Source organism: Morganella psychrotolerans (assembly GCF_965118875.1).
Classification (GTDB): Bacteria; Pseudomonadota; Gammaproteobacteria; order Enterobacterales; family Enterobacteriaceae; genus Morganella; species Morganella psychrotolerans_C.
On record NZ_CBCPJD010000012.1, the window covers coordinates 115,344 to 173,014 of the forward strand.

Genomic DNA, 57,671 nt, shown 5'->3' on the forward strand with positions numbered 1-57,671 from the left:
GCGCATTCTATTTCCGTTGTTAATAAATAATCCGTTTTATCACCGTAGAATAAATGATTCAGCCGCAGATCCACACAATGCAAAACCAGCTCACCGGCAGGCAATTTTGCCCGCGCAGGGATAATACAGTTCTCAATATGCTCAATGGCGATTTCTGCTTCATAAGGGGTTACCGGTGAATGCTGAAACATAAAACCATCAATGACGCTGTCCCCTACAGGGATCCGTAATGTACCGGAAGGTGCTGAAATGAGGGTTTCGGTGGCCACAATTTGGATCGTCAGGTGTGTTGTCATTATATCCGCTGCCATCTCATCAGAAAAAACCGTGTTATTCATCTCCGCGACAAACCTGCAAAATACATTCACGGAACCATTTTTGTACCGGGTCATTATCTGTACGCGGATGCCATAATAATGAAAAATTAAGCCCTCCCGCCGGAAATGGCAACGGAAAACTAAACAGGCTCTTGCGTAAATTAGCGGTAAACTGCTCTGGTACAACCGCAATCAGATTGCTCATGGCGGCTATCGCAACCGCCGCAGAAAAACCGGAAACAAGCATTACGGCGGGCTTGATAGTCATACCTGATTCGCTCATGTAACATACCGGTTGTGTTCTATCTCCCGGCGGTTGGCGATCAATGCCAATAAATTCATATTGTTGCAGACTTTCAGCCGTTACAGGTAACTGCGTCAACGGGTGCGTTTTACTCACCACACCGACCATTTTGTCTGAAAACAGCAGACGACTCTTCATTTCCTGCTCAGTATTATTGCTGACGACTGAAATTTCAGCATCCAGCTTTCCCTCTTTTAATCCTCTGCCATATTTTTCTTCTTTGCTGATAATACGCAATGTAACGGCGGGGGCATCCTGCCGCATCCTCGCCAACAGTAATGCACCTGAGTTTTCAGCAAAACCGGCAGATGCCCGTAAGGTAAACTGCTGATCCAGCTTTATAAAATCGGTTGTATCCGGCGTTTTGAATACCTGCTCAATCTGCTCAATCAACTGTGTTACCTGGGTTCGGACAGACGCTGCATAAGGTGTCAGCACCATGAAGCGCCCGGATTTTACCAGCAATGGGTCATTAAGAGCCATGCGAAGACGGGTCAGTGCCCGGCTCATTGCAGAAACACTCATGCCCTGTTTCTGTGCGGCACGGGTAATATTGGCTTCCGTCAGCAACACATTCAATGTAACCAGCAGATTCAGATCCATATTCAGCATATCAGCTGCTCCGTATTTAGCGCCGGCGCAAATACCGCAGCGCAATACCCGTAGATATCAGCATTAAGCCGGTGGCAACCCCGAACGTCAATATAAAACCGCGCCCGATATTTTCCTCAGCCACATTTCCCGGAGAAATAGATCCCGCAGAGACTGAAAACAGGGTTCCCATCAGTGTTGCGCCATTTATCAGCCCGGTATTACGTGAGAGATTTATCATCCCCGCCAAAAGCCCTTTTTCCTGTGAGTCTATCCTGAAAAGAATGGCGGAATTATTTGCCGCCTGAAATGCAGCGTATCCGCTTGTAATAATGGCAATAAAGATCAGATAAAGTGCGGCATAGGGTAAAATTCCCAATAGGGTGAATAATGAAAAACCAACGGTCATCATAACCAGAGCATAAACAACCACTTTATCTGCGCCGATTTTATCTGTCAGTTTTCCGGCGGGAATCCCGGTGAAGGCGGCAACCAGCGGGCCGCACGACATCATCAGTCCTGCCTGTAAAGGTGACAAATGCAACTGATGCATCAGCCAGAAAGGACCTGCGACCAGCAACGCCATCATGACAGTTGAAACAAGAATACTGAGGGTCATCCCCGTGATTAATGCAGGCTGCTTTATCAGCGCCACAGGGAATACCGGGTTTGTTGTCCGTCGCTCACTCTGCCGGAACAAAAGCACCCCGCCGCACGCCGCTGCCAGTAACAGCAGGCGCCACATTCCATCATTAATAATCATGCCGGATGAATACATCGCAATGATAAGTGTCAGTAATAAAATACCGGTGCGGTTTACCGGAAGACGCTGACCGGACGAAACAGGCTGTGGCTTAACGAAACGAATAATAAAGAAGAGCGCTGCTATCCCCGCCGGGATATTAATAAAGAACACCGCCTGCCAGCCCCATTGCCCGGTGAGCCAGCCACCACAGGCAGGTCCGGCAGCCGTTCCCATGGCAGAAAGTGCGCCAATCCACCCCATTGTTTTCCCGCCGGACAGCCCTGTGCGCATGCCGGCAATCAGCGCCATTGTGCTGTTCATCATCATCGCGGCAGCAATACCCTGAAGCACACGTCCGGCGACCAGCCATAACAACGTTGGCGCAAGCCCGCACAATGCGGACGCGAGTGTGAACAGAAATACCGCCGTACACAGCACTTTCCGCCGGTCAATCCGATCGCCTATCTGCCCGGTCACAACCGCCGCACTGGTCAGCGAAATGAGATACACCACAATGACCCACTGTATATTACTGAATGGTGTATCAAATGCCTCAATCAGTGAGGGCACCGCCACATTCACAATACTGCTGTTCATTGATGCCATAAACACCGGCAATGCCAGCGCCATCGGATACTGTTTTACATCATGCATTTTTTCCATAGCACACCCGTATTATGCTCTTATTCATTCAAATCGCAGGTTCGTTGGCTGCACCTTGAATGACGTTGGGTATATATAACCCGCTGTTATCGTAATACGGAGAAATCCCTGAATGAAGATGCGTCAACCGGTTACCTCAGTTGCACCAGACGCCACCTTTACATTTCTCTATCCAACTATACGTTCCCTGTATTGACCTTCCCCTTAGGGAAACCATTAGTCTTATCAATATTATCCGATTAATTACAGAGAATATTAATGAAAAAATCCGTTTTGGCGCTCGCTTTATTAACCACACTGTCTGCCGGTGCGATGGCAGCGAAAGGCACTGTCACTGTGTATAAATCCCCGACCTGCGGCTGCTGCGGGCAGTGGGCGGAAGGTGTGGAAAAAGCCGGTTATGATGTACAAACCAATATTGTTCCGCAAGCTCAGCTTGAGAAAATGATGATCGATTCCGGGGCATCCATGAACCTGATGAGCTGCCATCTGGCGACACTAAACGGCAAATATGTGATTGGTCATGTTCCGGCTGACAGCCTGGATGCCATTGATACCCTGCCGGAAACCGCAAAAGGAATTTCTGTACCGGGCATGCCGACCGGCAGCCTTGGTATGGAATATAAGGACATGAAAGAAGCGTATGATGTGATAGCGTACGATGCCGCCGGCAAACAAACCGTTTTCCGCAGCTACTGACCACCACAATCAGTTTTTATTTTGCAGCGAAATGTCGAGAAAATGCAAAAAACGGTCGACAACAGGTGATAATTCACGGCGACTGGCATACACAGCTCTCAGTTCTATAGGTGCCGGTTCTTCACGGAACCGGATCACCTGTAATTTACCTTCGCGGATAGCCGGCTCACAAAGGTGGCGTGATAAAATCGCAAAACCAACACCTTCAATGGCAGCCGCTCCCGCCAGCACCCCACTATTGACCTGGTAATGGCTGTTGATCCGCAGAGAAAGCAGCCCGCCGTCAGGTTTACAAAAAATCCACGGCTGCCCGTTCAGGGCACTCAGGCTGGAGATACAGGGAAACTTGGTTAAATCAGAGGGTGATTCCGGCATGCCGGTACGTGCAAGCAGGGAAGGTGCGGCAACCACCACACTTGCCCACGACTGAATAAGACGGCTGTGATAACTGCTGTCCGCTATCTCTCCCCGCTGATAAGTCAGCAGCAAATCAATATCATCACTGATAATATCTGCCGGTGTCAGCCGGGTATCACAGCGGATCTGTAATCCCGGATGTGCTGCCGCAAAGCGGGCAATGATACCTGCCAGTATTTCGCCCCCGCCCTCACCCGGAACAGTCAGCCGGAAGCACCCGGTCAGTGCGTCGTCATCACGGATCTGTGACAATGTTTCACGCAGCATTTCATCCGTTTGTCTGACGCGCTGAAATAACTGCTGCCCCTGTGCTGTCAGACGCATACGCCGGGTTGTGCGCTCAATGAGGCGACAGCCGGTCTGAGTTTCCAGTTGTTTTATCGCACGGCTGACATTGGATGACGGCATTCCGAGCCAGACAGATGCCGCCGTAAAACTGCCCTGTTCGGCAACTGTCAGAAAAACCGGGAGTAAATTAAGGTCAAGCGCCACAACCGCATCCTCTTCATGATAAATTCGCTCTTTCATTCTTATCATAAACAGGCTAATCCGTCCTCAGCAATGACCAAAAGACTGTAATTTGTGATATCGCTGTTCCAGTAATTCATCCACCGGCAGCGCGGATAACACGCTGAGGTCACTGAGTAACTGTTCACGCAGTTTATCTGCTGCACTCTGATGATCCCGGTGCGCACCACCGGCGGGCTCCGCAATAACAGTGTCAATAATTCCCAGCGCTTTCAGACGCGGAGCGGTCATTCCCATGGCTTCCGCCGCCTGCGGGGCTTTATCGGCACTTTTCCACAGAATAGAGGCACAACCTTCAGGTGAAATCGCCGCGTAGGTACTGTACTGCAACATATTGATGCGATCCCCGACACCAATTGCCAGCGCGCCGCCCGAGCAGCCTTCTCCGGTAATGGTACAAATTACCGGGGTTTTTAACCGCGACATCTCCAGCAGATTGCGGGCTATCGCTTCTGCCTGCCCCCGCTCTTCTGCGCCGATGCCCGGATATGCCCCCGCCGAATCAATAAAGATAAGTACCGGCAGATGAAAACGCTCCGCCATCTTCATTAATCGCAACGCTTTACGGTAGCCTTCCGGAGAGGGCATCCCGAAATTACGCAGCAATTTTTCTTTGGTATCCCGTCCTTTCTGATGCCCGATAACCATCACCGGTTTGCCGGACAAACGCGCCAGCCCGCCGACAATCGCTTTATCATCGGCAAACGCCCGGTCACCGGCAAGCGCCTGAAAATCGGTGAAAATAAGATTGATATAATCCAGGGTATAAGGACGGCGCGGGTGACGGGCGAGCTGCACAATCTCCCATGCGCCCAGATCGGAATAGATTGACTGTGTCAGTTGTTCACATTTTTTCCGCAGGCAGGCAATTTCGTCATCCGGATCAAAACCCAAATCACCGCTGCGCTCTTTAAACGACTGCAATGCTTCGATTTTTTCTTCCAGTTCAATGATTGGTTTTTCAAATGCAAGATGATACTGAGACATAGCTGACTTCTACCCTGACAGGAAACATCCGGTCAGTGTAAAAAAAGACCGGAACAGGATACAGACACTGTTCCGGCACAAACTTATATCAAAAACGGGATAATCAGTGAGAGATAGCCGCACAGCGGCGGGCAGTGAAGATGGCAATAAGCGGTGCAATTGCCAGCAGCATCATCAGCCAGTAAGCCGATGACATTGCGCCTGCCAGTGTTTCGTCATTAAAGCCGTTGACGTTAACAATCATTCCCGCAAGCGCTGCCCCGAGTGCGGTGGCAAAAAGTTGTACAGTTGTAATGGATGCGGCGGCAACTTCTTTATCTTCCGGTGTGGCAACCTGCAAAATACGGGTTAACAGATGCGGCCAGCCAAAACCAATACCAAACCCGACCAGGGATAATCCCAGCAGGATAGGCGACATAATGCCCCATGTGCCTGCCGATGGCACAGACAGCGTCAGTGCCAGCAACACCAGTCCCGCCAGTACAAAAAACGGACCAAGCAGGATGCTTGCCCGCATTTTCGCCCCTTTCCAGCCGGCACTGATTATCTCACTGACTGTCCAGCCTGCTGCCATCAGCGCACTCATATAGCCCGATGCCAGCGGCGACTGTCCGTGCAGACGCTGAAGAAAATACGGCACAAATACTTCACAGGTCATGCCGATAGCCAGCAGAGAGATAGTGACATACAGCGCCGCATGATGGCTGCCGCGACGGAATGTATTGCGGGGTAATAAACGGGATGAACTGCGCTGCTCAACCACTGCAAGCAGGATCAGTAACAGCAGTGCTGCTACCACACCAAACACATTCAGCGTCACATCCGGACTGAGACTACCCGCAGAAACAATCAGCACGGCAGCGGTCAGTAAGGTCAGCTGAATCAACGGTAAGCGCTGACGGGGTGCATTTTCTGTTGTTTTCTGCTTTTTCGGCATAATAGTGAGCAAAAAGAGCCCATAAACAACCATCAACGGCAACATCACACCAAACGCATAACGCCACGCGTTTAACTCAGCAAAAATACCGCCTACGGCCGGGCCGACTAATGTTGCGACACCCCACATCCCGGAAATCAGTGCCATAGCCCGGGGCCACAGCGCCGGGACATAAACTAAATTGATCATCGCGTAAGACAGTGCGAACATAACACCACCACCAAAGCCCTGAACCGCTCGTCCGAGCAGCATAATGTCCATGCGCGGTGCCAGGGTACAGGCAAGGCTGCCGACAAAAAAGACAATAACGGCAAGCAGATACGCAACACGAGCACCATAAACAGAGAGTATCCGGGCAGAAAAAACGGACCCGACAATTGATGCGGCAACAAACAAAGTCGTGTTCCACGCGTACAAATTCAGTCCGCCTATGTCCTCAACGACGGAGGGCAGAATAGTCGTTGCCATTAAAATATTTACGGCATGTATAACCACGCCCAGTGAAAGAGCTATTGAAATTGCTGCATTTTTCCCTGAAAAGAGATCACGCCAGCGACTGTCATCGGGCAACATAGAACCATCCTTTTAATCTTGTGATATTTTGCTGAATACGGTAAATTAAACAAGAAATTACTTGGAATAATAGATACCGGGCACAGAATATGTCAAGAAATAACCTGGAAAGCAACCTGAGTTCCGCACAATCTGTTGGCGAAAAGTTACTTATCCTCCTGAAAAAATACGGTCCGATGCAGGCAGCCGACGCAGGAGAGCATCTTGGCACAACCGGTGAAGCGGCCCGGCAGCAATTTGCCAAACTGGCAAAAGACGGCATGGTCGAGGCACAATCCGAAAGCCGCGGAGTCGGTCGTCCGATCCAGCTCTGGCACCTGACAGCGCTTGGTAATAAACGTTTTCCGGATTGCCATGCCGAGCTGACAGTCAAAATTCTGACTACTATCCGCCAGGAGCTGGGTGAAGAGGCGATCAGTAAAATAATTACTGCCCGGGAAAATGAAGCACGCCGCGATTATGCTGAAAAAATGCAGGGCGCAGAGACATTAGAAGAACAGATTATCCGCCTGGTCGCCATCCGCACGGATGAAGGTTATATGGCACAGTGGGAAAAGGAGCCGGAAGGTAGTTGGCTTATCATTGAGAACCACTGCCCGATCTGCTCGGCTGCCCGTATGTGTCAGGGATTCTGCCGTGCCGAACTGGCACTGTTTCAGTCCGTTTTACATGCAAATGTGGAACGGGTCGAGTATTTACTCACCGGCTCTCGCCGCTGCGTATATCGTGTGATACAACAGGAAGATTAATCATTTCAGTTAATCACTCAGAAGGAAGAGGTCACACAATGAAAATTTCTGCACGTAACCAGCTTACCGGCAAAGTATCCCGTATTGTTGCAGGTGCTGTGAATAATGAAGTGGAACTGACACTTGAGCACGGCGAAGTACTGACCACAGTGATAACCAAAGAGAGCTGTGATGTATTAGGACTGCGCGAAGGAAAAGAAGCTGTGGCGATTATTAAAGCGCCGTGGGTTGTTTTGGCAAACCCGGACTGTGGCTTGCGTTTTTCTGCCCGTAATCAGTTTTCCGGCAAAATCAGTAAAATTGTTAATGGTGCGGTAAACAGTACTATTCATCTGAGAACAGAGAAAGGTCTGCCGCTGACAGCGGTTATTACCAATGAAAGTCGTGATGAAATGGAATTACATGAAGGTAATCGCGTTATCGCTCTGGTAAAAGCATCCAGTGTTATTTTAGCGACCAAAGCCTGATAAATAATTTTCGGTACCAGAACAGACCGGTGTTATTCCCCGGTCTGTTTTATTCTGAATAATTATCACCAACCCGGATTTAATTTTTCCGGTACAGGTTTACCCAGAAAAACCTGGTCATAACAATTAGTCAGATGACCAATATCCAGTGCTTTTTTTCCTGCTCCCGCCAGACGGGATGATAATATTGTTCCGGTGACACCAAGCGCAATCAGAAACATATCCGTATCCGGCATTGCCATACAGGATTCAAATACCCTGTCGGTATCACTATACGCATTTCTGCTTTCTGACAGAATAAGTGATCCTGATTTTATATTGGAAAATAATATATGCTCCGGGTCAAAACGTGAATTCTTTCCGGAGACAAAACAAATCGATTTTCCGTCCCAGAGATCTTTCCATAAGGTGACCGCTTCCTGTCCGTGAAAATTAAAGATATCTATCCGTGAAACCATCGAGTTACCGATAACAAACTGGTCATCAAGGAATACTTTACATTTTTTCCAGGATGCAGACCAAAAACTATTCCAGAACGGATCTTCCGGTTTTATTCCGGGAAAACACACCAGTGTATTTCTGTTATGACGACAGATATCCCGTAACTCATTCATTAATTTCCAGCTGTGCTCCTGAAAATCAAAACCATGATCGGTTATCAGGCAAGTAATCTCACCATCGCCGAAACGGCTCAAACTGAGGTTTTTCCCTGCAAGGGCTTTTAATGTATCTATCATGGAAAGCTGACGGCCCTTCATAAAGAGCCGCATATCTTCCATTGTATCCTGCCGGAGTTTCTCCTTCAGCAGGAAACAAATATTATCATTACTCTTTTTAATGCTTTCCAGGTAATAATTATTACGGGCCTGGTTATAAGCAGAGATAAAATAATCAATAATCTCTTTTAAAACTGTTTTTAATTCAGAAGAGTGCAACGGTAAAAAAACAGTTGCCGCTTTTTTATCTTTATAAATCGTTGTCCGGTTATTAAGTGTAATCCCGGAATGTATACCAATAACTGTATTATTCTCTGGTGAGGAAAAGACTATATCAATACAGTGAGAAGTATCAATCAGAAGTAAAACACTGAATAAATCATTAGTCATAGTGAAACAAACACTATTATCACGGACAGTGGCTTTACTGATACCGTTATACTGACAAAAACCCTGATTAATCAATTCCCTGATTTCATTTAATACATCATTTTCCATATCCATTTATTCTCCGGAAATCCTTTTTCAGCGAGATAAATATATACCCTGAATAATTCAGGATGCATGTCAGGCGATAAGCTAAGATAGGCAGGTCACATAGCTGAACTATGTGACCCGGCCAAACTGAGCGTAGTAAACAGCATCCCGAAGTATGACGGGTACAGTTGAATAATATATTTAAAAGAGTCCCTCATCCCGCAGAATATGCCGGTCGCCTTTGCGACGGGTAAAGCCTGTGCGGTCAAAGAATTCCAGAATCTGTACTGCGAGTTTACGTCCCATACCATACTGGTCACGAAACTGTGCGGCACCAATACATTCATCATGTGATTGATTATAAGTACGGATGACCTGCGCAAATTCGGTGATTTGTCCGCGATGATAATAGCGATCGGGCACAATAGCCATAATATGACCTAATTGTGCGGCTTTTTTCAGAAATTGCCGGATAGTAGTTTCATCAATACCCAGTTTGATTGCCAGATCCCGTACCCACCATGGCTCAAGCTGAAATAACGGCTCTGCACTGTGCCAAAGCTGCTCCTGCGCCGGATCAAATGCTAATCCGTGCCCAGGCAGATGCAGCCAGCCCCGTGTCCGGACAATTAATTGTTCCGTAAGCAATTGTGCGATCACCGGGAAAACGACGGCATCTGATAATGTCGGCAGCGCCATCCGTTTCAGACGTTCACGTCCGACCCCCATCTGGTCACTGTGGGCCAGATGATAATCCGCCAGTGTTGCCAGCAGAACCACTTTTGCCGTTTCCACGCGCTGCGCGGAAAGTGCAATACCCTCATTAATCAGCAAATTCATCCCGTCGGTACAGGCCGTCAGTTTTTCTGCTGTCAGTTGCCGCGCCCAGGCAAACACCGGCAGAGAGACTTCCCCGCGCGGCAGTTCACACAGTAAAACCGCCTTGTCATCCTGTGCCGCCGCCCGTTCCGACAGCCATGTCAGAAATTCCGGACGACGTTTTCCGCGACGCGGAGAGTACAGATTTAACACCCGCGCTCCGGCAAGAGTACGCTGCGCACTGATGTCCCGCAGAATAAGCCGGTCTTCTTCCGCCAGCCAGAGCGGGGTATCGAGCGTAATTTCAGCCAGCAACGGGCGGGTATTCTCTTCACTGATCAGTGAAACACGCCCGGTAATATGGCTCGCACCGTGATGGATATGAACCGGCTGCCAGCTTTTCAGCCCTTCGTCTGATTCAATTTCAGCCAGCACGCGATGTGCCGCCTGTACCGGTTTTTCACTCAGCAGCCAGTCACCACGGGATACCGTTTCTTTACTGACATCACCGCTCAGATTGATGGCAACGCGATCACCTGCCTGCGCCTGTGCCTGCGCGCGGTTCTGTGCATGAATGCCGCGCACACGAACCGGTTTATCGCTACCGGTTACCCACAAGGTGTCGCCGGTACTGATACGCCCGGCCAGTGCCGTGCCGGTGACAACCAATCCCGCACCTTTGACACTGAAAACCCGGTCAATTGCCATGCGGAAACGTTTTTCTGTCCGGCTGTCAGACGATTGCTGCTGATGACGCAGGCGCAGATGTGCCCGCAGGACATCAAGCCCCTCTCCTGTCTGTGATGAGGTGACAAAGACAGGGCTTTCCGGCCAGCCTTCAGATAACAGCAATTCAGATATTTGCAGGCGCACTTCTTCAATACGCGCGGCCTCAACGCGATCGGCCTTGGTCAGAACAACAGACAACTGCGGACGTCCCGCCAGGCGCAGGATAGCCAGGTGTTCGCGGGTTTGCGCCATCACGCCGTCGTCGCAGGCAATAATCAGCAAAATATGGCGAATCCCGCCGATACCTGCCAGCATATTGCCGAGAAACTTTTCATGTCCCGGGACATCCACAAACCCGATAACGGTATCATCATCCTGCGGCCAGTAAGCGTAGCCGAGGTCGATTGTCATGCCGCGTTTTTTTTCTTCCGGCAAATGAGTGGTGTCTACTCCGGTAACAGCCTGAATCAGAGCAGTTTTTCCGTGGTCAACGTGACCGGCCGTTGCAAAAATCATGGTAACAGCGCCTGTAAAAGTCGGTTTTCATCTTCAAGGCAGCGCAGATCCCACCACAGACGTCCGTCATTCACCCGCCCGATAACCGGTGTGGCTAACCGGCGGTGAGATTGCGTCAGGGTGGCTAAGGCGCTGCCTTTTCCGTTTTGCGGGGTAAACGTCAGAGCCCAGCCCGCCAGTCGTTCTACCGGCAGAGAGCCGCTGCCTATCTGCGACGAGCAGGATTCTGTCCGGATAATCCAGTCATCTCCATAATATGCCTGAATTTTCGGTAAAAGCCGTTGTGCCATATCATAAATATCGTCAGCTGATCGGGTAAGCAGCCGCAATGACGGCAGAGTCTGTGCCAGTTTTTCCGGACGGCGGTACAAAAGCAGCGTGGCATCCAGTGCTGCCAGTGTCATTTTATCTGCACGCAGGGCACGTTTGAGCGGATGCTGCTGAATAGCATCAATCCACTCTTTTTTGCCGAGGATAATCCCCGCCTGCGGACCACCCAGTAATTTGTCACCGGAGAACGTCACAATATCAATGCCCTGCTCCAGATAACGCTGCGGCATCGGCTCTTCCGGCAGCCCCCACTGAGTCATGTCGATAAGCGCACCGCTGCCGAGATCAATCACAGTCGGAACAGCATGCTCCAATCCGAGAGCCGCCAATTCCTGACCATTCACTTCAGCCGTAAAACCTTCGATGTGATAATTGCTGGTGTGAACTTTCATCAGCAGCGCCGTCTGCTCACTGATGGCATGTTGATAATCGCGCAGATGCGTTCTGTTTGTGGTACCAACCTCAACCAGCCGGCACCCCGCCTGGCTCATCACCTCCGGCACACGGAATGCACCGCCTATCTCCACCAGCTCACCACGGGAAACTATCACTTCCCGCCCGGCCGCCATTGTTGCGAGCACAAGCAGTACCGCTGCTGCATTATTATTGACGATACAGGCAGCTTCTGCGCCGGTCAGCTGACACAGCCGCTCTGCAACAACATTGTCGCGGTGCCCGCGTCCGGCATCATCCAGTGAATATTCAAGTGTCACCGGGTAGCGCATTGCGTTCGTAACCGCCTTAATGGCAGCTTCCGCCTGTAATGCACGCCCCAGATTGGTATGCAGCACAGTACCGGTCAGGTTGATGACCGGGCGCAGCGCTTCCCGTTCACTGTCCAGGCGGCGGGATAATTCATCCGCCCAGCCACTGTGCCAGTCCGGTAATTGCTGCTGATCACGAACTGAGCTGCGCGCGTTATCCTGCATTTCCCGCAGCATACTGACGATATACGTCTGTCCGTATAACGCGACCGGGGCTGCAATGCCGTCTTCCCGGAGTAATCCGTCGATGGCGGGTATCTGACTGTATAACGCACGTTCATTCATAGCGGGCTCACTTCGTGATAATGACTGACTGATTTATTCGTTCGGGAACAGAAACGGGTTGATACTGCTGCGGGCAAAATCTTCTTCTTCCATACGGGCATCCAGAACCAGGGTTGCCAGGTCGTCTGCTACCGCATCAACATTGACATCTTTTTCCTGAGACAGAATTTTCAGGTAGCTGCCGCAGTCACCGCAGCTTTCTGCTTTCACGGCGGCCTGTTCACTGTCCAGCGACCAGTAGTTCAGATCGCGTGTCTGTTCACAGTTAGTACACTTGATACGAACCACATGCCACTCAGTCTCACATAATCCGCAGTGCAGATAACGTAATCCCTGGGTAGAGCCTATCTGGATAACCCCGGAAACCGGCATCGCCGCACAGACAGGACAGAACTGGCGGTGCTCGCCGTACTCTTCACGGCCTTTGCCCGGAATAGCAGACGCCATTTGTGCCCAATAAAGAGATAATGCCGCCCAGATAAATACCGATTTGTCCGGTGATACCGCAGAAAACGTCTGATTAAACAGCGCGGTTGCCATATCTTCCAGCTCATTTTCAGAGGCTTTGTCCAGATTTTCCAGGGTTGGGCGGGTGTGCTCAGGAGCGACCGGCAGAAGCTCGGCAATAATACTTTTCAATAGCTTACGCCAGTGCGCGGTACGCTCAAAAGTACGGCAATCGAGCAGTGCTTTGCCCGGTTTATTCGTTGCCATCAGCGCGTCCATATCCATTTCAAGCGGATTGTCATACAGCGCATTTTGCTGGGCACGGGTAATTTCTGCCGCAAATTCAAGGTAATCTGCAAACGGATTATCTTTTGCCAGTTGATCAAAACGCTCAGCACGGCGCTGATATAAATTTTTCAGATTAGGAAATAAAACCGCGGGGATAAAGCCAATTCCTTTTTCACTTTTCTGAGCCTGTCCCAGCTCTTCTTTGGATACAATTCGGATACTCATTATAATTGCTCTTCTTCTAAATGGAGAGGATAAGCCGGTCCGGCAAATAAAACCCTATTATGAACCGACTACCTTAAAATGTCGAAAAGGCAGGGAAATCCCTGCCTTCTGAGTAGTCACGCGATAAGAACCGGACAGGTTACTGACCTTTTTTGTCGTCTTCGCGCTCTTTTGCCACAATTTCACGATACCAGCGCGGGTGATGTTTCTTCGCCCAGCCGCGTGTCACCCACCCTTCCGTCATCGCACGAACCGATCCTTTCACCCAGATTGCCGCATAGGCATGGACAATAATGGTGATAATCAGACCAATCGCCGAGATGGAATGCACGAGCAACGCGATGCGGATAACCGGAATCGGGAAATACTCCGCAAAGTAAGGACGCCAGATAACAATACCACTGAGCAGAAGCAGAAGCAGACAGATACTGGCAACCCAGTAAACTCCTTTCTGACCGAAGTTATACTGACCGACATCCCCGGCTTCCTCATTTTTCATGACTTTGCCGATCTGCTTCGCCCACTCAATGTCATCACGATTAATAAAGTTGTGTTTGAAATAACGGAAAAACATAAACACAAACAATAAGAACATCACCACACCGACAAACGGGTGCAGAAGACGTGATAACTGCGGCGTGCCCAGAATGCTCATAAACCAGTTAAGGGACGGGAAAAAGATCCCCAACCCGCTGATGGCAACGAACAGAAAACAAATTACCACCGCCCAGTGATTGATACGCGCAATGGGTTTGTGGCGGATAATTTTTTCTTTATCATCCTGTTGCATTATTTCTGCTCCTCCTGACCTGCTGATTGCTCAGTCTTTGCCGGAACATCCTGAATATCCTTCAGAGCCTCTTCTTCCTCACGTTTTGATACCCGGTTAGGTCCGATACCAACATAATGGAAGATTGCCGCCGCAAAGGTTGCTGCAAAACCAACGGCTGCCAGTGGTTTCCACGCGCCTTTCCAGAATTTCACTGTTGCACTGATCTCCGGATTTTCCGGCAGACCGTGATACAGCTGCGGTTTGTTGGCATGATGCAGCACATACATAACGTGCGTACCGCCGACGCCCTGCGGATCATACAAACCGGCATTCTCATAACCACGGTTTTTCAGATCGATAACGCGATCACCCGCCAGCGCCTGCATATCCTCTTTCGAGCCGAAATGAATCGCCCCGGTCGGACAGGTTTTCACACAGGCAGGTTCCTGACCCACATCAACGCGGTCGACACACAGCGTACACTTGTACACACGGTTGTCGTCTTTATTCATGCGCGGTACATCAAACGGACACCCGGCGATGCAGTAACCACAGCCGATACAGTGCTCAGACTGAAAATCAACAATACCATTCGCATACTGAATGATTGCGCCTTCCGCCGGACAGGCTTTCAGACAGCCCGGATCCGCACAGTGCATACAGCCGTCTTTGCGGATAAGCCATTCAAACTTGCCGTTCTCTTCCACTTCAGAGAAACGCATGACGGTCCAGGACTTAGCGGTCAGATCCTGTGGGTTATCATACACACCCACATTCGTCCCGATGGTATCCCGGATATCATTCCATTCCGAACACGCCACCTGACAGGCTTTACAGCCGATACAGGTGGTGACGTCGATAAGCTTCGCAACCTCTTCCTTAAAATCCCGCACCTGAGGCGCGGGGGTCAGGGAATTGGTGGCCGAACGACGAATAATGTCCTGTGATTGCATTGACATAATTTATCTCCTTACACCTTTTCCACATTAACCAGGAAGGCTTTAAATTCCGGTGTCTGAGTATTCGCATCCCCGACAAACGGTGTCAGTGTATTCGCAAGAAAGCCTTTCACCGCCACACCTTCAAAACCCCAGTGGATAGGAATACCGATGGTATCCACTTTCTTACCATCGACATCCAGTGTCCGGATACGTTTGGTCACCACCGCTTTGGCTTTGATATAGCCGCGTTTGGAGCTGACTTTCACTGTATCGCCCTGCACAATGCCTTTCTCGTTCGCCAGACGTTCACCAATTTCGATAAACTGCTGCGGCTGAGTAATGGCATTTAACAGTGCGTGTTTTGTCCAGTAGTGGAAGTGCTCTGTCAGACGATAGGTTGTTCCGACATACGGGAACTCCGTCGCTTTACCCATCTGCGCCCAGTCATCTTTAAAGACACGGGCCGCCGGATTTGAAACCACATCCGGATGCAGCGGGTTAGTATCGAGCGGTGTTTCAATCGGTTCATAGTGCTCAGGGAAAGGACCTTCCGCCATCTTATCGATAGCAAACAGGCGACCCATTCCTTCCGGCTGCATGATAAACGGACCGACATCTGAATCCGGCGCAGCATTGCTGTAATCCGGCACATCCATCCCTGTCCATTTGCTGCCGTTCCATTCCAGAATCTGGCGCTTCGGATCCCACGGTTTACCCGCCGGGTCTGCTGATGCACGGTTGTAAATTACACGTCGGTTCAGCGGCCATGCCCACGCCCAGCCAAGGGTATTACCCAGCCCGGTTGGATCGGCATTATCGCGGCGCGCCATCTGGTTACCCTGCGGTGTCCAGCTACCGGCAAAAATCCAGCATCCGCTTGCCGTTGTGCCGTCATCACGTAATTGTGCAAACGAGGTCAGTTGCTCCCCTTTCTTCACAATCACATTGCCGTCAGCATCTTTCAGATCAACCAGTGCGAGGCCGTTACTCTCCTGTGCCACTTCTTCCGGTGTCGGATTGTCGCTGTCGAAGTAATCCCAGGTCATGTTCAGAACCTGCTCAGGCACCTTACCGCCTTCCGACGCATACAATTTGCGGACGCGATGGAAAACACCTGACAAAATTTCACCGTCACTGATAGCTTCGCCAGGGGCATCCGCCCCTTTCCAGTGCCACTGCAACCAGCGCGCTGAGTTGACGATTGAACCATTTTCCTCAGCAAAACAACAGGATGGCAAACGGAACACCGTAGTCTGAATTTGAGCGGGGTCAACATCATTAATTTCGCCGTGATTCTGCCAGAAGTTGGCGGTTTCTGTGTTCAGCGGATCAACAGTTATCAGGAACTTCAGTTTTGACAGTGCTTTAACGACTTTGTTTTTATTCGGGAATGACGCTAACGGGTTAAAGCCCTGGCAGATGTAGCCGTTGACTTCCCCTTTATTCATCATCTCGAAATAACGCAGCACGTCATAACCCTGATCCCACTTAGGCAGCCAGTCAAAGCCCCAACTATTCTCTTTCTGTGCTTTGTCGCCATAGAACGTTTTCATCAGGCTGACAAAGAACTTCGGATAGTTGCCCCAGTAGTTTACCTGACCCGGAACAGTCGGCTTCGGCGTGTTCGCCGCCAGATAAGTTTCAATGGTTGTTTGTTTATCAGATGGCAGCGTCAGATAGCCCGGCAGACTCTGCGACAACAGACCGAGATCAGTTAATCCCTGGATATTGGAGTGACCGCGCAGCGCATTCACACCGCCGCCCAGCATCCCCATATTACCCAGCAGCAACTGGATCATCGCCATGGTCCGGATGTTCTGTGCGCCCACCGTATGCTGTGTCCAGCCCAGTGCGTACAGGAAAGAAGCGGTTTTGTCTTTCGCGCTGGTTTCGCCGATATATTCACAGACTTTCAGGAAGTCCTCTTTCGGCGTTCCGCAGATATTGGTGACAACATCCGGCGTATAGCGGCTGACGTGCTCTTTCAGCAGATTCCAGACGCAGCGCGGATCCTGTAACGTGGTATCGCGTTTTGCAAATCCGTTTTCATCCAGCTCATAGTTCCAGGTGGTTTTATCATACTGACGTTTTTCAGCATCATAACCACTGAAAAGTCCGTTATCGAATGCGTAATCTTCACGCACGATAAGGCTGGCGTTGGTATACGCCTCAACATATTCACGGTTGATTTTTTCATTTTCCATCAGGTACTTAATCACACCTGACAGGAACGCAATATCAGTACCGGAACGGATTGGCGTATAGAAATCTGCCACCGCCGCCGTACGGGTAAAGCGCGGGTCAATCACGATCAGTTTGGCATTGTTATGAATTTTGGCTTCCATCGCCCAGCGGAATCCCACCGGATGCGCTTCAGCGGCGTTTCCGCCCATCACAACAATAAGGTTGGCATTTTTAATATCAACCCAGTGGTTGGTCATCGCACCGCGACCAAACGTTGGAGCAAGACTTGCTACCGTTGGTCCGTGTCAGACACGCGCCTGGTTATCCACGGCAAGCATGCCGAGGGCGCGGGAAAATTTCTGGGTGACAAAACCGGTTTCGTTACTGGCTGCAGACGCACACAGCATCCCGGTGGTTAACCAGCGGTTGACGGTGACGCCATCGCTGTTTTTTTCAATAAAATTGTTATCGCGGTCGTCTTTAATCAACCGTGCGATGCGATCAAACGCCTCGTTCCACGAAATCCGCTTCCACTCATTCGTACCTGCTTCACGAACCTCGGGATATTTAAGGCGGCTTTCACTGTGAATAAAATCAATAAGCCCCGCGCCTTTCGGGCACAGCGCACCACGGTTAACCGGATGATCCGGGTCACCTTCAATGTGGAAAATAGATTCTTTGGCGTTTTTCGCTCCGTCGCCCAGGCTGTACATTAACAGCCCGCAACCGACAGAACAGTATGTGCAGGTATTTCGGGTTTCACGCGCGCGCAAAAGCTTATATTGACGTGAGCCGGCAATAGCGACTGACGGGGCGAAGCCCAGTGCCGCTGCTGTCGTTCCCGCCATACCGCCAGCGCAGATCTTAAAGAACTGCCTTCTGCTGACTTGCATGGGGATCTCCTCTGTTACATTGCTCTTATGTCGCTGTAAAATATAAAACAGCGAACTTTCTTTTTTATCCGCACACGATGGTGCGATCAGGTTCATTGCCTGCGGGATGGTGTAAAATTTTTACCCATACTATTATTATGTATTATTAATTACGGGAATTCATCTGATGGATGACATTAATTCCATAAATTCGTTACACAAATGTCTAATTCGTGGTGCGCACCTCACAAGTGTGCAACAAAAAACAACCATCGGACACAGCGAGGATGACTGGGTTGCAGAAGAAACGCCGGTTGCTCTGGTTTATAACGGCATTTCTCATGTTGTGATGATGGCCAGCCCGAAAAACCTCGATGATTTCGCCATTGGCTTCTCACTTTCCGAAGGGATCATTGAGTCAGCCAATGAAATCCGCGGTATTGATATTATGGATGCCTGCCACGGCGGGTTTGAGATCCGGGTCGAATTATCGTCACGCCGTTTTGCCGGATTGAAAGATCGCCGCCGTAATATGGCTGGGCGCACCGGATGCGGTATCTGCGGCACAGAGCAAATCAGTGAGATTTTCCGCCCTGTGGCACAGCTTGACTTTACTCAGACATTTTCACTGAGCCATCTCGACGACGCACTCAATCAGTTGCCGCAGGTACAGGAAATCGGAAAAATGACCGGCTGTACCCATGCTGCCGGCTGGATCTCACCGGAAGGTGAACTACTGGGCGGATGTGAAGATGTGGGTCGCCATGTGGCGCTGGATAAATTGCTGGGAATGCGGGCAAAAGCGCAGTGGACACAGGGTGCGGTGCTGGTTTCCAGCCGCGCCAGTTATGAAATGGTACAGAAAAGTGCGCAGTGCGGGGCAGAAATTTTATTTGCCGTCTCCGCCCCGACAACCCTGGCGATTGAAACCGCCAAACGCTGCCGCCTGACGCTGGTGGGTTTCTGCAAAAGGGGGCGGGCAACTATTTATACCCACCCGGAACGTTTACGCGACTGATTATTCAGACAGCGGATGATATATCCACAGATTCGGTTCACGATAGATGACCCTGTCTGTTTCAGGATAAGCATCAACCGGAACCAGCGCGCCCGGCACAATATACTGACCGGCATGCGCAAACGCCATCCCGGTCCATTCAGACCAGGTTTCTGCGGATGCCGCAATTGTCATTGAACATAACGTCGGTTTGATAATCTGCCCGCCGAGCCGGACATGGGTGCGGATCCACGGATCAAACGGCTCTCCCTGCGGGGTCAGCCACTGACAATATTGCGTGAAATCCTGCAACGGATACTGCGCTTTGAGTGTCGGGCGAACAGGCACCACCAGCCCTTTCAGCCCCGCATCAATAACCGCGACCTTCAGTGCATTGATAAGCTGCGCCGGAATGCCGCGTCCGCGAAAATCCGGGTCAACAGTGGCTGCCAGCGCACAAACAAATGTCGGCTCACAGGTTTCTGTCGCACCCTGCGTTAAGACCGCATCCCACCCGCCATCCGGCAAATCGGTCAGTGGTGCGTTCTCCGGAAAATAAAATGCAATGGCACTCAGCAACCCGACTACCTGCGGCTTGCCGGCAATGGTGGCGACAGCGACCTGTTGAAAAGGTATATTTTTCTTATTATATAATGCATCCCAGTAACGCTCTGTTACAGGGCTGCACAACATAAATAACGGCCATTGCTCCGCAACCAGTGCTTCTGCACTGTCCATCAATGCTTCATCACACTGTGCAACACTGAGGATCCGGACTGACGACATGTTACTCTCCGCTGATATAGTTTTCTGCGGATATATTAACGGTTTTTCAGCAGAAATAATTAACGTTACCTTTGTATTTTTCATTATCCGCGCCGGGAAAACAGGAACCCCTTACCGGTACGTTTTCCACGGCTGTCGAGAATCTCGTAATACTCCTTCACTACGACAGACTGCCCTTTATCCCACTTACCGCTGTCAGATAATTCATCCACCCGGTGAATATCCCCGACCACCCGGTATTTCCGCCCTTTATAACTGATGTACTTTGTGGCTCCTGGTGAAAACTGACGGGTCACTTCAATATACTCCGGCTGACCGGGCGCTTTCGGACGCAAGCCAATCAGGCGTATTCCCTGTGTCTGAGGGTCATTATCTGCCGCCCCCGGCACCGGCATATCCGGTGTCAGCGTAATCACCTGATAATGTTCAAAATTTATACTGGTCTGAGGCCGGTTTGCTGCCGCAAATCCACTGGTAAGAATAAGCACTGCTGATATCAATATTTTTATCGCATTATAAATCATAAGGTTATCTTTATTTTCCGGATGATATGAAACAGTATGATGTATGAATAAAAAATCAAACCGAATAACAGAGATTAATTAAATGCATTACTATTTCGTTTGAATCATATGTTTCAATAAAAAACAGTAATACCCCACGCTTTTAAATTATACAAATGAATTAATAGGTGATTTTCAATAATAGACAAACCTGAATAGGCATCACAAATTTTCATTTATTTTTTTGAAACAAAACTGTCATAAAAATAAAAAAGAGTTATTTTTTAATCCGTTATTTAATTAGCATTCAAATCAAATTATTCCACACGCAACAGATGATAATAATTCTCATTTACAGACAAAAGCTTCTCCTTTATCGTTGATTCGTCTTCCGGAAATAACACCGGAAATGCATTTTATGCAATGAGTCCACAATGTAATTTATCCCACGACAAGGAGTAAGGTTATGAAGATATTACATATTAAAACCCCACTGGCAACACTCGTTACCCTTTGCGCTGCATTTTCTGCGGTACAGGCACAGGCTGAAGCCGGTTATGGCAGCTCAGTAAACCCGGTTACGGGTGGTCATATCATTGTTGGTGTAACTGAAGCTTCCAGCGGACGTGGTCACCCGTCACCGGGCGGTGAGCCGGGAATTGGCTATTCCGGTATGCACGATGGCATGAAAGTCAGCTTTGCCGGCTTGCAGGGACCAAACCGTGCCGCGCCAAATGATAACGGAGTCTCTGTTATCACTTCGGTTCCACAATCGCATGGGAATATGGGTTCCTTTAATTTTGCCAAAGTGGCGGATGCCGATGTCTATTACGGCGAATGGGTTTCCGGTACTGATTTCAGTGATGATTCCCATATGGTTTATTACGCCGGCAAAGATATCACCGGGGTTATGCCATCAGAGGGGACCGCTCAGTACAGCATTAAAGGGCTCAGCCAGTACAACAGCGGTGAACAAGTTAGCGGCACACTCAGCACTGATTTTGATGCTAATACCTTTACCGGCGCTCTCAGCACAGCGGCGCTTAACTACAGTATGAGTGGTGTTATCACCGGTTCAGCATTTGACGGAACCGCCTCTGTCAGTAACGTTGGAGCAGGTACAGATACACCGGCCACTAACGGAACCGCTCAGGGGTATTTCTTCGGTGATGATGCACAGCAGTTAGCAGGTTATGCCGAGTTCAGCGATGATAAAGCGAAGAATATCGCTTTCGGCGGCACCAAGTCGTAATTCATTATTGATATACCCAACATCATTCAGGATGCAACCAACGAACCCGCAGTTTGAATGAATACAGGTATACCATTTTATCAGGAACAGAGTATCTGTTCCTGATATTTACCGGATATAATTATGTCGTTGCAGATAAAGTTACTTTATGGATTTAATTTATTCTTATTATTAATTTCTTTTTTATTCCCTGCATCTACATCTGCAAACAGAAAAAATACAACTATAATCGGCCGGGATAACACTGCCCGATATTTATATTTATCCCTGAAACAAAATAACCTGAAAAATATCTACCATTATTTGTCCGCCTATCAGAAAGAAAATCAGGCTGACCCGTTATTGATATTATTCAGTCAGGCAAAGCTGGCGTATTTAAATCAGCGCCCCGGACTGGCGATTACGTTATATCAGGCCATTTTGAAACAAAAACCTCACTTTTTTACCGCACAGCTGGAACTTGCGCGCAGCTACCGTTCTGATCGCCAGACCGGCAATGCGCTTTCACTGTTCAGAGCACTCAGTCAGCGTCTGCCGGTGACATCCCCGCACTACCCGGAGATTACCCGTACCATTACCGAGCTGTCCCGGGCACTAAGCTGGTCACTTATGCTCAGCGCAGGCAGCCATTACAATAATAACTATTACCAGACTCCTGAACCCGGAGCACACTGCCTGCATTACAATCCCGATGGCTCCTGCTATGCCAATCTGGTTACACAAAAGCCTCACGCTGTATTGCAGTGGCGCAGTGACTGGGATCTACGCAAACTAACCGCGCTGACAGGCTCTCATTTTCTGACTCAGCACTACTACACCGCCACCCGTTACGATGCCAGCAACCGGATTCCGAATACTGTGACACTGACTGCCAAAGCGGGATATCACTACCAGGATCGCCACACCCTGTGGCAACTGACACCGGTGTTTGAACAACACATCTCTGCCGGGACGCGCTTCTCTGCCAATTACGGGTTACACACTTACCTGCATCAGCAACTCAGCCCGCACTGGTCACTGAGCGGGCGGGTAGCACTTAAACAGCACCGCTTTCAGCCACGGCTGCATTCACACAACGGCACTGAGTATCAGCTGATGCCGCAGGTTACCTGGCGTCCGCACCCTGCCACCACACTGTACCTGCAGGGGGAGGCTACCGTTCACCGGAAAAACGATCCCTATAAACACTACCGGACTGCCGCACTGCATGCCGGTTTAAGCCATCTGTGGCATCCCTTTTTTTCTCAGTCTGTTCATGCGGCATACAGCCGCAAACGCTATAACCATATACACCCGTTACACCGTCATACCAGGGAGGATCGCTCACAACAGTACAGTACAACACTCGCCTTCTATCCGCCGTCATCCGGACAGATTTCACCACAGCTTTCTCTTATTCATACCCGGAACCACAGCTCTATCCCGTGGCTTTATACCTACCGGCAAACTGAAATCATGCTGCGTTTTGAACGGCTGTTTTAACTGCATTCTCTTTTTTGTTTTTTTATTTCTTATCATCCGGGAATTGTTATGCCTTCGCATTCACCATCATCATATAAACCCTGTAAAAAACTCACATTACTGCTGCCGGTCTTACTGATGCCGCAGTCCGGGCTTACTGCTCAGGAAAAAAATCAGCAACTGGGCGAAATTACACTCCAAAACGAGCAGTCGGCAGCAGACAGTGCCAAAGACAAAATCTATGACAAAAATGTCTCCACACTGATCCTCACTAAAGAAGAGATTGAGCGCTATAAAGGCACATCTGCCGCCGATATTCTCAAAGGTGCCAACGGCGTATTCAGTGGCGACGCCCGTAACGGCAATGCACTGGATGTGAATATCCGCGGTATACAGGGACCGGGACGTGTTCCGGTCACTATCGACGGCACCGAGCAGGCGGTGACCGTCTACCGGGGGTATAACGGTGCCAATAACCGCAATTACCTTGACCCAATGCTTATCAGTGAAATTGAAATAGAGAAAGGACCGTCTCTTAATCCGCATCTGAAAAGCTCAGTAGGTGGCGGCGTCGCCATGAAAACACTGTCCATCAATGATGTGGTCAAAAAAGGCAAACAGTTCGGTGCGGCACTGATGCTGGAAAACAGCAGCAACACAACAAAAGCAAGAGTGCCGGACCTGGGGATCGGGGAAGACTACCGCCTTGTGGATAATATGAATTTTCAGTGGATTAGCATTGATGACCCCGGCACCCATTTAACCCCGGAAAACCGTGATAATGCCCCGCTGATAAATAAAAGTGATTATGCATGGCGGCTGGCTCTGGGCACCCGCAGGGAGAATATGGACTTGTTATTTGCGTATGCTTACCGTGACCGGGGAAATTATTTTGCCGGTAAACGCCACAGCGAAAACTACAATAAAGAGATGACAGAAGAAGATATTGGTATCCTTCAGACGTCCAATAAGACCTATGACCCCTATATGCCATTTGTGTCCCGGATTTACCGCAAAGGCAATGAAGTGCCGAATACCTCGGCAAAAACCGAATCGATACTGATAAAAAATACCTGGTACCTTAATGATGATCACGCGCTGCAACTGAGCTGGCGGGATACTCGGTCAGATTTCGGCGATATTATGCCCTCCCGGCTGGGCTGGATACGTGCAGAAGATAATATTATTCCGCAATGGCCACTGGCGGACCTTCATGCGCAGGCAGGCTATATTCATCTGAAATCACAACCGGCACATCTTGCCTACATCGATTCAGATATCCGTCTGTGGACCACCCTGACCACCAGCAACACCAACTCTGCCGGTGGCTGGCCGCGCTACCCTAAGGATATGGACGATGGCTATAAACAAGGGGATGCCAGTACCATCAACCCGGCTATCGACGGAACATTAATTAACACTGCCACCCTTAATGTACAGAATCAGCGCTACGGACTGGATTTTTCGAATAAATTCGCCTTCACCCCGGAACTGTCCATGACACTGGCTGCCAATATGCAGTTTGAGCATCTGGACAGTAATACCGGCCTGGAAAACTACAAATTATTTATGTTTGCTGTTCCTGCCCGTAAAGGCCGCCGCTTTGAATATCAGCAATCCGTCAATATTGACTGGCAACCCGCCTCCTGGCTGACCCTCAGCGCCGGAGGGAAGCAGACGGTCTACTGGAGTGTTGATGATTTATCCAATGAGTGCGCTGCCCGCAAAGAACCCTACTGCAAACAAAACTATGAAGTCACCAGCTATTACCTGAATTACTACCGAAATATGACAGAAGAAGAGTCATACGCTTATAAAAAACGGAAGGAAGGTAAATGGCATGAGCTTACACTGAATGAAAAACACCAACTTATCGGTAAAATCTTTCAGCCATTACTTCACAGAGATGACCCAACCGGTAAAACACCACGGGTTATGGTACATGAAAAAAAAACCTGGCCAGTTGATACCAGCGACGGGCGCCTGAAAAATAAAGATAAACCGGATATTGATACCGCACTACGGGGTATTGATCCCTACACAGGCAAAGAAACCTATGTCTATGAGTATAATGATTATCCTATTATGGCCGGTGATAAAGTCCTGCAACCCGTCACCCACACCTGGAAAGAAAAACCCCGCCGCCAGGCCGGTGCCTGGACACCCGTACTGTCGGCATCCGTTCATCTGACAGATGATTTGCGCCTGTACGGACGCTATGCAGAAACCGTGCGTATGCCGAGCCTGTTTGAAGATACGGTCGGTTTCTCCGGTATCTCTTTCCCGCATATTGGTTACCATTATAAACCGGAGCGCGCTGTCACCCGCGAATACGGTGCGGTCTTAAATGGTAAATCACTGCTCAATGCTGCCCGTCATGCCGATATTCGTCTGAATTATTTCCATACCGATATCCACAATGTCTTTGATCGTGACAACTTTTTCCGCTTCACACAAATGGATAAGCAGATACTGAAAGGGATAGAAGTACAGGCCAGGTATGACCACGGCTGGATTTTCAGTGATTTAGGCGTGACATATAACCTGACAAACAAAGTGTGTGATGAAACATCTAATGCCTACATGGACCCTACCGGGCTGAAGAACCTGCCATCATGCCTTGACGGTGGTTATCCGGGCGGTTTCCTGCGCACCCAAATCCAGCCGCGATACTCTGTTACCCTCAATTTGGGCGCGCGTTTATTACAGGAGTCATTAGAAATCGGCAGCCGCTGGCTCTACCACAGTGCAGTGGAAAACAGTCAGGAAAAGCGCCTAATGACCATTGTTCCGACCCGATACAGTAATTTTAATAACTTCCCGATGCGCTGGAATTCAGTACTGACGGTGGATGCCTACGCTAAATATAAAGTGACACCTGATGTCTCACTGGAGCTGACTGCGACTAACCTGACCAATGAATATTACCTCGATCCGCTTACGCGCTCGATGATGCCGGCACCGGGCAGAGCGGTGAAGCTCAGTATGTCTGCGAGATTCTGATGAAATGAATACCGGTACAATAGTGGCATTACCGCATCCGCCTTTTTTGCGCGTGCTGGCAAAATACGGAACACAACAGCAGACATTTTTCTCTGCCGGGTTATGTGTATTGTTATGCTTCACCGGGCTGCTCCTTACGGGCAGCCCCCCGCTACCTTCAACACAGTTACATCAGATTGATAACAGAGGGGAAACACCTGCAATAACCATGGCAGTGCATATGAATGCGGCACCGGCTTATCAGGAGCCACAACCAGAAGCGGAGAAATTACCCCCGCCAAAGGATTCTCCGTCTCAGGCTGAGCTGGCTACCGCCCACAGGGAAAAACGGGTACAGGTTACATCACCGTTCCCGCCGAAACCCGTGCAGAAAACTATCAGGAAAAAACAGGAAAAACCGTCACCCGTAACAGCAGATACCACCATGGACACCGGTGAGGATAAAACTACCCGGCAACAATCGGGCGGACAAGTCATATCACCAACGCACTCAGCCACACAAGGTCGTGATAATCAGAAAGCCCGGGATGATTACTTTAATCTGCTGAGACAAAAAATTGAGGAGCAAAAACACTACCCGCGCCGGGCACGAAGTGCCGGGCAACGGGGTATAAGTGAAATTTCATTTTCACTCGATAACAACGGTAAACCATTTTCGCCCAAGGTCACCCGTTCTTCAGGTTACGAATTACTGGATAACGCAGCAATAGAAGCCGTGATGAATGTTGCAGCGATAGGAGCGCCGCCGCCGGACGCTAAACGGGAAGTAACGTTTTCATTGCGTTTTCAGTTGAATAAGGGTTTTTGAGTGTTGGTGTAAATTTCGATAAAAAACCCCGTACACACGACAATGTGTACGGGGTTTTTCTATCACATCTGATTAATCATTTACCAATACAAAAACTCGAAAAAATACGACCGAGCAAATCATCAGACGTAAATTCACCGGTAATTTCGCTCAGAGTCAGCTGAGCAAGACGCAGCTCTTCTGCCAGTAATTCACCGGAGCAAGCAACAACTAACTGTTCATGACCGGATATCAGGTGTTCTGCGGCAGTATTCAGTGCCTGTAAATGCCGGCGGCGGGCAAGAAATCCCCCTTCGGTATTTCCTTCAAACCCCATCGTGACTTTCAGATGATCGCGCAGCAAATCAATCCCGTTACCTTCGCGGGCAGAGAGTTTAATCAATGTATTACCGTTCAGCTCCGTCATACCGGTAGATTCCCCGGTAATATCGGTTTTATTGCGGATCACTGTTACCGGAATACCTGCCGGTAAGCGCGCCATAAATTCAGGCCAGATTTGCTCCGGTGTCTGCGCATCAATCGTTGTGCTATCCACCATAAACAGAACGCGGTCAGCCTGACTAATTTCCTGCCATGCACGCTCAATACCGATACGCTCGACTTCGTCACCAGCTTCACGTAATCCGGCGGTATCAATAATATGCAGCGGCATACCATCAATATGAATATGTTCACGCAGAACATCACGGGTTGTTCCCGCGATAGCCGTTACAATTGCCGCTTCACGTCCCGCCAGCGCATTCAGTAAGCTGGATTTTCCTGCATTCGGTCGTCCGGCAATCACCACTTTCATGCCTTCACGCAGTAAACTGCCCTGACGTGCCTGCGAACGAACACGTTCCAGATGGGCGATCACGGTATCTAACTTTGCCTCAATCACGCCGTCAGAGAGAAAGTCGATTTCTTCATCGGGAAAATCTATCGCCGCTTCCACATAGATCCGCAGGTTAGTAAGTGCTTCCACCATTTGGTGGACTTCCCCGGAGAATGCGCCCTGCAATGAATTCATCGCAGAACGCGCAGCCTGCTCTGAGCTGGCATCAATCAGGTCGGCGATAGCTTCCGCCTGGGCAAGATCCAGTTTGTCATTGAGAAATGCCCGTTCAGAAAACTCACCCGGATTAGCAATACGAATATTATCGATAAGTAAAATACGTTTAAGCAATAAATCAAGGATAACCGGTCCGCCGTGCCCCTGAAGCTCCAGTACATCTTCCCCGGTAAAGGAGTTGGGTCCCGGAAAGAAAATCGCGATCCCCTGATCCAGGATATTGCCTGTGTCATCACGGAAAGGCAGATAATCGGCATAACGCGCTTTGGGAAGTTTACCCAAAACAATCTGAGCCACCTGTACCGCCTGCGGTCCGGATACACGCAGGATCCCGACGCCACCACGTCCGGGTGGTGTTGCCTGTGCCACAATGGTATCGGTGCTCTGAATTTCAACGTTATTCATAACAATCTCTCTTTTCTTACCGTGTGATAAATAATAAGGGCGGTCAATATGACCGCCCTTAAATATTACTATAAGACCGGCAGGTATTCCCTGCCGGCCAGTCACTTATTTTTTGTCGCGACTGTGAAGCCCGCGTTTTTCCAGCCCGCGATAAATAATCTGCTGCTGGAGAATGGTCACTAAGTTACTGACGATATAGTACAGAACCAGACCAGACGGGAACCACAGGAAGAAGACAGTAAAGATCACCGGCATAAAGGTGAAAATCTTCTGCTGTAACGGATCCGTCACTGCCGTCGGAGACAGTTTCTGAATCACGAACATCGTGATACCCATCAGAATAGGCAGAATGTAGTACGGATCCTGTGCGGCCAAGTCATGGATCCAGCCGATAAATGGCGCATGACGCAATTCAACCGAGCCCATCAGCATATAGTACAATGCAAGGAAGATTGGCATCTGGATGACAAGCGGTAAGCAACCACCCAGCGGATTCACTTTCTCTGCTTTGTACAACGCCATCATTTCCTGGCTCATACGCGATTTATCATCACCAATACGCTCACGCATTGCTTTCAGCTTAGGCTGAAGCATACGCATTTTTGCCATAGAGGTGTATTGCGCACGGGTCAGCGGATACATGATACCGCGGACAATAAAGGTGATCACGATAATGGAGAAACCCCAGTTACCGATAAAGCTATGGATAAATTTCAGTAACTTAAACAGTGGTTGTGAAATAAACCATAACCAGCCGTAATCTACTGTTAAGTCCAGATGAGAAGCAACTGCTTCCATTTCATTCTGTAGCTCAGGACCCACCCACAGTGTGGCGTTATATTTTGCTTCACCATTCGCTGCAACACGGATTGCATCACTCTTATAGCCGATAAATGCATCACCGGATTTAGCGTTATACAAGGTGTAGAAGTTATTGGTTGAGTCTTTTTCAGGGATCCACGCAGTGGCAAAATACTGTTGCAACATCGCCACCCAACCGGTGTTCGTGTTGATATTCAGTGATTTTTCTTCGATATCACCAAAGCTGTATTTTTTATAGTTTGTCTCTTCAGACGAATACGCCGCACCGCGATACGTGTGCAGAGCAAAGTTGCTGCTGCCGCTGTTTAAGCGTTCAGGTAAACTGACAGACTGTTTTAACTGACCAAAAAATGCCATTTCCAGCGGATTCGCGGTGTCATTTTTGATGGTGTAATCAACGCCGAGTGCGTAATTTTTACGTTTCAGGGTATAGGTTTTCACATAAGTGACACCATCCTGAGTATACGTCAGCGGAACGCGCAGCTCATCCTGTCCCTCAGCTAACACAAATGTGTCACCCGCTGCGGTATACAATGGGCGCTCTTTGCTGTTATTCGGGTTATCCGGACCATGTGTACCAGTCAGACCACTGATTGCCTGATAGGCGAATTCAGGTGTCGTTTCCAGTAAACGGAACGGGTCTTCGGACTTTAATGTTGCCGGGTAAGCCAGAAGATCGGCTTCATCAATATCACCACCGCGCAGATTGATGTTCAGTAACAGCACATCAGTTTTGACCGTGATATATTTATTCTGCCCGCTGCTTTCACCACTTGGCGTTGTCGTCTGCTGCGTTGCCTGAGTAGCCGCGTTGAGTGTTTGTGTTTTATCACTTTCCCACGTCTGCCATGCAAAGAAGGATACGAGTAGCAAAGCGATGAATAGAAGATTACGTTGCGAATCCATCGTTAATGTTCTCTGTTATCATCATTTTTAGGTGGGACAGGATCATCACCACCTTCGTGTAAAGGGTGGCATTTTAATACGCGTTTCACCGTTAACCAACCGCCTTTTACCATACCAAACCTGCGCAATGCCTCAATTCCGTATTGTGAGCATGTTGGTGTGAAGCGACAACGGGGCCCCAGCATCGGACTAATCACCAGCTGGTAACCTCTGATTAACAGGATCAGGAAGCGTGCGCCAAGCGACTGTGACGACGCCATAGCTTGCCCAATGCCTCCGTAATCTCGCGATTACTCAACTCCGATACCCCTTTTCTTACCAGAAGCACAAAATCCATATCGGGCAGCTCATGTTGATGCAGACGAAAAAATTCGCGCGTTAACCGTTTAATCCGGTTACGCTCGTGAGCACGTTTAACGTTTTTTTTCGCGACGGTAAGACCAATGCGGGGATATTCCAGCTCATTACGGCGCCCCAGAAGTGTTATTTCAGGAGTACTTGCCCGCTGTGGTTGCTGGAAGACAAAGTTGAAATGCTTGGGAGTTAACAAACGTAACTCCCTTGGAAAAGCTAGCTTGACCACGTGAGATGGTTAGCTTTATTACTTAGAAACAGTCAGACGAGTACGGCTTTTTGCACGACGGCGAGCCAGAACCTGACGACCATTTTTAGTTGCCATACGAGCGCGGAAACCATGGGACCGGTTACGCTTCAGTACAGACGGTTGAAAAGTGCGTTTCATAGCGGTTTCTACCTAAACTTTAAATTATTACTGATTTAGTAAACGCGTCAGCAAACAGTAAATCCAGAGACTGAAACATGCCCAGTTACTGAAACAGTTAACACGATGAGTGGTAACCTCTGTGCCTTATCGCAACATCAATATGGAAAGATGCGGGATTGTAATAAAATCCGGGCCTGTTCGTCAATCAAAGATGTCGCTATAACACAGATTTCTGCACATATTTGCATTTACCCATAACCTGCCTGTATGTATCACGGCACTCACCGGCTGACAGCTTCCGGTAAACAAACGCAACAATATAGCACACAGGGAGCAAGATTATACGGACTCCCGGGCAAAGCGCAAGGATCGATCTGCGATCCGGGTGTTTTCGATCAACCGCAGATCACCGGAGGATTTCCCTCTGCCGGGGATAATTCGTTATAACTTATCCCCAAGCTGAATCTGACTGCTGTATTCTCCACCGGAAATTCGCTATACTTTAGCGCTGAATCCCACTCCGGACGGGCTGGCAGCCCCTGTGGATAAAAACCCGGAAAACTGTGCAAAAGGATGAAGATCTTATCCCGCTTTTACGATATGATCCGTCGTCACGATCTTTTTCACCCGGGCGTTGATCGTCAGCGCGGCGGAAGATCGTTCTTAACGCAGCCTCACTTTGTATCACTGAAAGTGTCCGTTAAAGCATGCAACAACATGTCTGTATGTGCAGTGTCTGCGTGATAAATCTTATTTCGTTTCTTTGACTGATCTTGTTTAGGGGAGTTCACCGTGTCTCTTTCGCTTTGGCAGCAATGTCTTGCCCGTTTGCAGGATGAATTACCTGCCACAGAATTCAGTATGTGGATACGCCCCCTTCAGGCTGAGCTGAGTGATGATACTCTGGCGTTGTACGCCCCTAACCGGTTTGTTCTCGACTGGGTCAGGGAAAAGTACATTAATAATATTAATGTACTTCTGTCCGATTTTTGCGGAAATGATATTCCGCTGCTGCGTTTTGAAGTCGGTAATAAGCCGGTAACCGCAGCACCACAGGCTCAGGAACGGCGTATCCCTGCATCGCGGACGATGAAACAGCCTTCCCATGATACCCGGCGGCCCGCACTGCGTCCCAGCTGGGATGACAGCGGCACACAGCCGGATGTGACTTACCGTTCAAACGTCAACCCGAAACACACCTTTGACAGCTTTGTTGAGGGTAAATCAAACCAGCTTGCGCGCGCAGCCGCCCGTCAGGTGGCAGATAACCCGGGTGGCGCTTATAATCCGCTTTTTCTGTATGGCGGAACCGGCCTGGGTAAAACCCACTTATTACATGCCGTCGGCAACAGCATTATGGAAAATAAAGCCAACGCCAAAGTGGTTTATATGCACTCAGAACGTTTTGTTCAGGATATGGTCAAAGCACTGCAGAACAACGCGATTGAAGAATTTAAACGCTATTACCGTTCTGTTGATGCGTTACTTATTGATGATATCCAATTTTTTGCTAATAAAGAACGTTCTCAGGAAGAGTTTTTTCATACCTTTAATGCCCTGCTCGAAGGGAATCAGCAGATAATCCTGACCTCCGACCGCTACCCGAAAGAAATAAACGGGGTGGAAGACCGTCTGAAATCACGGTTCGGCTGGGGATTAACGGTTGCCATTGAGCCACCGGAGCTGGAAACACGGGTTGCTATCCTGATGAAAAAAGCCGATGAAAACAACATCCAGTTACCGGATGAAGTCGCCTTTTTTATCGCCAAACGCCTGCGTTCCAACGTCCGTGAACTCGAAGGGGCACTGAACAGGGTGATTGCCAATGCCAATTTTACCGGCAGGGCAATCACTATTGATTTCGTACGGGAAGCCCTGCGGGATCTGTTAGCACTACAGGAGAAGCTGGTCACGATTGATAATATTCAGAAAACGGTCGCTGAATATTATAAAATTAAAATCGCGGATCTGCTCTCCAAACGCCGCTCACGCTCCGTAGCCCGTCCGCGCCAGATGGCAATGGCACTGGCAAAAGAGCTGACAAACCATAGTTTACCTGAAATCGGGGATGCCTTTGGTGGCCGTGACCATACCACCGTTCTCCATGCCTGCCGTAAAATCGAGCAGCTGCGTGAAGAAAGTCATGACATTAAAGAAGATTTTTCTAACCTAATCCGGACATTATCATCATAGCGCTATGAAATTTATCATTGAACGTGAGCAATTGTTAAAACCCTTGCAACAGGTCAGCAGTCCGTTGGGCGGTCGCCCGACCCTACCGATTTTGGGTAACTTACTGCTGAAAGTCTCTGATGGCGTATTGCATCTCACCGGGACTGACCTTGAGATGGAAATGATGGCCGGGGTTCCCCTGGTCCAGCCACATGAAAACGGTGAAACCACGGTACCGGCACGGAAATTCCTGGATATCTGGCGCGGTCTGCCGGACGGCGCACAAATCAGTGTTGAGCTGGATGGCGATCGTTTGCTCGTCCGCTCAGGGCGCAGTCGTTTCTCTCTCTCTACCTTACCGGCATCGGATTTTCCGAACCTGGATGACTGGCAGAGTGATGTGACATTTTCGCTGCCGCAGGCGACACTGAAACGCCTGATTGAATCCACTCAGTTTTCTATGGCACATCAGGATGTCCGTTATTACTTAAACGGCATGCTGTTCGAAACCAGCGGATCTGTCCTGCGCACTGTCGCAACCGACGGACACCGTCTGGCGGTCTGTTCACTGGATATCGGACAGGATTTACCTGACCATTCAGTTATTGTGCCGCGCAAAGGGGTTATCGAACTGATGCGTCTGCTGGATGGCGGGGAAACGCTGCTGAAACTGGAAATCGGCAGTAATAATATCCGCGCCCATGTCGGCGGGTTTATCTTTACCTCGAAACTGGTCGATGGCCGCTTCCCGGACTACCGCCGCGTCCTGCCGAAAAACCCGGACAAAACCCTGACGGCAAATTGTGATATGCTGAAGCAGGCTTTTTCACGGGCGGCAATATTGTCGAACGAGAAATTCCGCGGGGTTCGTATTTACCTGAGTGATAACCAACTCAGAATTACAGCCAACAACCCGGAACAGGAAGAAGCCGAAGAGATCGTGGATGTCACCTATCCCTGCACTGAAATGGAAATCGGTTTCAATGTCAGTTATGTCCTCGATGTCCTTAACACACTAAAATGCGAAAATGTATCAATTAAACTCACAGATGCGACGTCCAGTGTACAAATCGAAGACGCCGCCAGTGATGCAGCCGCGTATGTTGTAATGCCGATGCGCCTGTAATATATGATCCTTTCGCGTTTACTTATCCGCGATTTTCGTAATATCGAAGACGCGGATTTGTCGCCGGCAAACGGGTTTAATTTTTTAATCGGCCCGAACGGCAGCGGCAAAACCAGTGTTCTGGAAGCAATTTATACACTCGGTCATGGCAGAGCGTTCCGGTCAGTTCAGGCGGGCCGGGTTATCCGTCATGAAAGTGAAGAATTTATTCTTCACGGCAAATTAGGTCAGGAAAATACAGACAGAGCCACCAGCGTTGGCCTGAGTAAAAACCGGCAGGGTGACAGCAAAGTCCGTATTGATGGTACTGACGGGCACAAAATTGCTGAGCTGGCAAAATTGTTGCCAATGCAATTAATCACCCCTGAAGGCTTTACCCTGCTTAATGGCGGACCAAAATTCCGCCGTGCTTTTATTGACTGGGGCTGTTTCCACAACGAACCACAATTTTTTGCCGTGTGGAGTGATTTAAAACGCCTGGTGAAACAGCGCAATGCCGCACTTCGTCAGGTATCGAATTACAGTCAGATCCGTCACTGGGATCAGCAACTGATTCCGGTTGCGACGCAAGTCAGCCAGTGGCGGGAAAATTATGTGACAGCGATTGCTCAGGATATTGAGCAGACCTGTCAGCAGTTTTTACCTGAATTTTCACTGAGCGTCTCTTTCCAGCGCGGATGGGAGAAAGAGACCGATTATTCAGAGCTGCTTCAGCGCCAGTTTGAACGTGACCGCTCACTTACGTATACCGCCTCCGGCCCGCACAAAGCGGATTTACGGATAAGGGCAGACGGAGTGGCGGTGGAAGATTTACTTTCTCGCGGTCAGTTAAAACTACTTATGTGCGCGCTGCGGTTAGCACAGGGTGAATATTTCACCCGTCAGAGCGGGCAGCAATGCCTGTATCTGCTTGATGATTTTGCCTCCGAGCTCGATGCCGGACGTCGCCGTTTACTGGCACACCGGCTGAAAGCCACGCAAGCACAGGTTTTCGTCAGCGCAATCACACCTGAACAGGTGACTGATATGGCTGATGAAAATAGTCGTCTGTTCTTCGTGGAAAAAGGTAAAATACAGGTTCAATAATCAGGATTAGATAAGCGGGAAACGTTGATGTCGAATACTTATGACTCCTCAAGTATCAAAGTATTAAAAGGGCTGGATGCGGTACGTAAACGCCCGGGAATGTACATTGGTGATACTGATGACGGCACCGGTTTACACCACATGGTCTTCGAGGTTGTTGACAACGCTATCGACGAAGCCCTCGCCGGTTACTGCAAAGACATTGTTGTGACAATTCACAATGATAATTCAGTCTCCGTACAGGATGACGGCCGTGGTATCCCGACCGGGATCCATGAAGAAGAAGGTGTCTCTGCCGCAGAAGTTATCATGACTGTTCTGCATGCCGGCGGAAAGTTCGATGATAACTCTTATAAAGTATCCGGAGGCCTGCACGGCGTCGGGGTATCGGTTGTTAACGCCTTATCTGAAAAACTGGAACTGGTTATCCGCCGTGAAGGTAAAGTTCACGAGCAGATTTACCGCCACGGTGAACCACAGGGTCACCTGGCTGTCGTGGGTGAAACCGACAAAACCGGTACCCGTGTGCGTTTCTGGCCGAGCATGGAAACCTTTAAGACAGAGACTGAATTCGAGTATGAGATTCTGGCCAAGCGCCTGCGTGAGCTCTCATTCCTGAATTCCGGTGTATCCATCCGCCTGATTGATAAGCGCGACGGCAAAGAAGACCATTTCCACTATGATGGCGGTATCAAAGCCTTTGTGGAGTATTTAAGCCGCGCCAAAACATCTATTCATAATAACGTTTTCTATTTTTCTACTGAGAAAGATAACATTAATGTCGAAGTCGCCATGCAATGGAATGACTCTTTCCAGGAAAACGTGTATTGCTTTACCAATAACATCCCGCAGCGCGATGGTGGTGCTCACCTCGCCGGTTTCCGTGCGGCAATGACCCGTACTCTCAATAGCTTTATTGAGAAAGAAGGTCTGAATAAAAAAGCCAAAGTCAGCACCACCGGGGATGATGCCCGTGAAGGGCTGGTTGCCGTTATCTCAGTGAAAGTGCCGGACCCGAAATTCTCCTCACAGACAAAAGATAAACTGGTTTCTTCAGAAGTGAAAACTGCTGTTGAATCCATCATGAACGAAAAACTGTCTGAATATCTGGATGAAAACCCGAACGATACCAAAATTATTGTCGGTAAAATTATTGATGCCGCGCGTGCCCGTGAAGCTGCACGTCGCGCCCGTGAAATGACCCGCCGTAAAGGTGCGCTGGATTTAGCCGGCCTGCCGGGTAAGCTGGCTGACTGCCAGGAACGTGATCCTGCCCATTCCGAACTGTACTTGGTGGAAGGGGACTCTGCGGGCGGCTCTGCAAAACAGGGGCGTAACCGTAAGAACCAGGCAATTCTCCCGCTGAAAGGGAAAATCCTTAACGTCGAAAAAGCACGTTTTGATAAAATGCTTGCGTCTCAGGAAGTTGCCACACTAATCACCGCACTGGGCTGTGGTATCGGGCGTGATGAATACAACCCGGACAAACTGCGCTATCACCGCATCATTATCATGACCGATGCCGATGTCGATGGTTCACACATCCGTACTCTGTTACTGACGTTCTTCTATCGTCAGATGCCGGAAATCATTGAGCGTGGTTATGTTTATATCGCACAACCGCCGCTGTATAAAGTGAAGAAAGGCAAGCAGGAACAGTACATCAAAGATGATGAAGCGATGGAGCAATATCAGGTTTCTATCGCGCTGGATAATGCTGCGCTGTATGTGAACGAAACTGCCGCACCGATTCAGGGTGAACACCTGGAAAAACTGCTGCACGAATACAATGCCGCGCACAAAATTATCCGTCGTCTGGAGCGTCTCTATCCGTCTGCATTGCTGAACAATCTGGTATACCAGCCGAAACTGGAAGAGTCAGCACTGATGGCAATGCCGCTGGTGGATGAATGGGCGAAAACCCTGGTCGCGCGCCTGACTGAGAACGAAGAGCACGGCAGTACCTACAGTTACACCATAGCGGAAAATAAAGAGCGCCAGTTGTTTGAACCGGTACTGACTATCCGTACTCATGGTGTGGATACAGATTACAACCTTGATTTCGAGTTTATTCACGGCAGTGAATACGCCCGTATTTCAAAATTGGGTGAATTAATCCGTGGTCTTATCGAAGAAGGTGCTTATGTCATCCGTGGCGAACGCCGTCAGAACGTCAGCAACTTTGAACAGGCGCTGGACTGGCTGATGAAAGAGTCCCGTCGTGGTCTTTATGTGCAGCGCTATAAAGGGCTGGGTGAAATGAACCCGGACCAGCTGTGGGAAACGACAATGGATCCGGCAGGCCGCCGTATGCTCCAGGTCACAGTGAAAGATGCGATTGCAACCGACCACTTATTCACCACTCTGATGGGTGATGATGTAGAGCCGCGTCGTGCCTTTATCGAAGAGAATGCCCTTAAAGCGGCAAATATCGACGTATAATGTCCTCTCTCTGAGAATCTATAAAGCCCGGAAATCCGGGCTTTATTTTTATCTGTGGCCCGCCCTCAGCGGCGTTGACGCATTTACCCCATAATTTGAGGAAAGAGCTTCAGTTTATCAGTAATAATATTGAGTAATCCGGACATCAATAACTGAATAGCTAATGTAACAAGAATAATACCTGATATCCGGGCCAGCGTATCCATGACGCCGGAGGATAAACGCCCGTGAAGTGGTCCCGTCGCCAAAAAAGTCAGGGCAACAGTAGGCAGCATCATAAAAATAACAACGGAAAGCTGTATCAGTCCGGACAGGGAATCACTATGCCCTGCCAGAGAAATACCGACGGCAATGGTTCCGCCTCCCATAGAAAGTGGAAAAAGCAACGGCACCATCGCCAGCCTCATGATATCTTTCGGCGGCGTAACGTTGACCTGAATATCACTGTGCTCCTCTTTGACACCACGAATAAGCATCGGCCATCCCTGAGACAGTAATGCAATTCCTCCTGTTACTGTCAGCGCGTCAGCACTCAGTCCCAGTGCTGTCAGCAACCAATTACCTAACCAGATAACCACCAGCATGACCAGTGTATATCCTGCCGCAATTTTCCATGCGATTTGCCACAGTATCCTCCGATCAACCGGGCCCAGTATAATCGTGGCTGCGGTTATGGTCGCCGGGGGACTGAACAGAGACACGAAAGTAACATAATTAAGCAGAATATTATCAAACCATTCATTCATCTTTCAGATTCCGTTTTCTCAGGTAACCGGCAACCAAACAGAAAATAAGCGTGCCTGCAATCACGCTCAGAAAGATACCAGAGCCATCTGCCATTATTACCGGTAAAGGTTATACCCCAGTGCAGCAGCAACCGATGCCACCATTTTTTGCCCGCGGACACTATTTCCGTCATCATCCAGCGGCGGAGAAAATGCCGCAATACCCATCACACCCGGAACCACGGCCAGAATCCCTCCGCCTACACCGCTTTTTCCCGGCAACCCGACGGTGTACGCCCAATCACCGGAGCGACCATACAGCCCTTCCATCGTCATTTCTGCGAGAATATACGGTGTATGCGCCGGATCCAGTACCTGCTCACCCGTTACCGGGTTACGCCCGCGCGCAGCGAGAGTTGCCCCCATGGTTGCAAGCTCAATAGTTGTCAGTAACGTCGAGCATTGGCGCGTATAAACATCACAGGCTTCCATCGGATCACAATACAGATTCTGTGCCGAATACAGCAACCACGATATCCCCCGGTTATGGAAATTTGTCGTTTGCTCAGAGTGATTAAGTTCATCTGACAGCGCTATCTGGTCAGATCCCAGACGGCGCTGCATAGTTAAAATCCTCTGCCAGCGCTCATCTGCTGATTTTGCCTGAACCGCACTAACCGTCGCAATGGCTCCTGCATTTACCAGCGGCGACATCGGTTTATCATTATGCAGCTCCAGCGCCATGACAGAGTTAAACGGTAACCCGGTCGGGTCGGCACCAATATTATCCTGAACCGCTTTCGGACCAATATCTTCCAGTGCCAACGCCAATGTGCAGACCTTGGAAATGGATTCAATGGCAAAACGGTAACCGGCATCACCACTGCTGATAATATCCCCTGCCGCAGTCACAACAGCAACTGCCGCGAGATCAGACGGGATGTTTGCCAGAAACGGAATATAATCTGCATTAGCACCGCCCGGAGTTTGATGAAACTGAGTCAGGGCATTATCAACGGCCTGCTTGATCGCGGTTAAGTCGGTCATGATGATTTTCCTTTGTTTTCCCATGTGAATGGCGCGAAATCACTATTTTGGTCACGCCAGCCCGGTTTGCGGATCTGATAAATCACAAACGGAAGCAGAACAAACAGTACCGTTAACCCGATCAGTGAGCCGACATACACTTGCGGACTGCCGACCGCGATTTGCGCCGGTGGAATAAAACTGAACAGGAAAGCCGTCAGTGAGCCGAGAAGCCCCATGCCGCCGAGGATAATCATCCCGGCATTTCCGCCCGGTATCCGGTAAGGACGGGCGCGCTGCGGCTGACTGAAACGCAGATAAATCGCCGCACTGAACATCAGCATATACATAATAAGATAAAGAATAACAGTCAGTTGACTGAGGATCTGATACGCCGCCTGAACGGATGGCAGCACCACAAAGAGCACTGCAAGCAATGACACCAGCACCGCCTGCACCAACAGAATATGTGTTGCCATTCCGTTTTTATTGGTGCGCTGAAACCAGTGCGGCAGATACCCGGCTTTCGCCACTTCCAGAAGCCCGGAAGACGGACCTGCAACCCATGTCACCACACTTGCCAGCACGCCAATCGCCAGCATAAACGCCACAATCGGTCCCAGCCACGAAATATGCGCCCATCTGAACATGTCGTCATACGCGACCAACAGGCTCTGCGTCAGGCTTATCTCTGACTGAGGAATGATAAACGCGATAGCCAGTGTCCCCAGCACAAAGATGGCCACTGTTCCGCCGGCCGCCAGAATAATCGCTTTCGGGTAATTTTTTGTCGGGTTCTCAATATCTTTCACATGGATTGCGTTCATTTCCATACCCGCATAAAACAGGAAGATACTGGCCGCCAGAACAATATTATCGAAGTTAGAGAAATCGGGCAGAACCTGATCCCAGGCAAGATCAATCTGTGGCGTCTGTCCGCTGAAAATATAAGAAAATCCAAGAACAATCAGGATAATAGCCGGAACAATGGTTCCGATAATCCCGCCCCATTTTGACACTTTGGCAAATGCACTGACGCCTTTAAACGCAATAAAGGTCGCCAGCCAATAAATAAACAAGACAATACCGAGCACAAAGAATTTATTTGCGGCCAATGCTTCATCAAACGTCTGATGCGGATCGATAAATGCGAGAGAAACAGCACCGAATGTCAGACCGGTCGGGAACCAGACGGTTACCTCAATCCACAACATTGCCATCGCCAGAAACGCCAGACGGGGACCGAAAGCTTCCCCGACCCAGCGGAACACACCGCCCTTTTCTGACCAGCCGGTTGCCAGTTCTGCGGCCACCAGAGAAACAGGGATCAAAAAGAACACCGCAGCAAAGAGATAATAAAAAATCGCACTCAGTCCGTATTCTGCTTCAGCAGGTAACCCGCGCAGACTGACCACCGCCACAATATTCATGACGATAAGTGTCCCGACAGTCAGTTTTGCTGCATTAACAGACGGTTTTTTTATTGCATTATCAGCCATAAAACACCCCGGAAGAAACATAAAGGAGAGCCTCCGGCAACTCATCTGCCGGAGGAACTATTTGGTCAGCCGTGATGGAACGTGGCTTTTGCCGTAGATTTCACTACCGGGTTTTGTCTGAAGTGATCGATAGCCCGCTCAATATCATCCAGCAACAGTGCCGCCAAATCACGGCTGACACCATGACGGATCATTATCCGCTGAACCACGGTTTTCTCTCTGTCTGCCGGCAGCGGGTAAGAAGCTATCAGCCAGCCACGCGCCCGGATTCGGTCAGATAGATCGTAGAGATTAAACTGTGTGACTTCCGGCTTCAGTTTGTAGGCAACCGCCGGTAATGCACCGTGCCCGTCATAAACCAGTTCGAAAATTCCCAGTTTATTCAGTTCCTGAGCCAGCCACTGTGCCGTATCCGCGCAGGATTGCTGGATTTTGGTATAACCGGCACGACCAAGACGCAGGAAGTTATAATACTGAGCAATGATTTGCCCGCCGGGACGGGAGAAGTTCAGGGCAAACGTCGGCATATTACCGCCGAGATAATCCACACTAAAAATAAGCTCTTCCGGTAAATCCTCTTTACTGCGCCAGACAACCCAGCCCACACCCAGCGGGGACAAACCGTACTTGTGTCCCGAGCTGTTAATCGATTTCACACGCTCAATACGGAAATCCCATACCAGTTCCGGCTGAATAAACGGTGCAATAAACCCACCGCTGGCGCCATCCACATGCAGAGGAATATCCAGTCCGGTATCGCGTTCAATGGCATCCAGCTCTTTTGCCAGAGCCTCCACCGGCTCATAAATACCGGTAAATGTTACCCCGAGCGTTGCAACTACGCCGATAGTATTTTCATCACAATACTCTCGTAAATCAGTAGGTTGCATTCCTAACGCATTACCTTTAAGCGGTACCTGACGGATTTCCACATCAAAATAGCGGGCAAATTTTTCCCAGCACACCTGAACCGGCCCGGTCACCATATTTGGTTTTGTTGTATCTTTACCCTGCGCTTCACGCTTTTTACGCCAGCGCCATTTCATTGCCAGCCCACCGAGCATGGCAGCTTCACTGGACCCGGTTGTGGAGCAGCCGATAGTGTCTTCAGCCTGTGGTGAGTGCCAGAGATCTGCAATAATATGCACACAACGGCTTTCTATTTCAGCCGTTTGCGGATATTCGTCTTTATCGATCATATTTTTATCGACACTGTCAGTCATCAATTGCTTAACTTCATCTTCGACCCAGGTCGTACAGAATGTCGCCAGGTTCTGGCGTGAATTACCATCCAATAACAACTCATCACGCACAACACTGTAGATAATCCGTGGATCACTGCTCTCTTCCGGAATCTTATATTTAGGCAATTTTGTATCTGCATCCGTTGACGCGTAAACGTCAATAAATTCTGAACTATTCTTCGTTTTCACAGCATGAAGAGACATAATATTTTCCTCACTTCCCTTTTATTAACCATTAGAAACAATTAACATAACCCACCGGTAGCATCCGGTGATTAATGACATGCAGAGATAAAAAAGAAAAATCACACTAAAAACGTGATGAACACTAAGTAGGTTAGCGTATAAACCGGACAAACCTCAAACTCACAAGCAGACTATGCATTATTGTTTTTTATGTCAGATATCTGAAAAAGAAATAAGCATAAGATAAAAAATAGATTACCCATATCAGGACAATGAAATAATAAAGAAAAAACATTAATTAATTTAATGAAGGAATTATGACAATTGATGGTGGAATACAGCCCAGATAACACACAAAAACAGGGATAAATTAATCTGACCAGCATAGAAAATGAACAAATCTCTGGTTAAAGAAAACCGGTTATAAAAATTACTCAGATTAAACACTTTCAGGAAATCCCTCTTCCACTGATCAAATAACAGTGAAAAACAGAAAGTACAGGATAAATAGGTAGACGGAGAGCAAAAAAAGCACTGCCGGGGAGAGGTTTGCGCCACGACGATAAAACGGTATTTTCCACAAAATACACCTGACCCGAAATAAGACTTACCCGTCTTATAAATGATGTTCTGCATAGTTTTTTTCTGTTCTCTGACAGTAACAACAGCAGATTAGCAAGGGAGAATTTAATCAGTAATTATATGTAATAGAATAATTGTCCTGAAAGATATTACTGTAAAAATCTGGCAGTTCTATTTGATTAAAAAAACAACTTTTATGGTTTTGTATTATTTTCGTAAGAGATAAAAACCAGCAAAAAGCAGAAAACACCTGCAAAAAAACACATGACAAACAAAAAAGCCAACGAATCAACCTTAACAAGCGAATACGTTGGCTTTTGTTGGATATTATAAATTTTTATCGTTATTTTATTAAAATATTCAGCATTCTGCGTAATGGCTCTGCTGCACCCCATAACAGCTGATCACCGACAGTGAAAGCTGAGATGTAATCCGGTCCCATATTCAGTTTACGAATACGCCCGACAGGTGTTTTTAATGTCCCGGTAACCGCTGCCGGCGTCAGTTCACGCATGGTTATATCACGATCATTCGGTACCACATGTACCCATTCATTATGAGCCGATAACAGCGCTTCTATTTCCGTCACCGGCAGGTCTTTCTTCAGTTTCAGAGTGAATGCCTGACTGTGACAGCGCAGCGCGCCGATCCGCACACACAGGCCATCAACAGGAATAATATTCTGACCACGAACCAGAATTTTGTTGGTTTCCGCCTGTCCTTTCCACTCTTCGCGGCTCTGTCCGTTATCCAGTTTCTTATCAATCCACGGGATCAAACTGCCCGCCAGCGGCGCACCAAACTGCTCTGTCGGTAATGATCCGTTGCGGGTAAATTCAGTTACTTTCTGCTCAATATCCAGGATTGCTGACGCCGGATTTTGTAATTCTTTTACCACATGCGCATTCAGTGCACCCATCTGAACCAGCAACTCACGCATGTGCCGGGCGCCGGCACCGGATGCAGCCTGGTAAGTTGCAACAGATGCCCACTCAACCAGATCATTGGTAAACAGCCCGCCCAGCGACATCAGCATCAGGCTGACAGTACAATTACCGCCGACAAAGGTTTTTATCCCGTTGTTCAGCCCTGCCTCAATATGTTTTCCGTTAACAGGATCTAAAATAATAATAGCATCATCATTCATCCGCAGCGCCGAAGCCGCATCAATCCAGTATCCGCTCCAACCGCTCTGCCGCAGCTTAGGATAAACCTCATTGGTATAATCACCGCCCTGACAACTGATAATGATATCAAGAGCGCTCAGTGCATCAATATCAAACGCATCCTGCAGCGAGCTGCGATGCCCGCCGAACTGTGGCGCTTCTTCGCCGGTCTGTGATGTGGAGAAAAATACCGGACGAATGCCGTCAAAATCCCGCTCTTCTGTCATGCGCTGCATCAGCACTGACCCTACCATCCCGCGCCAGCCGACAAATCCCACATTTTTCATCGTGATCTTTCCTTTTTTATTATCTGAACTGTATTTGCAAGACTATTAACGTGACAAAATCTGAGTAACGACGCAAGTGAATTTATTGATGACTCCACACGGGTAAGAAGCCACACTAATAGCAGAGGCTGTGGGTTTTCATCCGGCAGCACCCGTGGGTATAAGCATAACAATCACCAGAACAGGGCAACATATGATGTATTACGGTTTTGATATGGGTGGTACAAAAATTGAGCTGGCAGTCTTTAATGACGCACTCGAACTGGTCTGGCAAAAACGGATTCCCACCCCGAAAGAGAGCTATGCCGCGCTCCTTGAAGCTTTCCGGCTACTGACAGAACAGGCTGATAATGAACTGAAATGCACAGGAAAAATTGGTATTGGCGTGCCCGGAATAGTCAATCATGAAAAAGGCACGGTATTTACCACAAATGTTCCTGCGGCAAAATATCAGCCACTTCGCCATGACCTGGAAACACTGCTGAAACGTCCGGTAAAAATAGATAACGATGCGAACTGTTTTGCACTTTCTGAGGCCTGGGATCCGGAATTCCGCCAATATCCGACTGTGCTTGGTTTAATTCTGGGAACAGGTGTCGGCGGCGGCTTTGTCATTGACGGAAAAATTCTGCCGGGGAAAAACGGGATTGCCGGGGAGATCGGTCATATTAATATGACACTGGAAGGCGATAAACTGCTGGAACATAAAGTGCCCGCCACACTCTGTGGCTGCGGAAAAACCGGTTGTTTTGAAACCTATCTCGCCGGTCCCGGTTTTGAACGTATTTTCACGGCGTTCTATGGTGAAAAGCACAGTGCCGTTGATATTATTACCCGTTACTACAAGGGTGATATTAAAGGAAAACAGCATGTTGAGCGCTATATGTCACTACTTGCCCACTACCTCGGTAATGTTCTGAGTATATTTGATCCGGATTTACTGGTTATCGGTGGCGGATTATCTCAGTTTGAAGAAATTTACCGTCTGTTGCCGGAATATCTGCCGCCGCACCTTTATGGTGTTGCATCTCTGCCCGCAATTCATAAAGCCCGTTACGGAGACGCCGGCGGTGCGCGGGGTGCTGCCTGCCTGAATTTAACAGACTGACAGCCAATATCATAATGCCCGTCCCATCGGGCGTTATATACCCTTATTCATTCAAACTGCAGGTTCATTGGCTGCATCCTGAATGACGTTTGGTATATCAAAAAACAGTAACATTACTAATTATTTATCTATTACAATACCAGGGAATATAACGTTATCATACTGTTCTTTATTTATTCCACTATAAATAGTTAATGTTACCATCAAACTTTTGCTACAATACTATTGTCAGTGATTTAAATGAATATATTGAACATATTGTGTTTATATCTTCATAGAAAAACGCACCATATTCTATGGCGCGTGATTAATTACAATACTGAATATACATATTAATTATTATCATAATGTATACTGATGTGGTTTACACACCCACGTCAATGATAAAAATAATTGAAGTATATATGGTTATAAAAAAATATCAGTGAACTCTTATCTTATTTATTTTGAAAAAAAGATAAATTCAGGGTATGTGAAAGATAATAAATAATATGAAAATATCGTTACTTATACATAGGGTATGTATACATTGACCGGAAAATTCAGTGATAACATCATAATGTTATTAATAAACAATGCTGTACTAATACGATAACGTAACGCTGACGCCCGCATATCAGCTTTGGATTAAACAGACCTAAGGGAGATTGCGTATTTTTATGATATTGATATATCATAAAGGCAAAATATAATGAATTTTATTAATCACACTATTTTTCCGGCAATAAACTATGAAGGTGCTTACCAGCATGATGATAAATTTCATGTTGTTGCATCGCGTGTTACGTATGATATCCGAATAAATAATCGTGACGGACAAAGTCTGCTTGTCATTTCTCCGGAGCAGCAACCTCTGAATTATACGGATGTCAGTTACAACGAAACAATAGACACCAGCATTGAATATGAGAGTGATTTAGCACCTTATAAGCCAAAAACAGATATTGTGATTAATGCAACTGCATTTGTTCCGGAAAATAATCCTGTTCCGGTTTTTGATGTGGGAATTCAGATTGGTAAATATCTGAAAGCTCTGCGGATTTTTGGCCCCAGGAATTGGGTAAAAGAAGGAGATGAGTGGTTATTAACGGAATCAGAGCCAATCAGCTATCTTGATATCCGTTATGAGCATGCTTTCGGTGGCTCCTGTACTGTCAATAATGACATTATTGCCTCACCGGCAAATCCGATAGGAATGGGATGGTATCCGGCATCATTTTTAGCACAATGCAATGAAACACACCTGCCGGCTAACCAGATAGAATCACCTAACACGCCTGTTGAACATATCAGTCAGATAATCCGTCCTGATGGACTGGGTTTTTTCGGGCGTAACTGGCTGGGGCGCACGGAGTATGCCGGTGCATATCATCAGGAAGAAATGTCATCACGCCAACCTCAGATGCCGGAGAATTTCCACTACTGGTGCGGTGCGCACCCGACACTACAAATTCCGCATCTCAAAACCGGTAATAAGCTGCCATTGAAACTGTTTGGTTTACTCTCTGCCACGGAAATTGAACGCCAGCATGTTTCATTTTATGTGCCGGTTGAAAATATGTTTGTGTTTATCGGCTCCGGACTTGGATTTTCTATCCCGAAAAATTTACAACTTGATACTGTAGTTGTGGATATGAATCTGCGGAAAGTCTTCTGTACTTACCGGATAGCACTACCCGGCTCGCTGAATATTTCAGAAATGACATTGCGCCATATCCCCGAAAATCCAGGCAGGTAGTTCCCCTGTCTGCCGGTACCCGGCTTAACAGTTTTCATTTAAATCCCTCATGAATATCTGCGCCAAAAATTACGGTTAAGTAGCGATAAATTATCCCTGAAACTCATATTATCAATTATGAAATTTGTACATTCTCAAAATATCAATATATAAAGTAACTTATCTATAAAAATAAATTTTTATATAACCCATTATTATCGACAAAAAAAGTAAATATATCTTAACATTGATCTAAACAAACATAAAAATACTTAATTAAAAATAAAAATTCATATCTCTTATCATCGATAAAGAATATATTACTGCAAAATAAAATGACCATCCCATACTGTTACTCTACCGTACGGGAGGCACTCTGTTAATTATTTTACATAATCACCGGGTTATCATGAAAAACAACACTCCCGTCACACAGCGTGAATATACACTTAACGACAATGCAATATTAATGTCGACAACTGATACACAAAGCCATATAACATATGCAAATTCTTCTTTTATAACAGCCAGTGGTTTTAATGAAACGCAGTTAACAGGCGAGCCACATAATATTATCCGCCATCCCGATATGCCGCCTGCTGCGTTTGCTGATATGTGGTATACGTTGCAGCAGGGTGACAGTTGGACCGGAATAATAAAAAACCGCTGCCGGAATGGTGACCATTACTGGGTTCGGGCAAATGTTACACCGGTATGGCATAACGAAAAATTAACAGGCTATATTTCTGTTCGTACTGTTCCCTCTCACGACGAAGTGGAAAAAAGTGAATCTCTTTATAAAAAAATAACAAATAATAAATTAAAAGGATTTAGTCTTTTTAAAGGGATTGTTATTCGCCGGGGTAAAATGGCGTTACTCTCTGTATTTAAATGGCTGCCGGTTAATCAACGTATTAATTATTCTTTAGCAACTATCATGCTGATTATTTTAGCCCTGATATTCTCTCCGTTTAATCCCTTTATTCAGGCGGGTGGTACTCTTTTCTTATTTACCCTGCTGTCAATTTACCTTAAGTCGCAAATTACAGATCCGGTTAAGTTATTATTATCACAAATGAAAAAGGTTGTTTCCGGCAGAAAATTGATTCCACAACATCCGGACAGAGTAGATGAAATTGGCCTGCTTATGCGGCTGGTGAATCAGTCCGGGCTGAACCTCTGTTCATTAATTGATGATGTCAGTACACAAATTGCCGGGATCAGAGCGATTAATCTGCGGGTATCGCAGGAAACAACAGCGCTGCATGCCCGCTCCGGAGAGGCATCTGCGGATCTTCAGCAAACGGCGGTCGCCATTGAGGAAATAAGCAGCGCGGTACAACAAACAGCAGAGAGTGTGTATCTGACCATGAGTATTGCGGATAAGGCAAGCAGCAGCGCAACACAAAGCAATGATACCATGCAAAAAACGATTGATATGATGCGTACCATTTCTGCGGATAATAATCAGATTGTCGATATCATTGGTGTGATTGACCGCATCGCCTTCCAGACCAATATTCTGGCACTGAATGCCTCTGTTGAAGCCGCCCGTGCCGGTGATGCCGGACGCGGATTTTCCGTTGTTGCCGCAGAAGTCCGCAATCTTGCACTGCATTCAGCCTCTGCCGCAAAAGAGATTAAAACACTGATTGAAAAAAACGTGACTAATGTAAATACCGGCGTCACCATGGTGGAACAGACAGAAGCACATCTCAGCAAAATGGTAACGGATGTACTTAAAATGTCATCAATGATCAATGAGATTGGAATTGCCACCAAAGAACAGACACTGGCACTGGAACTAATTAACGGCTCTGTTGCCCGCATCGGCACGATGACCGGCAACAACACAGAGATGGTGGATAATGTCACCCATGCCACCTCCGAATTAACACGACGCTCTTCCCGCTTGCAACAGGCCATTCAGGTATTCGGCAACCAAGCCTGAGCCGGTTTAATAAAATCACTGACAGATGCGGATGGGTATCTGTCAGATAAAAGCCTATACCCAACGTCATTCAAGATGCAGGCAGGCGGCAAGGGAAAACAGATGGGGAGCATATACAAGTATGTGACCCAGCTGGTTTCACGCCGCCAACGAACCTGCAGTTTGAATGAATAAAGGTATAATCAATGTCCGGTAAAATGCGATACCTGCAAGTGTTTACCGGCTTTGAATACCCGGTTTGACGGTACTGGTTTCTTACCGGATGCTGACAGGTGAAAGTTGTGAGTCCGGGATTGTAGTTCAGCAACCTGCATTTTCAGCTCATCAGAAGAGCCAGCCAGTTCATCTGCAACCATCACACTACCTTGTGTTGCCTGCTCCAGCTCTGAAAGTGCAGACGCAATTTGTTCAATTCCCTGCTGCTGTTGCTGTGTGGAGACGGAGATTTGTGCCATTAATCCATTAACTAACTCAGCGCCCTGAACAATTTTATTCATATTTTCTTCAGCTTCCGCAACAATGTCCGTACCCTGTTTTACATTCCCGGTAGTGACATCAATCAGCGCTTTAATGTTTTTTGCTGATTCAGAACTGCGATGAGCCAGGTTCCTGACTTCACCGGCAACAACTGTAAATCCTCTTCCGTGTTCACCGGCACGCGCGGCTTCAACTGCGGCATTTAATGCCAGAATATTGGTCTGGAAAGCGATTGAATCAATCAGTGTGATAATTTCTGTCATCTTACCCGTGCATTTATTAATCGATTGCATATTCGTGGCAACATCTGCCATCAAATCACCGCCACGCCCGGCAAACAGAGTAGCTTCCTGTGCATGCTTGCTGACAAGCACAGTGTTATCTGAATTATTCTTTGTTCCTGCCGCAATTTCTTCCATATTGGCAGAGGTTTCAATCAACATCGCAGATTGTTGCTCTGTCTTGGCGGATAGCTCAAAGCTGCGCATGGCTAACTGCTCTGATAATACCGATGCAGAATCAGAAGAGGTGCGGATCTCAGTCACCAACACTGAGATACTTTCCACCAGTTGGTTTACACCGGGGATCAAACGACCGGCACAGTTATTACCAAACTCAGGGATACGCACAGACAAGTTACCGGCATTGACCTCATCAATATTGTTTTTGACGGCATTGATTGGAATCACTAAATATTTAGTGATGTAAATCCAGGATGAGATAAACGTAAAAACACTGACAATATTAAGCAAGACTAACTTAACCGGGAATGAGAGAGGCAACAAAAATATAATATTAATTGTAGTGAAATTACAGATGAGAAATATAACGATGACGGTTCTTATACTGGTATTTTTTAGCATAACACACTCCATCATTTGGGTTTTTTGATATTATAGACCTATCAATGGCAACTTAACCATTTCTTTTACTTTCTATATAATTGATTATTACCCATGATATTTCAATTTTTATTACTCATTAATCAGTGAACCTAATCACATCTGGCCTATAAATATAATAATAAACCAACTAATTATGTCGTTTTTTTTAACAATAAAAAAATTTCACAAAAAAATAGCCCGGAATGCATGTCTGACAGACAGCACTACCGGGCTATTGATGGATTTAGTCAGTTAAAACTATACCCTTATTAATTCAGACCGCAGGTGCGTTAGCCGCATTCGGCTAGCCGGGTCACATACTGATGTATGCTCCCCGTCTATCCTCTCTTGCCGCCTGCCTGCATCCTGAATGACGTTGGGTATAAACCGTATTATTATTTATTCTACTGTGACTGATTTCGCCAGATTACGTGGCTGATCCACATCCGTACCTTTGATTAAGGCAACGTGGTAGGAGAGCAACTGTAACGGGATGGTATAAAAAATAGGTGCAATCAGCTCTTCCACATATGGCAGAGGAATAATTTTCATATTCTCACTGTTACTGAAACCCGCATCTTTATCTGCAAAAACATACAGTAAACCGCCACGGGCGCGCACTTCTTCAATATTGGATTTCAGTTTTTCCAGCAATTCATTATTCGGTGCGATAATGATGACCGGCATATCGGCATCAATCAGTGCCAGCGGACCGTGTTTTAATTCTCCGGCTGCATAGGCTTCTGCGTGGATATAAGAGATCTCTTTCAGCTTCAGCGCACCTTCAACCGCGATAGGGAACTGATCCCCGCGACCAAGGAACAATGCATGGCTTTTATCGGAGAAATCTTCCGCCAGTTGCTCAATCACTTTATCCTGAGACAACATGCTTTCAATGCGGCTCGGTAATGCGTGCAGAGCAGTAACAATACTGTGCTCCAGCGCCTCACCTTTTCCTTTCAGACGACCCAGATATGCCACCAGCATCAGTAACACAGTAAGTTGTGTTGTGAATGCTTTTGTTGATGCCACACCAATTTCAGTTCCGGCTTTAGTCATCACAGCAAAGTCTGACTCACGTACCAGAGATGAACCGGCGACGTTACAGATAGCCAGCGACGTCAGATAGCCCAGTTCTTTACCCAGACGCAGAGCTGCCAGGGTATCCGCTGTTTCACCTGACTGTGAAATGGTGATTAGCAGGCTGTTCTTACGGCAGGCCGGTTTGCGATAGCGGAATTCAGACGCGATTTCCACATCACACGGAATTCCTGCCAGTGCTTCAAACCAGTAACGGGATACCATTCCGGCATTGAATGATGTACCACAGGCAATAATCTGGATATGTTCGATACCGGACAGTATTTCGCGGGCTTTTTCACCCAGTTCACTAAACTCAACAGTATCGTTGTGCAGACGCCCTTCCATCGTATTTTTGATGGCCAGCGGCTGCTCATAAATCTCTTTCTGCATGTAATGACGGTAAATACCTTTATCACCGGCATCGTACTGAACATTAGACTCGATAACGTCTCGTTCGATTGCATCACCGTTTTTGTCAAAAATAGCCACATCACGGCGGGTAATTTCGACAATATCCCCTTCTTCAAGGTAGATAAAGCGGCGGGTTACCGGCAAAAGTGCCAGTTGATCGGATGCCAGGAAGTTTTCACCCACCCCCAGACCAACCACCAGCGGGCTGCCTGAACGGGCAGCAACCAGCAGCTCAGGAGTACGTGAATCCATAATGACAGTACCGTACGCGCCACGCAGCTGCGGGATAGCGCGCTGTACAGCTTCACGCAGTGTACCGCCTTGTGAATGCTCCCAATTGACCAGGTGAGCAATCACTTCAGTATCAGTATCGGATGTGAACTGATAGCCGCGGCCTTTCAGTATTTCACGTAATTCACTGTAGTTTTCAATAATACCGTTGTGAACAACCGCAATATTTCCGGAGACATGCGGGTGTGCATTGCGCTCCAGGGGTTCGCCATGTGTTGCCCAGCGTGTGTGCGCGATACCGGTTCCGCCTGTGACAGCGGCTTTTTCTGCTTCTTCCGCCAGCATTCTGACTTTGCCGACTTCACGTAACCGTGTCAGTTTTCCGTCGCTGTCCACGATTGCCATTCCCGCAGAGTCATAACCACGGTATTCCAGACGACGAAGCCCTTCTAACAGAATTTCTGCGATATCACGTTGTGCTACTGCACCAACAATTCCACACATAGTTGTACATTCCTGATTTGACGATGTCCGGCCTGATTGTTTTACGGCTTTGCCGTGTCCCCGGGCTATGTAGATACGGGGTTATTATTATATTTATCGGTCGCCCGGTAACCGGGCGACCGTCTGACTTTTACTTCTTAATCATTCTTACTTCTTAATCTTTTCCGGACGCTTCCAGCCGGCAATCTGTGTTTGTCTGACCCGGCTTATCACCAGTTCATTGTCACCCACATTTTTGGTTACCGTTGTTCCTGCGCCGACGGTTGCACCCTTTCCGATAGTAACCGGTGCCACCAGCTGAGTATCAGAGCCGACAAAGACATCGTCACCAATAACCGTTTTAAATTTATTCGCACCATCATAATTACAGGTGATGGTTCCCGCGCCGATATTCACATTGCTGCCAATATCAGCATCCCCTAAATAACTGAGATGTCCGGCTTTGGAGCCTTCACCCAGTGTCGCTTTCTTCATCTCAACAAAGTTACCGACATGGGCTTTATCTGCCAGCACAGAGCCCGGACGCAAACGTGCAAACGGACCAACAGAGCAATCGCGAGCCATTTCAGAGGATTCAATGACCGAATATGGACTGATTACCGAGCCATCGCCTATAGTGCAATCTTTCAGTACACAACCGGCACCGATCACAACATTATCACCCAGGGTAACATTGCCCTCGATAATCACATTCACATCAATCGTAATATCTTTGCCATGAGTTAGTGAGCCGCGCAGATCAAAACGGGCCGGATCCAGGATCATCACACCTTCAAGTAACAGACGATCCGCCTGTTCACGCTGATAAATACGCTCAAGTGCGGCGAGCTGAAGACGGTTATTCACGCCTTCCATTTCACTCAGTTTTTCCGGATGTGCTGTCTCAATACGACGACCTTCCTGATGCGCAATCGCGATAATATCCGTGATATAAAATTCACCCTGCGCATTGTTATTGTTCAGTTTTGCCAGCCAGCGTTTGAGATCACCACCATTAGCAACCAAAATACCGGTGTTGATTTCATTGATTTTCAGCTGATCTTCAGTGGCATCTTTTTGTTCGATAATCCCGGTGACCTGACCATTTTCACGAATGATACGACCATAACCTGACGGGTTATCCAGAATAACTGTCAGCAAACCAATGCCGCCCTCTGGTTTTACCGCCATCAGGCGCGCCAGAGTCTCTTTAGCGATAAGCGGGACATCGCCGTACAGCATCAGAATATTTTCATCATCCGCAAAGTAAGGTGCAGCCTGCTGCATAGCATGCCCGGTTCCCAGCTGTTCAGCCTGTAAAACCCAGTTCAGATTCTGATCCGACAGCGTATTTTTCAGCAGATCTCCGCCGTGTCCGTAAACCAGATGCACATTCTGCGCGCCCAATGACAGCGCTGTATCAATAACATGCTGAACCATTGGTTTGCCCGCCAGGTGATGTAACACCTTAGGCAGATTGGAATACATACGGGTGCCTTTACCCGCCGCGAGAATCACTACACTTTTAGCATTCGTTGACATAAGAAATCTGATCGCTCCACTTTTAGAGTGCCAAGTAAACCTGTTTACACAAGAAAATACCACATATTTCGCAACGCAAAAAAGCCAGTCAGCGTGATGCTGACTGGCTTTCATCTTTTTACTTACTACCGTTACATCATCTTCTTGGCTAATTCGTCAATTACACGTAATTTTGCAATTGCTTTGGCCAGTTCGGCTGATGCCTGAGCATAATCCACGTCACCATGTGCTTTCCGGATGTTTTCTTCTGCGCGACGTTTTGATTCCATCGCCAGCGCTGCATCCAAATCGTTTGCACGGATAGCCGTGTCCGCAAGTACGATAACGCCATTTGGCTGAACTTCCAGCATACCGCCGGAGAGATAAATCAGTTCTTCTTCGCCAAATTGCTTAACAATCCGTACCATGCCCGGTTTTATGGCAGTCAACAGCGGGGTATGCATCGGGTAAATACCCAGCTCACCTTCACTGCCTGTCACCTGAATCTTCTGGACTAAGCCCTTAAACAGTTGTTTTTCGGCACTTACTACCGTCAGGTGAAACGTCATTGCAGACATATCAGCCTCCTGTCAACCGGATTAAATCTTCTTCGCTTTTTCCACGGCTTCTTCAATGGTACCCACCATGTAGAACGCTTGTTCCGGCAGATGATCGTAATCACCTTCCAGAATACCTTTAAAGCCACGGATGGTGTCTTTAAGGGAAACGAACTTACCTGGTGAACCAGTGAAGACTTCTGCCACGAAGAACGGCTGAGAAAGGAAGCGCTGGATTTTACGGGCGCGGGCAACAACCAGTTTATCTTCTTCTGACAGCTCATCCATTCCGAGGATTGCGATGATATCTTTCAGTTCCTGATAACGCTGGAGAATTGACTGCACGCCACGAGCCACGTCATAGTGCTCCTGACCAACAACAAGCGGGTCAAGCTGACGGCTGGTGGAATCCAGAGGATCTACCGCAGGGTAGATACCCAGTGACGCAATCTGACGGCTCAGAACAACGGTCGCATCCAGGTGGGCGAACGTGGTTGCAGGAGATGGGTCAGTTAAGTCATCCGCAGGGACGTAAACGGCCTGTACAGACGTAATAGAGCCTGTTTTGGTCGATGTGATACGTTCCTGAAGAATACCCATTTCTTCCGCCAGAGTCGGCTGGTAACCTACCGCTGAAGGCATACGGCCTAACAGTGCAGATACTTCTGTACCGGCCAGTGTATAACGGTAGATGTTATCAACGAACAGCAGTACATCGCGGCCTTCATCACGGAATTTTTCCGCCATGGTCAGACCGGTCAGTGCCACGCGCAGACGGTTTCCCGGCGGCTCGTTCATCTGGCCGTACACAAGTGATACTTTGTCCAGAACGTTTGAATCGGTCATTTCATGATAGAAATCGTTACCCTCACGAGTACGCTCACCGACCCCTGCAAATACAGAGTAACCGGAGTGCTCAATCGCGATGTTACGGATAAGCTCCATCATGTTTACGGTTTTACCCACACCCGCACCACCGAACAGACCGACTTTACCGCCTTTTGCAAACGGGCAAATCAGATCCATTACTTTGATCCCTGTCTCTAACAACTCCTGGGAGCTGGACAGTTCTTCATAAGTAGGTGCAGCACGGTGAATAGACCAGTTTTCTTCTGCGCCGATTTCACCTTTCATATCGATAGGCTCACCCAGAACGTTCATGATACGTCCTAAGGTTTTCACACCGACAGGTACTTCAATCGGGTGACCTAAATCGGTTACGACCAGGTTACGGCTCAGACCGTCAGATGTACCCATTGCGATACAACGGACAACACCGCCGCCTAACTGCTGCTGAACTTCCAGCACCAGCCTTTCTTTACCATTCATAACCTCAAGCGCGTCGTACACTCTCGGTACCGCATCCTGAGGAAATTCGGCGTCCACAACGGCGCCGATAACCTGGATGATTTTTCCAGTAGCCATCTTGAATCCTCTGCGTAATTCGTAAACCTAGCTGTTAAACCGCGGCAGCACCGGAAACTATCTCGGTGAGCTCCTGTGTGATGCTTGCCTGACGCGCTTTGTTGTAAACTAAATTCAGCTCTTTGATCATGTTACCGCCGTTATCCGTTGCAGATTTCATTGCAACCATACGGGCGGCCTGCTCACTGGCCAGGTTTTCCACCACGCCCTGGTATACCAGCGCTTCGATGTAGCGCCGTAATAAGGAATCCAGTAACGCTTTAGGATCAGGTTCGTAAATATAATCCCAGCTCTTTTTCTTCAGGGTTTCATCATCGCTCGGCGGCAATGGCAATACCTGAACAATAATCGGAGCCTGGGACATGGTATTCACAAACCGGTTAGTTACAATATACAGCTTGTCCAGACGACCTTCGTCGTAAGCCTGAAGCATGATTTTTACTGAGCCGATAAGGTCAGCCAGCGAGGGTTCATCACCCATGCCGTTAACCTGAGCAACCACATTCCCGCCCACTGCGGAAAAGAATGACGCTGCTTTTGACCCGATAAGAGCCAGATCAGTCTGAACACCTTTGTCAGCCCAACCTTTCATCTCAACAATCAACTTTTTGAACAAGTTAATGTTCAGGCCACCACACAAACCACGGTCGGTAGAAACAACCAGATACCCGACACGTTTAACCTCACGCTCTTCGAGGTATGGATGTTTGTATTCCAGATTACCTAATGCAATGTGACCAATCACACTGCGGATGGTCTCTGCATAAGGACGGCTGGCCGCCATCCGGTCCTGCGTTTTACGCATTTTGGACGCCGCGACCATCTCCATCGCTTTTGTGATCTTCTGCGTATTTTGTACGCTGGCGATCTTCGAACGTATCTCTTTTGCGCCGGCCATTTGCTCTCCTCATGAACCAGACGGCCTGTGCTGTTCACACAGGCCGTTTAGTATTACCAGGACTGAGTTGCCTTGAAGGTATCGAGGACGTTTTTCAACTTCGCTTCGATATCATCGTTATAGCTACCCGTCTGGTCGATTTCTTTAAGAAGATCAGCATGTTCACGCATGGCATAGCCAATCAGTGCTGCTTCAAACGGCACGACTTTAGATAATTCGATGTCTTCCAGGTAACCACGCTCAGCTGCATACAGTGACAGAGACTGTTGTGCCACTGACATTGGTGCGTACTGTTTCTGCTTGAGCAACTCGGTAACTTTCTGA

The 57,671-nt window shown here is 48.2% G+C and carries 48 protein-coding genes (2 of these 48 cut by a window edge); 16 read left to right on the plus strand and 32 right to left on the minus strand.

Annotated elements, in window-relative coordinates; all coding sequences use genetic code 11:
* The 3 genes in view from ACMHKJ_RS13535 to ACMHKJ_RS13545 are tightly spaced (at most 16 nt apart) and all read right to left on the minus strand, a layout consistent with a single transcriptional unit that may run on beyond the window.
* Positions 1 to 338, minus strand: partial view of a hypothetical protein gene (locus tag ACMHKJ_RS13535; RefSeq protein WP_413494677.1) — the 5' portion only. Its footprint begins 145 nt before the window's first position; only the first 338 of its 483 coding nucleotides appear in the window; the start codon lies at positions 336 to 338; its stop codon lies off the left edge, out of view.
* Entirely contained in the window at positions 331 to 1,233 is a 903-nt protein-coding gene (locus ACMHKJ_RS13540) for a LysR family transcriptional regulator (protein WP_413494679.1), read from the minus strand. Before ACMHKJ_RS13540 ends, ACMHKJ_RS13535 begins: the two co-directional genes overlap by 8 nt.
* Before the next feature lie 16 nt (positions 1,234 to 1,249).
* Positions 1,250 to 2,620 carry an MFS transporter gene (locus ACMHKJ_RS13545; RefSeq protein ID WP_413494681.1) on the minus strand — a complete coding sequence of 457 codons (1,371 nt, stop codon included), beginning with the start codon at positions 2,618 to 2,620 and terminating at the stop codon, positions 1,250 to 1,252.
* 258 nt (positions 2,621 to 2,878) lie between these two features.
* On the opposite strand from ACMHKJ_RS13545, the gene ACMHKJ_RS13550 reads away from it, so the two are divergent.
* The gene (locus tag ACMHKJ_RS13550; protein ID WP_413494683.1) at positions 2,879 to 3,319 is read left to right on the plus strand and encodes a DUF411 domain-containing protein; all 441 of its coding nucleotides are present in this window, start codon (positions 2,879 to 2,881) and stop codon (positions 3,317 to 3,319) included.
* 9 nt (positions 3,320 to 3,328) lie between these two features.
* Here the strand turns inward: ACMHKJ_RS13550 and ACMHKJ_RS13555 are convergent, their stop codons facing one another.
* From ACMHKJ_RS13555 to ACMHKJ_RS13565, 3 genes are all read right to left on the minus strand, one after another.
* On the minus strand, positions 3,329 to 4,228 hold the full coding sequence (locus tag ACMHKJ_RS13555) for a LysR family transcriptional regulator (protein WP_413494766.1): 900 nt from the start codon (positions 4,226 to 4,228) through the stop codon (positions 3,329 to 3,331).
* A gap of 63 nt (positions 4,229 to 4,291) precedes the next feature.
* Positions 4,292 to 5,251, minus strand: a complete 960-nt coding sequence (gene accA / locus ACMHKJ_RS13560; RefSeq protein ID WP_413494685.1) for an acetyl-CoA carboxylase carboxyl transferase subunit alpha — start codon at positions 5,249 to 5,251, stop codon at positions 4,292 to 4,294.
* 103 nt (positions 5,252 to 5,354) lie between these two features.
* Positions 5,355 to 6,761, minus strand: coding sequence for an MFS transporter (locus ACMHKJ_RS13565; RefSeq protein WP_413494686.1), 1,407 nt, complete (start codon positions 6,759 to 6,761; stop codon positions 5,355 to 5,357).
* 89 nt (positions 6,762 to 6,850) lie between these two features.
* Here ACMHKJ_RS13565 and ACMHKJ_RS13570 point away from each other — a divergent pair, with 89 nt between their 5' ends.
* A complete protein-coding gene (locus ACMHKJ_RS13570) occupies positions 6,851 to 7,510 on the plus strand; it encodes a helix-turn-helix transcriptional regulator (protein WP_413494688.1) in 660 nt (219 codons plus the stop codon).
* Positions 7,511 to 7,548: 38 nt separating this feature from the next.
* Complete coding sequence (locus ACMHKJ_RS13575; protein ID WP_413494690.1) at positions 7,549 to 7,977, plus strand: TOBE domain-containing protein; 429 nt, start codon at positions 7,549 to 7,551, stop codon at positions 7,975 to 7,977.
* Between the two features lie 65 nt (positions 7,978 to 8,042).
* Here ACMHKJ_RS13575 and ACMHKJ_RS13580 read toward each other — a convergent pair whose 3' ends face one another.
* The 7 genes from ACMHKJ_RS13580 to fdnG all read right to left on the minus strand — a co-directional run bounded on the left by ACMHKJ_RS13580 (position 8,043) and on the right by fdnG (position 18,363).
* Positions 8,043 to 9,197, minus strand: a complete 1,155-nt coding sequence (locus ACMHKJ_RS13580; RefSeq protein WP_413494692.1) for a GT-D fold domain-containing glycosyltransferase — start codon at positions 9,195 to 9,197, stop codon at positions 8,043 to 8,045.
* A gap of 174 nt (positions 9,198 to 9,371) precedes the next feature.
* Positions 9,372 to 11,234, minus strand: coding sequence for a selenocysteine-specific translation elongation factor (selB, locus tag ACMHKJ_RS13585; protein ID WP_413494694.1), 1,863 nt, complete (start codon positions 11,232 to 11,234; stop codon positions 9,372 to 9,374).
* Positions 11,231 to 12,613 (minus strand): L-seryl-tRNA(Sec) selenium transferase, encoded by a 1,383-nt coding sequence (gene selA / locus ACMHKJ_RS13590; protein ID WP_413494696.1) that lies wholly within the window; start codon positions 12,611 to 12,613, stop codon positions 11,231 to 11,233. The genes selB and selA overlap by 4 nt, the downstream gene beginning before the upstream one ends.
* A 33-nt stretch (positions 12,614 to 12,646) precedes the next feature.
* Positions 12,647 to 13,573: a formate dehydrogenase accessory protein FdhE gene (fdhE, locus tag ACMHKJ_RS13595; RefSeq protein ID WP_413494698.1), complete on the minus strand. Its 927-nt coding sequence runs from the start codon at positions 13,571 to 13,573 to the stop codon at positions 12,647 to 12,649.
* A 139-nt stretch (positions 13,574 to 13,712) separates the two neighbouring features.
* Positions 13,713 to 14,363, minus strand: coding sequence for a formate dehydrogenase cytochrome b556 subunit (fdoI, locus tag ACMHKJ_RS13600; protein WP_413494699.1), 651 nt, complete (start codon positions 14,361 to 14,363; stop codon positions 13,713 to 13,715).
* On the minus strand, positions 14,363 to 15,304 hold the full coding sequence (gene fdxH / locus ACMHKJ_RS13605; RefSeq protein ID WP_413494701.1) for a formate dehydrogenase subunit beta: 942 nt from the start codon (positions 15,302 to 15,304) through the stop codon (positions 14,363 to 14,365). The genes fdoI and fdxH overlap by 1 nt, the downstream gene beginning before the upstream one ends.
* 11 nt (positions 15,305 to 15,315) lie before the next feature.
* On the minus strand, positions 15,316 to 18,363 hold the full coding sequence (fdnG, locus tag ACMHKJ_RS13610) for a formate dehydrogenase-N subunit alpha (protein WP_413494703.1): 3,048 nt from the start codon (positions 18,361 to 18,363) through the stop codon (positions 15,316 to 15,318).
* 166 nt (positions 18,364 to 18,529) lie between these two features.
* Here fdnG and fdhD point away from each other — a divergent pair, with 166 nt between their 5' ends.
* A complete protein-coding gene (gene fdhD, locus ACMHKJ_RS13615; RefSeq protein ID WP_413494704.1) occupies positions 18,530 to 19,360 on the plus strand; it encodes a formate dehydrogenase accessory sulfurtransferase FdhD in 831 nt (276 codons plus the stop codon).
* Here the strand turns inward: fdhD and ACMHKJ_RS13620 are convergent, their stop codons facing one another.
* Together ACMHKJ_RS13620 and ACMHKJ_RS13625 are read right to left on the minus strand one after the other, a co-directional pair.
* Positions 19,361 to 20,125, minus strand: coding sequence for a GNAT family N-acetyltransferase (locus tag ACMHKJ_RS13620; protein WP_413494706.1), 765 nt, complete (start codon positions 20,123 to 20,125; stop codon positions 19,361 to 19,363).
* A gap of 83 nt (positions 20,126 to 20,208) precedes the next feature.
* Positions 20,209 to 20,649: a hypothetical protein gene (locus ACMHKJ_RS13625; protein WP_413494708.1), complete on the minus strand. Its 441-nt coding sequence runs from the start codon at positions 20,647 to 20,649 to the stop codon at positions 20,209 to 20,211.
* A gap of 445 nt (positions 20,650 to 21,094) precedes the next feature.
* Here ACMHKJ_RS13625 and ACMHKJ_RS13630 point away from each other — a divergent pair, with 445 nt between their 5' ends.
* The 4 genes from ACMHKJ_RS13630 to ACMHKJ_RS13645 all read left to right on the plus strand — a co-directional run bounded on the left by ACMHKJ_RS13630 (position 21,095) and on the right by ACMHKJ_RS13645 (position 27,152).
* Positions 21,095 to 21,880, plus strand: coding sequence for a Slam-dependent surface lipoprotein (locus tag ACMHKJ_RS13630; RefSeq protein ID WP_413494710.1), 786 nt, complete (start codon positions 21,095 to 21,097; stop codon positions 21,878 to 21,880).
* 123 nt (positions 21,881 to 22,003) lie between these two features.
* Positions 22,004 to 23,362, plus strand: coding sequence for a surface lipoprotein assembly modifier (locus ACMHKJ_RS13635; protein ID WP_461435656.1), 1,359 nt, complete (start codon positions 22,004 to 22,006; stop codon positions 23,360 to 23,362).
* Between the two features lie 48 nt (positions 23,363 to 23,410).
* Entirely contained in the window at positions 23,411 to 26,344 is a 2,934-nt protein-coding gene (locus ACMHKJ_RS13640) for a TonB-dependent receptor domain-containing protein (RefSeq protein ID WP_413494713.1), read from the plus strand.
* Positions 26,345 to 26,348: 4 nt separating this feature from the next.
* A complete protein-coding gene (locus tag ACMHKJ_RS13645; RefSeq protein ID WP_413494714.1) occupies positions 26,349 to 27,152 on the plus strand; it encodes a TonB family protein in 804 nt (267 codons plus the stop codon).
* 76 nt (positions 27,153 to 27,228) lie between these two features.
* Here the strand turns inward: ACMHKJ_RS13645 and mnmE are convergent, their stop codons facing one another.
* From mnmE to rpmH, 5 genes are all read right to left on the minus strand, one after another.
* Positions 27,229 to 28,593, minus strand: coding sequence for a tRNA uridine-5-carboxymethylaminomethyl(34) synthesis GTPase MnmE (gene mnmE / locus ACMHKJ_RS13650; RefSeq protein ID WP_413494767.1), 1,365 nt, complete (start codon positions 28,591 to 28,593; stop codon positions 27,229 to 27,231).
* Between the two features lie 120 nt (positions 28,594 to 28,713).
* Positions 28,714 to 30,336 (minus strand): membrane protein insertase YidC, encoded by a 1,623-nt coding sequence (yidC, locus tag ACMHKJ_RS13655; protein ID WP_413494716.1) that lies wholly within the window; start codon positions 30,334 to 30,336, stop codon positions 28,714 to 28,716.
* A 2-nt stretch (positions 30,337 to 30,338) separates the two neighbouring features.
* Positions 30,339 to 30,596 carry a membrane protein insertion efficiency factor YidD gene (gene yidD, locus ACMHKJ_RS13660; protein WP_082970775.1) on the minus strand — a complete coding sequence of 86 codons (258 nt, stop codon included), beginning with the start codon at positions 30,594 to 30,596 and terminating at the stop codon, positions 30,339 to 30,341.
* Positions 30,560 to 30,919: a ribonuclease P protein component gene (gene rnpA / locus ACMHKJ_RS13665; protein WP_067369036.1), complete on the minus strand. Its 360-nt coding sequence runs from the start codon at positions 30,917 to 30,919 to the stop codon at positions 30,560 to 30,562. Before rnpA ends, yidD begins: the two co-directional genes overlap by 37 nt.
* Before the next feature lie 18 nt (positions 30,920 to 30,937).
* A complete protein-coding gene (gene rpmH / locus ACMHKJ_RS13670) occupies positions 30,938 to 31,078 on the minus strand; it encodes a 50S ribosomal protein L34 (RefSeq protein WP_004393543.1) in 141 nt (46 codons plus the stop codon).
* Between the two features lie 555 nt (positions 31,079 to 31,633).
* On the opposite strand from rpmH, the gene ACMHKJ_RS13675 reads away from it, so the two are divergent.
* Genes ACMHKJ_RS13675 through gyrB form a run of 5 tightly spaced genes read left to right on the plus strand, consistent with a single transcriptional unit; the run spans position 31,634 to position 37,886 of the window.
* Positions 31,634 to 31,804: a hypothetical protein gene (locus ACMHKJ_RS13675; RefSeq protein WP_413494718.1), complete on the plus strand. Its 171-nt coding sequence runs from the start codon at positions 31,634 to 31,636 to the stop codon at positions 31,802 to 31,804.
* A 48-nt stretch (positions 31,805 to 31,852) separates the two neighbouring features.
* Complete coding sequence (dnaA, locus tag ACMHKJ_RS13680) at positions 31,853 to 33,253, plus strand: chromosomal replication initiator protein DnaA (protein ID WP_413494720.1); 1,401 nt, start codon at positions 31,853 to 31,855, stop codon at positions 33,251 to 33,253.
* 4 nt (positions 33,254 to 33,257) lie between these two features.
* Entirely contained in the window at positions 33,258 to 34,358 is a 1,101-nt protein-coding gene (dnaN, locus tag ACMHKJ_RS13685) for a DNA polymerase III subunit beta (RefSeq protein WP_067369032.1), read from the plus strand.
* A 3-nt stretch (positions 34,359 to 34,361) separates the two neighbouring features.
* On the plus strand, positions 34,362 to 35,444 hold the full coding sequence (gene recF, locus ACMHKJ_RS13690; RefSeq protein ID WP_413494722.1) for a DNA replication/repair protein RecF: 1,083 nt from the start codon (positions 34,362 to 34,364) through the stop codon (positions 35,442 to 35,444).
* 27 nt (positions 35,445 to 35,471) lie between these two features.
* Positions 35,472 to 37,886: a DNA topoisomerase (ATP-hydrolyzing) subunit B gene (gene gyrB, locus ACMHKJ_RS13695; RefSeq protein ID WP_413494724.1), complete on the plus strand. Its 2,415-nt coding sequence runs from the start codon at positions 35,472 to 35,474 to the stop codon at positions 37,884 to 37,886.
* 83 nt (positions 37,887 to 37,969) lie between these two features.
* On the opposite strand, the gene ACMHKJ_RS13700 is transcribed toward gyrB, so the two are convergent.
* From ACMHKJ_RS13700 to asd, 5 genes are all read right to left on the minus strand, one after another.
* Entirely contained in the window at positions 37,970 to 38,632 is a 663-nt protein-coding gene (locus tag ACMHKJ_RS13700) for a MarC family protein (RefSeq protein WP_413494726.1), read from the minus strand.
* A 96-nt stretch (positions 38,633 to 38,728) separates the two neighbouring features.
* Positions 38,729 to 39,658, minus strand: a complete 930-nt coding sequence (gene glsA, locus ACMHKJ_RS13705) for a glutaminase A (protein ID WP_413494728.1) — start codon at positions 39,656 to 39,658, stop codon at positions 38,729 to 38,731.
* Positions 39,655 to 41,136, minus strand: coding sequence for a putative glutamine/gamma-aminobutyrate antiporter GadC (gadC, locus tag ACMHKJ_RS13710; RefSeq protein WP_067369024.1), 1,482 nt, complete (start codon positions 41,134 to 41,136; stop codon positions 39,655 to 39,657). The genes glsA and gadC overlap by 4 nt, the downstream gene beginning before the upstream one ends.
* Positions 41,137 to 41,201: 65 nt before the next feature.
* Positions 41,202 to 42,584 carry a glutamate decarboxylase gene (locus tag ACMHKJ_RS13715; RefSeq protein WP_413494730.1) on the minus strand — a complete coding sequence of 461 codons (1,383 nt, stop codon included), beginning with the start codon at positions 42,582 to 42,584 and terminating at the stop codon, positions 41,202 to 41,204.
* A 907-nt stretch (positions 42,585 to 43,491) separates the two neighbouring features.
* Positions 43,492 to 44,601: an aspartate-semialdehyde dehydrogenase gene (gene asd / locus ACMHKJ_RS13720; RefSeq protein WP_413494732.1), complete on the minus strand. Its 1,110-nt coding sequence runs from the start codon at positions 44,599 to 44,601 to the stop codon at positions 43,492 to 43,494.
* Between the two features lie 196 nt (positions 44,602 to 44,797).
* Between asd and nagK the strand changes: the two genes are divergently transcribed.
* From nagK to ACMHKJ_RS13735, 3 genes are all read left to right on the plus strand, one after another.
* Entirely contained in the window at positions 44,798 to 45,709 is a 912-nt protein-coding gene (nagK, locus tag ACMHKJ_RS13725) for an N-acetylglucosamine kinase (RefSeq protein ID WP_413494769.1), read from the plus strand.
* A gap of 691 nt (positions 45,710 to 46,400) precedes the next feature.
* The gene (locus ACMHKJ_RS13730) at positions 46,401 to 47,447 is read left to right on the plus strand and encodes a DUF2169 family type VI secretion system accessory protein (protein ID WP_413494734.1); all 1,047 of its coding nucleotides are present in this window, start codon (positions 46,401 to 46,403) and stop codon (positions 47,445 to 47,447) included.
* Between the two features lie 388 nt (positions 47,448 to 47,835).
* On the plus strand, positions 47,836 to 49,377 hold the full coding sequence (locus tag ACMHKJ_RS13735) for a methyl-accepting chemotaxis protein (RefSeq protein WP_413494735.1): 1,542 nt from the start codon (positions 47,836 to 47,838) through the stop codon (positions 49,375 to 49,377).
* 182 nt (positions 49,378 to 49,559) lie between these two features.
* Here the strand turns inward: ACMHKJ_RS13735 and ACMHKJ_RS13740 are convergent, their stop codons facing one another.
* From ACMHKJ_RS13740 to atpA, 7 genes are all read right to left on the minus strand, one after another.
* The gene (locus ACMHKJ_RS13740) at positions 49,560 to 50,717 is read right to left on the minus strand and encodes a methyl-accepting chemotaxis protein (protein WP_413494737.1); all 1,158 of its coding nucleotides are present in this window, start codon (positions 50,715 to 50,717) and stop codon (positions 49,560 to 49,562) included.
* A 420-nt stretch (positions 50,718 to 51,137) separates the two neighbouring features.
* Positions 51,138 to 52,967, minus strand: coding sequence for a glutamine--fructose-6-phosphate transaminase (isomerizing) (gene glmS / locus ACMHKJ_RS13745; protein ID WP_413494738.1), 1,830 nt, complete (start codon positions 52,965 to 52,967; stop codon positions 51,138 to 51,140).
* A gap of 147 nt (positions 52,968 to 53,114) precedes the next feature.
* Positions 53,115 to 54,488: a bifunctional UDP-N-acetylglucosamine diphosphorylase/glucosamine-1-phosphate N-acetyltransferase GlmU gene (glmU, locus tag ACMHKJ_RS13750; RefSeq protein WP_413494740.1), complete on the minus strand. Its 1,374-nt coding sequence runs from the start codon at positions 54,486 to 54,488 to the stop codon at positions 53,115 to 53,117.
* Between the two features lie 131 nt (positions 54,489 to 54,619).
* Positions 54,620 to 55,045, minus strand: coding sequence for a F0F1 ATP synthase subunit epsilon (locus ACMHKJ_RS13755; RefSeq protein ID WP_004236731.1), 426 nt, complete (start codon positions 55,043 to 55,045; stop codon positions 54,620 to 54,622).
* A gap of 21 nt (positions 55,046 to 55,066) precedes the next feature.
* Positions 55,067 to 56,449: a F0F1 ATP synthase subunit beta gene (gene atpD, locus ACMHKJ_RS13760; protein ID WP_413494742.1), complete on the minus strand. Its 1,383-nt coding sequence runs from the start codon at positions 56,447 to 56,449 to the stop codon at positions 55,067 to 55,069.
* Between the two features lie 34 nt (positions 56,450 to 56,483).
* Positions 56,484 to 57,347: a F0F1 ATP synthase subunit gamma gene (gene atpG, locus ACMHKJ_RS13765; RefSeq protein WP_413494744.1), complete on the minus strand. Its 864-nt coding sequence runs from the start codon at positions 57,345 to 57,347 to the stop codon at positions 56,484 to 56,486.
* 53 nt (positions 57,348 to 57,400) lie between these two features.
* On the minus strand, positions 57,401 to 57,671 hold the final stretch of the coding sequence (gene atpA / locus ACMHKJ_RS13770; protein ID WP_067368995.1) for a F0F1 ATP synthase subunit alpha. 1,271 nt of this gene lie beyond the right edge of the window; only the last 271 of its 1,542 coding nucleotides appear in the window; its start codon lies beyond the right edge, outside the window; it ends in the stop codon at positions 57,401 to 57,403.

Bases quoted from the DNA above. Each gene is read 5' to 3' on its own strand.
- ACMHKJ_RS13540 (WP_413494679.1), bottom strand. From the start codon at position 1,233: ATGCTGAATATGGATCTGAATCTGCTGGTTACATTGAATGTGTTGCTG.
- ACMHKJ_RS13545 (WP_413494681.1), bottom strand. From the start codon at position 2,620: ATGGAAAAAATGCATGATGTAAAACAGTATCCGATGGCGCTGGCATTG.
- ACMHKJ_RS13550 (WP_413494683.1), top strand. From the start codon at position 2,879: ATGAAAAAATCCGTTTTGGCGCTCGCTTTATTAACCACACTGTCTGCC.
- accA (WP_413494685.1), bottom strand. From the start codon at position 5,251: ATGTCTCAGTATCATCTTGCATTTGAAAAACCAATCATTGAACTGGAA.
- ACMHKJ_RS13565 (WP_413494686.1), bottom strand. From the start codon at position 6,761: ATGTTGCCCGATGACAGTCGCTGGCGTGATCTCTTTTCAGGGAAAAAT.
- ACMHKJ_RS13570 (WP_413494688.1), top strand. From the start codon at position 6,851: ATGTCAAGAAATAACCTGGAAAGCAACCTGAGTTCCGCACAATCTGTT.
- ACMHKJ_RS13575 (WP_413494690.1), top strand. From the start codon at position 7,549: ATGAAAATTTCTGCACGTAACCAGCTTACCGGCAAAGTATCCCGTATT.
- ACMHKJ_RS13580 (WP_413494692.1), bottom strand. From the start codon at position 9,197: ATGGATATGGAAAATGATGTATTAAATGAAATCAGGGAATTGATTAAT.
- selB (WP_413494694.1), bottom strand. From the start codon at position 11,234: ATGATTTTTGCAACGGCCGGTCACGTTGACCACGGAAAAACTGCTCTG.
- selA (WP_413494696.1), bottom strand. From the start codon at position 12,613: ATGAATGAACGTGCGTTATACAGTCAGATACCCGCCATCGACGGATTA.
- fdhE (WP_413494698.1), bottom strand. From the start codon at position 13,573: ATGAGTATCCGAATTGTATCCAAAGAAGAGCTGGGACAGGCTCAGAAA.
- fdoI (WP_413494699.1), bottom strand. From the start codon at position 14,363: ATGCAACAGGATGATAAAGAAAAAATTATCCGCCACAAACCCATTGCG.
- fdxH (WP_413494701.1), bottom strand. From the start codon at position 15,304: ATGTCAATGCAATCACAGGACATTATTCGTCGTTCGGCCACCAATTCC.
- fdhD (WP_413494704.1), top strand. From the start codon at position 18,530: ATGGATGACATTAATTCCATAAATTCGTTACACAAATGTCTAATTCGT.
- ACMHKJ_RS13620 (WP_413494706.1), bottom strand. From the start codon at position 20,125: ATGTCGTCAGTCCGGATCCTCAGTGTTGCACAGTGTGATGAAGCATTG.
- ACMHKJ_RS13625 (WP_413494708.1), bottom strand. From the start codon at position 20,649: ATGATTTATAATGCGATAAAAATATTGATATCAGCAGTGCTTATTCTT.
- ACMHKJ_RS13630 (WP_413494710.1), top strand. From the start codon at position 21,095: ATGAAGATATTACATATTAAAACCCCACTGGCAACACTCGTTACCCTT.
- ACMHKJ_RS13635 (WP_461435656.1), top strand. From the start codon at position 22,004: ATGTCGTTGCAGATAAAGTTACTTTATGGATTTAATTTATTCTTATTA.
- ACMHKJ_RS13640 (WP_413494713.1), top strand. From the start codon at position 23,411: ATGCCTTCGCATTCACCATCATCATATAAACCCTGTAAAAAACTCACA.
- ACMHKJ_RS13645 (WP_413494714.1), top strand. From the start codon at position 26,349: ATGAATACCGGTACAATAGTGGCATTACCGCATCCGCCTTTTTTGCGC.
- yidC (WP_413494716.1), bottom strand. From the start codon at position 30,336: ATGGATTCGCAACGTAATCTTCTATTCATCGCTTTGCTACTCGTATCC.
- yidD (WP_082970775.1), bottom strand. From the start codon at position 30,596: ATGGCGTCGTCACAGTCGCTTGGCGCACGCTTCCTGATCCTGTTAATC.
- rpmH (WP_004393543.1), bottom strand. From the start codon at position 31,078: ATGAAACGCACTTTTCAACCGTCTGTACTGAAGCGTAACCGGTCCCAT.
- ACMHKJ_RS13675 (WP_413494718.1), top strand. From the start codon at position 31,634: ATGAAGATCTTATCCCGCTTTTACGATATGATCCGTCGTCACGATCTT.
- dnaN (WP_067369032.1), top strand. From the start codon at position 33,258: ATGAAATTTATCATTGAACGTGAGCAATTGTTAAAACCCTTGCAACAG.
- recF (WP_413494722.1), top strand. From the start codon at position 34,362: ATGATCCTTTCGCGTTTACTTATCCGCGATTTTCGTAATATCGAAGAC.
- gyrB (WP_413494724.1), top strand. From the start codon at position 35,472: ATGTCGAATACTTATGACTCCTCAAGTATCAAAGTATTAAAAGGGCTG.
- ACMHKJ_RS13700 (WP_413494726.1), bottom strand. From the start codon at position 38,632: ATGAATGAATGGTTTGATAATATTCTGCTTAATTATGTTACTTTCGTG.
- glsA (WP_413494728.1), bottom strand. From the start codon at position 39,658: ATGACCGACTTAACCGCGATCAAGCAGGCCGTTGATAATGCCCTGACT.
- gadC (WP_067369024.1), bottom strand. From the start codon at position 41,136: ATGGCTGATAATGCAATAAAAAAACCGTCTGTTAATGCAGCAAAACTG.
- ACMHKJ_RS13715 (WP_413494730.1), bottom strand. From the start codon at position 42,584: ATGTCTCTTCATGCTGTGAAAACGAAGAATAGTTCAGAATTTATTGAC.
- asd (WP_413494732.1), bottom strand. From the start codon at position 44,601: ATGAAAAATGTGGGATTTGTCGGCTGGCGCGGGATGGTAGGGTCAGTG.
- nagK (WP_413494769.1), top strand. From the start codon at position 44,798: ATGTATTACGGTTTTGATATGGGTGGTACAAAAATTGAGCTGGCAGTC.
- ACMHKJ_RS13730 (WP_413494734.1), top strand. From the start codon at position 46,401: ATGAATTTTATTAATCACACTATTTTTCCGGCAATAAACTATGAAGGT.
- ACMHKJ_RS13735 (WP_413494735.1), top strand. From the start codon at position 47,836: ATGAAAAACAACACTCCCGTCACACAGCGTGAATATACACTTAACGAC.
- ACMHKJ_RS13740 (WP_413494737.1), bottom strand. From the start codon at position 50,717: ATGCTAAAAAATACCAGTATAAGAACCGTCATCGTTATATTTCTCATC.
- glmS (WP_413494738.1), bottom strand. From the start codon at position 52,967: ATGTGTGGAATTGTTGGTGCAGTAGCACAACGTGATATCGCAGAAATT.
- glmU (WP_413494740.1), bottom strand. From the start codon at position 54,488: ATGTCAACGAATGCTAAAAGTGTAGTGATTCTCGCGGCGGGTAAAGGC.
- ACMHKJ_RS13755 (WP_004236731.1), bottom strand. From the start codon at position 55,045: ATGTCTGCAATGACGTTTCACCTGACGGTAGTAAGTGCCGAAAAACAA.
- atpD (WP_413494742.1), bottom strand. From the start codon at position 56,449: ATGGCTACTGGAAAAATCATCCAGGTTATCGGCGCCGTTGTGGACGCC.
- atpG (WP_413494744.1), bottom strand. From the start codon at position 57,347: ATGGCCGGCGCAAAAGAGATACGTTCGAAGATCGCCAGCGTACAAAAT.